This window comes from Arthrobacter sp. JB02-1C (genome assembly GCF_057748045.1).
Window position 1 is genome coordinate 451,950 of sequence record NZ_CM173235.1, and the last position, 54,541, is coordinate 506,490.

Annotated in this window: 58 protein-coding genes (2 of these 58 only partly in view); 18 read left to right on the forward strand and 40 right to left on the reverse strand. The window is 67.3% G+C overall.

Annotated elements, in window-relative coordinates; genetic code table 11:
• Window positions 1-734, forward strand: the 3' portion of a protein-coding gene (locus AC3ANP_RS02135; protein WP_488331718.1) for a DUF427 domain-containing protein. 163 nt of this gene lie to the left of the window's left edge; 734 of the gene's 897 nt are visible here — the last part of the coding sequence; the start codon falls outside the window, past its left edge; it ends in the stop codon at window positions 732-734.
• A 366-nt stretch (window positions 735-1,100) separates the two neighbouring features.
• Here the strand turns inward: AC3ANP_RS02135 and AC3ANP_RS02140 are convergent, their stop codons facing one another.
• Together AC3ANP_RS02140 and paaZ are read right to left on the reverse strand one after the other, a co-directional pair.
• Window positions 1,101-1,508, reverse strand: a complete 408-nt coding sequence (locus AC3ANP_RS02140) for a VOC family protein (RefSeq protein WP_488331719.1) — start codon at window positions 1,506-1,508, stop codon at window positions 1,101-1,103.
• Window positions 1,509-1,651: 143 nt separating this feature from the next.
• Window positions 1,652-3,763 carry a phenylacetic acid degradation bifunctional protein PaaZ gene (gene paaZ, locus AC3ANP_RS02145; protein WP_488331720.1) on the reverse strand — a complete coding sequence of 704 codons (2,112 nt, stop codon included), beginning with the start codon at window positions 3,761-3,763 and terminating at the stop codon, window positions 1,652-1,654.
• A 166-nt stretch (window positions 3,764-3,929) separates the two neighbouring features.
• On the opposite strand from paaZ, the gene AC3ANP_RS02150 reads away from it, so the two are divergent.
• Window positions 3,930-4,346, forward strand: a complete 417-nt coding sequence (locus tag AC3ANP_RS02150) for a PaaI family thioesterase (protein ID WP_488331721.1) — start codon at window positions 3,930-3,932, stop codon at window positions 4,344-4,346.
• A 36-nt stretch (window positions 4,347-4,382) separates the two neighbouring features.
• On the opposite strand, the gene AC3ANP_RS02155 is transcribed toward AC3ANP_RS02150, so the two are convergent.
• A complete protein-coding gene (locus tag AC3ANP_RS02155) occupies window positions 4,383-7,091 on the reverse strand; it encodes a S1 family peptidase (protein WP_488331722.1) in 2,709 nt (902 codons plus the stop codon).
• 297 nt (window positions 7,092-7,388) lie between these two features.
• On the opposite strand from AC3ANP_RS02155, the gene AC3ANP_RS02160 reads away from it, so the two are divergent.
• Window positions 7,389-8,216 (forward strand): SGNH/GDSL hydrolase family protein, encoded by an 828-nt coding sequence (locus tag AC3ANP_RS02160; protein WP_488331723.1) that lies wholly within the window; start codon window positions 7,389-7,391, stop codon window positions 8,214-8,216.
• Here the strand turns inward: AC3ANP_RS02160 and AC3ANP_RS02165 are convergent.
• Window positions 8,213-8,836, reverse strand: a complete 624-nt coding sequence (locus AC3ANP_RS02165) for a GNAT family N-acetyltransferase (protein WP_488331724.1) — start codon at window positions 8,834-8,836, stop codon at window positions 8,213-8,215. The genes AC3ANP_RS02160 and AC3ANP_RS02165 overlap by 4 nt on opposite strands.
• Window positions 8,837-8,948: 112 nt before the next feature.
• Between AC3ANP_RS02165 and AC3ANP_RS02170 the strand changes: the two genes are divergently transcribed.
• Window positions 8,949-9,383 carry an SRPBCC family protein gene (locus tag AC3ANP_RS02170; RefSeq protein ID WP_488331725.1) on the forward strand — a complete coding sequence of 145 codons (435 nt, stop codon included), beginning with the start codon at window positions 8,949-8,951 and terminating at the stop codon, window positions 9,381-9,383.
• A 53-nt stretch (window positions 9,384-9,436) separates the two neighbouring features.
• On the opposite strand, the gene AC3ANP_RS02175 is transcribed toward AC3ANP_RS02170, so the two are convergent.
• The 4 genes from AC3ANP_RS02175 to AC3ANP_RS02190 all read right to left on the reverse strand — a co-directional run bounded on the left by AC3ANP_RS02175 (window position 9,437) and on the right by AC3ANP_RS02190 (window position 13,159).
• The gene (locus tag AC3ANP_RS02175; protein WP_488331726.1) at window positions 9,437-10,306 is read right to left on the reverse strand and encodes a 3-hydroxyacyl-CoA dehydrogenase family protein; all 870 of its coding nucleotides are present in this window, start codon (window positions 10,304-10,306) and stop codon (window positions 9,437-9,439) included.
• Window positions 10,307-10,308: 2 nt separating this feature from the next.
• Complete coding sequence (locus AC3ANP_RS02180) at window positions 10,309-11,154, reverse strand: enoyl-CoA hydratase/isomerase family protein (RefSeq protein ID WP_488331727.1); 846 nt, start codon at window positions 11,152-11,154, stop codon at window positions 10,309-10,311.
• Entirely contained in the window at window positions 11,154-12,365 is a 1,212-nt protein-coding gene (locus tag AC3ANP_RS02185; RefSeq protein WP_488331728.1) for a thiolase family protein, read from the reverse strand. The genes AC3ANP_RS02180 and AC3ANP_RS02185 overlap by 1 nt, the downstream gene beginning before the upstream one ends.
• 128 nt (window positions 12,366-12,493) lie before the next feature.
• Window positions 12,494-13,159: a pentapeptide repeat-containing protein gene (locus AC3ANP_RS02190; RefSeq protein WP_488331729.1), complete on the reverse strand. Its 666-nt coding sequence runs from the start codon at window positions 13,157-13,159 to the stop codon at window positions 12,494-12,496.
• Window positions 13,160-13,363: 204 nt separating this feature from the next.
• Between AC3ANP_RS02190 and AC3ANP_RS02195 the strand changes: the two genes are divergently transcribed.
• Complete coding sequence (locus AC3ANP_RS02195) at window positions 13,364-13,540, forward strand: CsbD family protein (RefSeq protein WP_488331730.1); 177 nt, start codon at window positions 13,364-13,366, stop codon at window positions 13,538-13,540.
• An 88-nt stretch (window positions 13,541-13,628) separates the two neighbouring features.
• On the opposite strand, the gene AC3ANP_RS02200 is transcribed toward AC3ANP_RS02195, so the two are convergent.
• Window positions 13,629-15,092 (reverse strand): amino acid permease, encoded by a 1,464-nt coding sequence (locus AC3ANP_RS02200; RefSeq protein ID WP_488331731.1) that lies wholly within the window; start codon window positions 15,090-15,092, stop codon window positions 13,629-13,631.
• A 198-nt stretch (window positions 15,093-15,290) separates the two neighbouring features.
• Between AC3ANP_RS02200 and AC3ANP_RS02205 the strand changes: the two genes are divergently transcribed.
• The 5 genes from AC3ANP_RS02205 (at window position 15,291) to AC3ANP_RS02225 (ending at window position 19,634) form a co-directional block, all read left to right on the forward strand.
• Window positions 15,291-16,040, forward strand: a complete 750-nt coding sequence (locus tag AC3ANP_RS02205) for a CPBP family intramembrane glutamic endopeptidase (RefSeq protein ID WP_488331732.1) — start codon at window positions 15,291-15,293, stop codon at window positions 16,038-16,040.
• 69 nt (window positions 16,041-16,109) lie between these two features.
• The gene (locus AC3ANP_RS02210; protein ID WP_488331733.1) at window positions 16,110-16,550 is read left to right on the forward strand and encodes a VOC family protein; all 441 of its coding nucleotides are present in this window, start codon (window positions 16,110-16,112) and stop codon (window positions 16,548-16,550) included.
• Window positions 16,551-16,571: 21 nt separating this feature from the next.
• A complete protein-coding gene (locus tag AC3ANP_RS02215) occupies window positions 16,572-17,525 on the forward strand; it encodes a 1,4-dihydroxy-2-naphthoyl-CoA synthase (protein WP_488331734.1) in 954 nt (317 codons plus the stop codon).
• An 8-nt stretch (window positions 17,526-17,533) separates the two neighbouring features.
• Window positions 17,534-18,694 carry an AMP-binding protein gene (locus tag AC3ANP_RS02220; RefSeq protein WP_488331735.1) on the forward strand — a complete coding sequence of 387 codons (1,161 nt, stop codon included), beginning with the start codon at window positions 17,534-17,536 and terminating at the stop codon, window positions 18,692-18,694.
• Between the two features lie 58 nt (window positions 18,695-18,752).
• Window positions 18,753-19,634, forward strand: coding sequence for a 1,4-dihydroxy-2-naphthoate polyprenyltransferase (locus AC3ANP_RS02225; RefSeq protein WP_488331736.1), 882 nt, complete (start codon window positions 18,753-18,755; stop codon window positions 19,632-19,634).
• Window positions 19,635-19,670: 36 nt separating this feature from the next.
• On the opposite strand, the gene AC3ANP_RS02230 is transcribed toward AC3ANP_RS02225, so the two are convergent.
• A complete protein-coding gene (locus AC3ANP_RS02230; RefSeq protein ID WP_488331737.1) occupies window positions 19,671-19,979 on the reverse strand; it encodes a DUF4229 domain-containing protein in 309 nt (102 codons plus the stop codon).
• 84 nt (window positions 19,980-20,063) lie between these two features.
• Between AC3ANP_RS02230 and AC3ANP_RS02235 the strand changes: the two genes are divergently transcribed.
• Window positions 20,064-20,486 (forward strand): PLD nuclease N-terminal domain-containing protein, encoded by a 423-nt coding sequence (locus AC3ANP_RS02235; protein ID WP_488331738.1) that lies wholly within the window; start codon window positions 20,064-20,066, stop codon window positions 20,484-20,486.
• A gap of 121 nt (window positions 20,487-20,607) precedes the next feature.
• Here the strand turns inward: AC3ANP_RS02235 and AC3ANP_RS02240 are convergent, their stop codons facing one another.
• The 13 genes from AC3ANP_RS02240 to AC3ANP_RS02300 all read right to left on the reverse strand — a co-directional run bounded on the left by AC3ANP_RS02240 (window position 20,608) and on the right by AC3ANP_RS02300 (window position 32,661).
• Window positions 20,608-20,898 carry a putative quinol monooxygenase gene (locus AC3ANP_RS02240; RefSeq protein ID WP_488331739.1) on the reverse strand — a complete coding sequence of 97 codons (291 nt, stop codon included), beginning with the start codon at window positions 20,896-20,898 and terminating at the stop codon, window positions 20,608-20,610.
• A 91-nt stretch (window positions 20,899-20,989) separates the two neighbouring features.
• Complete coding sequence (locus tag AC3ANP_RS02245) at window positions 20,990-21,424, reverse strand: GNAT family N-acetyltransferase (RefSeq protein ID WP_488331740.1); 435 nt, start codon at window positions 21,422-21,424, stop codon at window positions 20,990-20,992.
• A 296-nt stretch (window positions 21,425-21,720) separates the two neighbouring features.
• Window positions 21,721-22,509, reverse strand: coding sequence for an IS21-like element helper ATPase IstB (gene istB, locus AC3ANP_RS02250; RefSeq protein ID WP_488331130.1), 789 nt, complete (start codon window positions 22,507-22,509; stop codon window positions 21,721-21,723).
• Window positions 22,506-24,050: an IS21 family transposase gene (gene istA / locus AC3ANP_RS02255; RefSeq protein WP_488331741.1), complete on the reverse strand. Its 1,545-nt coding sequence runs from the start codon at window positions 24,048-24,050 to the stop codon at window positions 22,506-22,508. The genes istB and istA overlap by 4 nt, the downstream gene beginning before the upstream one ends.
• A gap of 179 nt (window positions 24,051-24,229) precedes the next feature.
• Window positions 24,230-25,477, reverse strand: a complete 1,248-nt coding sequence (locus tag AC3ANP_RS02260; RefSeq protein WP_488331129.1) for an IS110 family RNA-guided transposase — start codon at window positions 25,475-25,477, stop codon at window positions 24,230-24,232.
• Between the two features lie 273 nt (window positions 25,478-25,750).
• Window positions 25,751-26,065, reverse strand: coding sequence for a DUF4190 domain-containing protein (locus AC3ANP_RS02265; RefSeq protein ID WP_488331742.1), 315 nt, complete (start codon window positions 26,063-26,065; stop codon window positions 25,751-25,753).
• Window positions 26,066-26,110: 45 nt separating this feature from the next.
• Complete coding sequence (locus AC3ANP_RS02270) at window positions 26,111-26,479, reverse strand: GntR family transcriptional regulator (RefSeq protein ID WP_488331743.1); 369 nt, start codon at window positions 26,477-26,479, stop codon at window positions 26,111-26,113.
• Entirely contained in the window at window positions 26,476-27,369 is an 894-nt protein-coding gene (locus AC3ANP_RS02275) for a hypothetical protein (protein ID WP_488331744.1), read from the reverse strand. Before AC3ANP_RS02275 ends, AC3ANP_RS02270 begins: the two co-directional genes overlap by 4 nt.
• A gap of 315 nt (window positions 27,370-27,684) precedes the next feature.
• A complete protein-coding gene (ccsB, locus tag AC3ANP_RS02280; protein ID WP_488331745.1) occupies window positions 27,685-28,782 on the reverse strand; it encodes a c-type cytochrome biogenesis protein CcsB in 1,098 nt (365 codons plus the stop codon).
• Window positions 28,782-30,614: a cytochrome c biogenesis protein ResB gene (resB, locus tag AC3ANP_RS02285; protein WP_488331746.1), complete on the reverse strand. Its 1,833-nt coding sequence runs from the start codon at window positions 30,612-30,614 to the stop codon at window positions 28,782-28,784. Before resB ends, ccsB begins: the two co-directional genes overlap by 1 nt.
• Window positions 30,614-31,369 carry a cytochrome c biogenesis CcdA family protein gene (locus AC3ANP_RS02290; RefSeq protein WP_488331747.1) on the reverse strand — a complete coding sequence of 252 codons (756 nt, stop codon included), beginning with the start codon at window positions 31,367-31,369 and terminating at the stop codon, window positions 30,614-30,616. The genes resB and AC3ANP_RS02290 overlap by 1 nt, the downstream gene beginning before the upstream one ends.
• A 15-nt stretch (window positions 31,370-31,384) precedes the next feature.
• Complete coding sequence (locus AC3ANP_RS02295) at window positions 31,385-31,996, reverse strand: TlpA family protein disulfide reductase (protein ID WP_488331748.1); 612 nt, start codon at window positions 31,994-31,996, stop codon at window positions 31,385-31,387.
• Window positions 31,997-31,998: 2 nt separating this feature from the next.
• Window positions 31,999-32,661, reverse strand: a complete 663-nt coding sequence (locus AC3ANP_RS02300) for a histidine phosphatase family protein (RefSeq protein ID WP_488331749.1) — start codon at window positions 32,659-32,661, stop codon at window positions 31,999-32,001.
• Between the two features lie 213 nt (window positions 32,662-32,874).
• Between AC3ANP_RS02300 and AC3ANP_RS02305 the strand changes: the two genes are divergently transcribed.
• From AC3ANP_RS02305 to AC3ANP_RS02315, 3 genes are all read left to right on the forward strand, one after another.
• On the forward strand, window positions 32,875-33,423 hold the full coding sequence (locus AC3ANP_RS02305; protein ID WP_488331750.1) for a YceI family protein: 549 nt from the start codon (window positions 32,875-32,877) through the stop codon (window positions 33,421-33,423).
• 206 nt (window positions 33,424-33,629) lie between these two features.
• Entirely contained in the window at window positions 33,630-34,205 is a 576-nt protein-coding gene (locus AC3ANP_RS02310; RefSeq protein ID WP_488331751.1) for a hypothetical protein, read from the forward strand.
• Between the two features lie 166 nt (window positions 34,206-34,371).
• Window positions 34,372-35,139, forward strand: coding sequence for a hypothetical protein (locus tag AC3ANP_RS02315; protein ID WP_488331752.1), 768 nt, complete (start codon window positions 34,372-34,374; stop codon window positions 35,137-35,139).
• Window positions 35,140-35,185: 46 nt separating this feature from the next.
• On the opposite strand, the gene AC3ANP_RS02320 is transcribed toward AC3ANP_RS02315, so the two are convergent.
• Complete coding sequence (locus tag AC3ANP_RS02320) at window positions 35,186-35,878, reverse strand: redox-sensing transcriptional repressor Rex (RefSeq protein ID WP_488331753.1); 693 nt, start codon at window positions 35,876-35,878, stop codon at window positions 35,186-35,188.
• 103 nt (window positions 35,879-35,981) lie between these two features.
• Window positions 35,982-36,254, reverse strand: coding sequence for a glutaredoxin family protein (locus AC3ANP_RS02325; protein WP_488331754.1), 273 nt, complete (start codon window positions 36,252-36,254; stop codon window positions 35,982-35,984).
• Window positions 36,255-36,329: 75 nt separating this feature from the next.
• Here AC3ANP_RS02325 and AC3ANP_RS02330 point away from each other — a divergent pair, with 75 nt between their 5' ends.
• Entirely contained in the window at window positions 36,330-37,148 is an 819-nt protein-coding gene (locus AC3ANP_RS02330) for an HAD family hydrolase (protein ID WP_488331755.1), read from the forward strand.
• A 139-nt stretch (window positions 37,149-37,287) separates the two neighbouring features.
• On the opposite strand, the gene AC3ANP_RS02335 is transcribed toward AC3ANP_RS02330, so the two are convergent.
• The 4 genes from AC3ANP_RS02335 to AC3ANP_RS02350 form a co-directional block, all read right to left on the reverse strand.
• Complete coding sequence (locus tag AC3ANP_RS02335) at window positions 37,288-37,386, reverse strand: 30S ribosomal protein bS22 (RefSeq protein WP_003792170.1); 99 nt, start codon at window positions 37,384-37,386, stop codon at window positions 37,288-37,290.
• 190 nt (window positions 37,387-37,576) lie between these two features.
• A complete protein-coding gene (locus AC3ANP_RS02340) occupies window positions 37,577-37,789 on the reverse strand; it encodes a helix-turn-helix domain-containing protein (protein ID WP_354234950.1) in 213 nt (70 codons plus the stop codon).
• 232 nt (window positions 37,790-38,021) lie between these two features.
• Entirely contained in the window at window positions 38,022-39,134 is a 1,113-nt protein-coding gene (locus AC3ANP_RS02345; RefSeq protein WP_488331756.1) for a 3-deoxy-7-phosphoheptulonate synthase, read from the reverse strand.
• A gap of 265 nt (window positions 39,135-39,399) precedes the next feature.
• Window positions 39,400-40,089, reverse strand: coding sequence for a FadR/GntR family transcriptional regulator (locus AC3ANP_RS02350; RefSeq protein WP_488331757.1), 690 nt, complete (start codon window positions 40,087-40,089; stop codon window positions 39,400-39,402).
• 86 nt (window positions 40,090-40,175) lie between these two features.
• On the opposite strand from AC3ANP_RS02350, the gene AC3ANP_RS02355 reads away from it, so the two are divergent.
• A complete protein-coding gene (locus AC3ANP_RS02355; protein ID WP_488331758.1) occupies window positions 40,176-41,543 on the forward strand; it encodes an alpha-hydroxy acid oxidase in 1,368 nt (455 codons plus the stop codon).
• Window positions 41,544-41,643: 100 nt separating this feature from the next.
• Here AC3ANP_RS02355 and gdhA read toward each other — a convergent pair whose 3' ends face one another.
• The 3 genes from gdhA to AC3ANP_RS02370 form a co-directional block, all read right to left on the reverse strand.
• On the reverse strand, window positions 41,644-42,981 hold the full coding sequence (gene gdhA / locus AC3ANP_RS02360) for an NADP-specific glutamate dehydrogenase (RefSeq protein ID WP_488331759.1): 1,338 nt from the start codon (window positions 42,979-42,981) through the stop codon (window positions 41,644-41,646).
• A 123-nt stretch (window positions 42,982-43,104) separates the two neighbouring features.
• Window positions 43,105-43,671 carry an ArsR/SmtB family transcription factor gene (locus AC3ANP_RS02365; protein WP_488331760.1) on the reverse strand — a complete coding sequence of 189 codons (567 nt, stop codon included), beginning with the start codon at window positions 43,669-43,671 and terminating at the stop codon, window positions 43,105-43,107.
• Between the two features lie 99 nt (window positions 43,672-43,770).
• Window positions 43,771-44,994: an acetoin utilization protein AcuC gene (locus AC3ANP_RS02370; RefSeq protein WP_488331761.1), complete on the reverse strand. Its 1,224-nt coding sequence runs from the start codon at window positions 44,992-44,994 to the stop codon at window positions 43,771-43,773.
• A 99-nt stretch (window positions 44,995-45,093) separates the two neighbouring features.
• Here AC3ANP_RS02370 and AC3ANP_RS02375 point away from each other — a divergent pair, with 99 nt between their 5' ends.
• The gene (locus tag AC3ANP_RS02375) at window positions 45,094-46,527 is read left to right on the forward strand and encodes a TrkH family potassium uptake protein (RefSeq protein ID WP_488331762.1); all 1,434 of its coding nucleotides are present in this window, start codon (window positions 45,094-45,096) and stop codon (window positions 46,525-46,527) included.
• 40 nt (window positions 46,528-46,567) lie between these two features.
• A complete protein-coding gene (locus tag AC3ANP_RS02380; RefSeq protein ID WP_175321539.1) occupies window positions 46,568-47,206 on the forward strand; it encodes a potassium channel family protein in 639 nt (212 codons plus the stop codon).
• Window positions 47,207-47,239: 33 nt separating this feature from the next.
• Here the strand turns inward: AC3ANP_RS02380 and AC3ANP_RS02385 are convergent, their stop codons facing one another.
• The 8 genes from AC3ANP_RS02385 to topA all read right to left on the reverse strand — a co-directional run.
• Entirely contained in the window at window positions 47,240-48,799 is a 1,560-nt protein-coding gene (locus tag AC3ANP_RS02385) for an FAD-dependent oxidoreductase (RefSeq protein ID WP_488331763.1), read from the reverse strand.
• A gap of 78 nt (window positions 48,800-48,877) precedes the next feature.
• Window positions 48,878-49,462 carry an HhH-GPD-type base excision DNA repair protein gene (locus AC3ANP_RS02390; RefSeq protein ID WP_488331764.1) on the reverse strand — a complete coding sequence of 195 codons (585 nt, stop codon included), beginning with the start codon at window positions 49,460-49,462 and terminating at the stop codon, window positions 48,878-48,880.
• A 55-nt stretch (window positions 49,463-49,517) separates the two neighbouring features.
• Window positions 49,518-50,351: a pyrroline-5-carboxylate reductase gene (proC, locus tag AC3ANP_RS02395; RefSeq protein WP_488331765.1), complete on the reverse strand. Its 834-nt coding sequence runs from the start codon at window positions 50,349-50,351 to the stop codon at window positions 49,518-49,520.
• Window positions 50,352-50,567: 216 nt separating this feature from the next.
• A complete protein-coding gene (locus AC3ANP_RS02400; protein ID WP_488331766.1) occupies window positions 50,568-51,911 on the reverse strand; it encodes an RNA polymerase sigma factor in 1,344 nt (447 codons plus the stop codon).
• A gap of 12 nt (window positions 51,912-51,923) precedes the next feature.
• Window positions 51,924-52,271 (reverse strand): YciI family protein, encoded by a 348-nt coding sequence (locus AC3ANP_RS02405; protein ID WP_488331767.1) that lies wholly within the window; start codon window positions 52,269-52,271, stop codon window positions 51,924-51,926.
• Between the two features lie 118 nt (window positions 52,272-52,389).
• Window positions 52,390-53,406 carry a Ppx/GppA phosphatase family protein gene (locus AC3ANP_RS02410; RefSeq protein WP_488331768.1) on the reverse strand — a complete coding sequence of 339 codons (1,017 nt, stop codon included), beginning with the start codon at window positions 53,404-53,406 and terminating at the stop codon, window positions 52,390-52,392.
• A 66-nt stretch (window positions 53,407-53,472) separates the two neighbouring features.
• Window positions 53,473-53,922: an SseB family protein gene (locus tag AC3ANP_RS02415; RefSeq protein WP_488331769.1), complete on the reverse strand. Its 450-nt coding sequence runs from the start codon at window positions 53,920-53,922 to the stop codon at window positions 53,473-53,475.
• A 64-nt stretch (window positions 53,923-53,986) separates the two neighbouring features.
• Window positions 53,987-54,541, reverse strand: partial view of a type I DNA topoisomerase gene (topA, locus tag AC3ANP_RS02420; RefSeq protein WP_488331770.1) — the final stretch only. 2,181 nt of this gene lie beyond the right edge of the window; the window shows 555 of its 2,736 coding nt (coding positions 2,182-2,736); its start codon lies beyond the right edge, outside the window — the gene reads right to left on this strand; its stop codon occupies window positions 53,987-53,989.

A 54,541-nucleotide genomic window follows, 5' to 3' on the forward strand; every position in this document is an offset into this window, starting at 1 on the left:
TGCCGGAAGCGGACCTGCTGGCGGAACTCAATGCACCGGCCGCCCCGGGCCTCGACGTCCCGGAGGTCGGGTTCAGGATGGTGCGGGACGCACTCCCGGTGTTCGATCCCCGGACCGGCTTCGGCAAGCACACGACCGCCGGTGAGGAACTCGACGTCGTGACCGCGTCGGCTTCCGTCCCACGAGCGGGGTTCCGGCCCGCGGACCCGGATCTGGCGGGCTACGTGGTGCTCGACTTCGCCGCGTTCGACTGGCTCGAAGACGACGAGGAGATCATCGGCCATCCGCGGGATCCGTTCCACCGCGTGGACGTCCGGGCGTCGTCCGTGGCCGTGGAGGTGGCCCTCGGCGGCGTCACGCTGGCCAGCACTAACGCTGCGCAGCTCCTGTACGAGACAATGCTCCCGGTCCGCTACTACATACCGCCGGACGACGTGCGGCTGGACCTGATGGAACACAGCCCCACGTGGACCGTCTGCCCGTACAAGGGCAAAGCCAGCTACTGGACGTACCCGGGCGCGGAGGGCGGCCAGGACATCGCGTGGAGCTACGACCGTCGGCTCCCGGACGCAGCCCAAATCCATGGGCTCGTCAGTTTCTTCAATGAACGGGTGGACCTGACCGTCAACGGTACGCTCCAGCCCCGCCCCGTCTCGCCCTGGTCGCGTCCGGATCCGGAGCCGGACAGCCACGGGACGGCCGTGCCTGGCCCAAGCGCACCGGAAGCATTCTAACGACCCCGCGTGCTGTTGACGCGCGTCCCGGGCGCGTCCGTGCCAATGACTCCCCGCCAGGCCGCCGGCGAAGCCCCTGACGGCGCGGGCCCGGGGGCATGTCCAGTCTTCAACGCCTGTCATCAACATGCCCTCCGCTCCCGGCTCGTCCCACGGGACATGCCCTCTCCTGCCGCCGACGGATGGGCATGCTGGGGAAATGTCCACTCGCCACGGCCGGCAAGGGACATGTCCCCCCGTAAGCTCCGTCCGCGGGCCGTGGGTGCGCAGCGGTGTCCCCGGGCTGTCTGCCGCTGAAGACGCCGCTGAAGCAAAACGCACAGCAGCACCCCGGACCGGTCCGGGGTGCTGCTGGTGTGCTCCGGCTTAGAGCTGGTAGTCCGCCGCCGTGGAGATGTTCTCGTGCACGCAGAGGATGTTGTGCTCGGTGTCCATGAACCAGGCGCACTTCTCCGAATTCGTTGAACAGATGTGGTTCTCGGTCTTGAGATCCGGGAGATCGTAGTCCTGGAACGTCACGCCCCTGGCTTCCATCTCCTGGACCGTGCGTTCAATCTCGCTGACTTCGAAACTCAGGGTGGTGTGCTCTGAATGCGTTCCATCCTTGACTGGCATCAGCTGCAGCATCGGGCCGCCGTCTGAGCCGAACAATTCGCTTCCGTCCTCTGCCACACCACGGTGCGGGAGCCCCAGGGTGTCCGCGTAAAAATACCGGGCACGGGCCGCATCATCGACTGGCAGGACTGTTGTGGCTTTATTGAGGACAAGTGTCATTTCGCCACCTCCTACAGGGAGAATTTTACGCCGGAAGCGGGCGGAAAGAGCCTGCCGATTGCGTCCCCAGTCCTGACGCTCCCTCAGTGTCTGAGGGAGCGTCAGGAACGGACCCCCGTAACCTGAGGGAGCGTCCCTAGGGGCTACTTTTCGACCAGGGTCAGGACGTCGTAGGTGGCGACGATCTCATCGTTCTGGTTGGTCAGGACGGCGTCCCAGGCCACCTCGCCGTACTCGTCGGTCTCGCGCGGGGTGATCTTCTTGGCCGTCAGGGTCACGCGGATGGAGTCGCCGGCCGCCACGGGGGTGATGAAGCGCAGGTTCTCGAGCCCGTAGTTGGCGAGGACCGGGCCCGGTGCGGGCTCCACGAACAGCCCCGCACCCCAGGCCAGGAGCAGGTACCCGTGCGCGACGATGCCGGGGAAGAACGGGTTGGCCTCGGCCGCTTCCTGGTTGGTGTGGGCGTAGAACGTGTCGCCGGTGGAGTTGGCGAACTTGGTGATCTCCTCCAGCGTGACCTCGCGCAGCTCGGAGCGGATGGCGTCCCCGATGTGCAGGGTACTCAGGTGCTTCCGGAAGGGGTGCTGGCCCTCGGTGTCGAGGGTGAAGTTGCGGTCCGCGCCGGTGTGCCAGACGCCGGTGACGGCGGTGAGCATGTTGGGCGAACCCTGGATGGCGGTGCGCTGCATGTGGTGCATGACCGAGCGGATGCCGCCCAGCTCTTCGCCGCCGCCGGCGCGGCCGGGGCCGCCGTGGATCAGGTGCGGGACCGGGGAGCCGTGGCCGGTGGAGCTGCGGGCGTCCTCGCGGTTGAGCATCAGGACGCGGCCGTGGTGGGCGGCGATGCCGGTGACCAGTTCGCGGGCCACCTCGGGGTCGTTGGTGCAGACCGTGGCGACCAGTGAGCCGCCGCCGCGGGCGGCGAGCCGGACGGCGTCGGCGAGGTCCGTGTACCCAATCACCGAGGAGACCGGGCCGAAGGCCTCGAGCGAGTGGACCTCCTCGGCTTCCGGGTCGGCCCAGCGGAGCAGCACCGGGGACATGAACGCGCCGCCGTCGACGACGCCGATGTTCCCGTCTGCGCTGGTGACCTTCGGGGCATCGAGGGTGCCGTAGGCGAGCTCGCCGCCGGCGTCGAGCATGGACTGGACGGCGGCGCGCACGTCGGCGAGCTGCTCGAGGGAGGCAAGGGCGCCCATCGTGACGCCCTCGGCGCGGGGGTCACCGACCACGACGCGTTCGGTGACCCGCTCCCCCACCGCGGCGACGACGTCGGACACCAGGTCCTGCGGCACGATCGCGCGGCGGATCGAGGTGCACTTCTGGCCCGCCTTGGAGGTCATTTCCGTGACCAGGGACTTGATGAAGGCATCGAACTCCGGGGTGCCCTTGATGGCGTCCGGGCCCAGGATCGCGGCGTTGAGGGAGTCCGTCTCGGAGGTAAAGCGCACTCCGCCCGTCACCACGTTGCGGTGGGACTTGAGGGTGTTGGCCGTGGCTGCGGAGCCGGTGAAGGCGACGAGGTCGCGGTAGTCGAGGTGGTCCAGCAGGGTGCGGGCCGAGCCGGAGACCAGCTGCAGCGACCCCTCCGGCAGGATTCCGGATTCGTCGATCGCTTTGACCACGGCCGCGGCCACGTAGCCGGTGGGGGTGGCGGGCTTGACGATGGTGGGAACGCCGGCGATGAAGGCCGGGGCGAGCTTCTCCAGCATGCCCCAGACCGGGAAGTTGAAGGCGTTGATCTGCACGGCAACGCCGGGGATCCGGGTGTAGATGTGCTCGCCGGCGAAGGAACCGTCCTTGGACAGCACCTCCATGGGGCCGTCGACGACGACCTGCGCGTTGGGCAGTTCACGCCGGCCCTTGGAGCCGAACGTGAAGAGCACGCCGATGCCGCCGTCGATGTCGACCATCGAGTCGATCTTGGTGGCGCCGGTCTGGGCGCTGAGCGCATAGAACTCGTCGCGGCGGCCGTTGAGATACTGGGCCAGCTCCTTGAGCTTGAGGGCGCGCTGGTGGAAGGTGAGCTTGCCCAGTTCCGCCTGGCCGGTGGTGCGGCCGTAGTCGACGACGCCGGCGAGGTCCAGACCCTCGGTGCTCACCCGGGCCAGGAGTTCTCCCGTGCTGGCGTCCAGGACGGAGGCGGCGCCGGCAGCGGCGGCGGCGTCGGGGGTCCACCAGGAATTCTTGATGAAGCTGGGGACAATCCCCACGGTATCGACCGAGGAAACCGGAGCTGTTGCAGTGGTGGTCATCGTTGACGGGTCCTTCCAACGGGGGCAAGATCACACGGCCAGAGCATTACTGACCGTCCGTTCGGTAATATGTCTACAGTACATGACGCGGCTCTGCGGCACACTAGTAGCGGCAGGCCCGGCAGGCCCGGCCGGCCCGAGACCCCCCAGAATCCCAGGAGACCTTATGATGCCTGAGCCCCGCAGCACCGATCTTTGGACGATCACCCTAGGCGAGCTCGACGAGAAGATGGGCGTCAAGATCGTCGAGCAGTCGGTGGAACGCGTCGTGGCCACCATGCCGGTGGAGGGCAACCGGCAGTCGTTCGGCCTGTTGCATGGCGGAGCGTCGCTGGCCGTCGGCGAGGCGGTCGGCTCCTGGGCCGCGGTGATTCACGCCAGTACCCTGGGCAAGACGGCGGTTGGGGTCGACGTCTCGGCCACACACCACAAGTCCGCGCGCAGCGGCCTCTTGACCATCACCGCCACCCCGCTCCACCTGGGCGGCACCGTGACCACGCACGAGGTGCTGATCACCAACGAGGCGGGCGAGCGGCTGTGTACGCTTCGGATCACCAACCTGCTGCTGGACCGGAAGGCCTGAGCCTTTCCCGGCTGCCGTCGGGTAGCGGCCCCGCCGCTAGCGGACCGCCCGGCGCCGGGCCAGCACGATGAAGAGCGCGCCGAACAACAGTGCTCCCGCCCCGATGCCGGCGGCAGGCAGCATCCCGGCGGCTCCGGTGCTGGCGAGCCCCGGCGTGCCGCCCGATGCGGCCGGAGCCACCGCCGGACCGGGCGAATTCGGCGCCGAAGCCGCGGGCGACGCCGGCACCGAAGCGGTGGGCGACGTCGACGCCGGCACCGAAGCGGCGGGCGGAACCGGCACCGAAGCGGTGGGCGGAACCGGCACCGTGACGGCGGGCGGAACCGGCACCGTGACGGCGGGAACGCTGATGGTGAAACGGGATTCGGCCGTGCCCGAGGCGACGCCGTCGACCGCCTGGGAGACGGCGAGGGTGTGCGTTCCCGCGGCAAGCGCCGCGGGGAACGGCACGCTCCAGTTCCCGGCCGCGACCAGAGCCTGCGGGACCAGTGCACCTGCCACGGCCTTGGCCCCGGTTCCGGAGCCGCCGCCCGTCAGCGCGCGGACCGGCTCCCCGTCGATCAGCACGCTGACCTCGGCGCCGTCAACGCCGGATCCGGAGATGGTGGCGGGCAGGGAGTCCCGGTTCAGCTGCTGGCCCTCCCTGAGGCTGGTGACCGCCGGCGCCGGCGGAACGACGGTGAAGGTGACGGTGACCGGCGCGCTTGCAGCCGCACCGGGGGCCGACTGGATGGCGGTCACAGCCACCTTGCCGTAGGCCGGCTGCCCGGTCGGCTGCACCTTCCAGCGCCCGTCCGGGGCCACCTGCCCGGTCCCGGAAACGTCTCCGGACAGCATGACGAGGGCGCCGGGGGTGCCGGTCCCCTCGATGCTGCCCAGGGCCGGGCGTGGAGCGGCGGCCGGCGTGGTGATCTCCGCAACCGGCAGCCGCGCCTGGGCCACGTCCATGCTAAAAGTTTCCGCTGCCGAGTGGCTGAACCCGTTGATGGTCTGGGCCGTGAAAGTCAGCGGCCCCGCCGGCAGCGGCGCCGGGAAGGACCAGTTTCCTGCGTTGTCCACCGGCACGTCGATTATTTGGGTGCCGACGGTGATGCGCACCTGGGAGCCGGAGGCCACCGCGGCGGCGGGCGCGGCCGGCACGTGTCCCCGGATCAGTTCCCCGGCCACGACCGGGTTCCCGCGCACCGGTGCGAGCAGCTGGGGCCGGTTGAGGAACAGCTGCAGCTGAACGCCTCCGGGGATGTAGTCCAGGGCATCTTTCAGCGTCGTGGCCACGGCGAAGTTCTGCGATGCCCCGCGCGGTTCCCCGGCAGAGTGGGTGCCGACAGCGAAGTTCCCGCTGATCCAGGGTCCGCCGGAGTCGCCGCCACTGGACTGGACATCGTAGGACAGGAAGCCCTTGAAGGCACGCAGGCCGCAGGGATTGAGGACCCGGCCGGTCTCGTCCGTGCAGCTGGTGCCGGGGGTCGGGGCGCCGCCCACCACGTAAATTCCGGTCTCGGCCACGGTTCCGCAGGACCAACCCGTGGTGCGGCCGGACCGGCACACGGCCTGGCCCTGGGAGGGCTCGGTGGCGCCGATGATCTTGACGGAGGTCTGGTCCGGCGCGCCCATGCTTTGCCAGGTGGTGGCCGACGCTTGGACGGCCAGCTCCTGCCGCAGCCCCTTGATGACGGCGATGTCCGTGCCGATGTTGCCGGGACTTCCCTCGGCGCCGGTGATCGGTGAGTTGTTGCGGCCACCGAACTGGCTGAAGCCGAATGTTCCCAGCGCTTCGAGGACCGCAGGCAGGGCCGACGTGGCACCGCCGGCCGGTGCGGCGGTGGCGGGTTCGACGGCAGCGGTCTTCGCCCGGCCGTCCTGGGCGCAGTGTCCGGCGGTCAGCACCACCGGCAGCCCGGCGGGGTCAAAGGCGCCGAAACCGGCAGAGCAGATGTTCAGGCTGTCGACCACGAGGCCCTGGCCGCCGAAGTAGTCCTCTTCGGTCGTGATCGGAGCGCCCTTTTCGAGTTTCACGTTCGCGTACCGGGACACGAAGTCGGCGGCGGAGACCTTACCGGGGGCTGGTGGGGAGCCGGCCGTCGCCGCGTCGTCGTGCCGGCTGTCGTCGTGCCGGGCGGCGTCGCCGGGGCTGCCGGGTGCGGGGGTGGCGGGCCCGGGCGCGGCGGTCTCCGGCGCGTTAACGCCGCCGGTGCGGATGATGAACTGGCCGTTAGCGTAGGCCACTGCCTGCAGCCCGGCCGCCCCGACCTCGCGGACGTAGGCTTCGAAAAGCTGGTCGGCGCTCCCGGCGACGAGCTCGGGTCCTGCGGCGGCCGTGGCGGGCAGCGGCGCGGGCTGCGCGGCTGGCGGCGCGGCCAGCGTGAATACGGCGCCTCCCGCCGCGTTGAGCGTGTCGACCCGTGCGCTGAGCTCCGGGCCGCTTCCGTCGACCACGATCGTTCCGTCCTTCAGGCCGATTCCCTGATAGCCGGGGAGCACGCTGAGCGACGATACGGCGTCGGCGGCGCGTCGGCCCAGCTCCCCGGCGGCGTTGAACTCCTCCAAGGTCATGCCCAGGTCCCGCAGGGTCGCTTCGGCAAGTCCGGCGTCGCTGATTCCCTGCTGCGCGGGCGTTGCGGCTGGCACTGCCGGCGTCGGTGAACCGGTCTGAGCCAAGGCGGGCACGGCCACGGACGTCCCAGCGAGCGCGACGGCGACGGCCGCCGCCACCCGCACCGCCAAAGCGTATCTAGGAGTCTTCACCCGGTTACTTTAGCGCCCCCATTTGTCCAGGATTGCGGCGACCGCCGGGACCGTTACCCCATTGTGGCCCAAAAATGCGGGAGTCTTGAGGTTTGGCTGCGCCAGGCCACGGGCAGGGTTCGGGCAGGTCCCCCGCCATCTTCGCGACGGGACCAACGGCCCGGGCCAGGCCCGGGGCCTCGGGCGTAGGGTGGCGGTGAGCCCGCCGGGCTCCTTTTCAGCTCGCCTGCCGCCGGGACCGACACCCCTTGCGGTACGGGGGGCTGAACCCGCGTGCTGCTACTGAGGGGGAACACCATGGGAACTCTGAAACTTCGACGCCGCCAGACGGCATTCGCCGCCGGCCTCGCCGCCATCGCCATGGCGGTCGGTGTGGCGGCGGCCCCGGCGCAGGCTGTAGACAAAACGAAGTACATCGCGCTCGGAGACTCCTACGCCGCCGGCCAGGGAGCGGGGCCGTACCTGGACGCTTGCTACCGCAGCGATAACAGCTACGCCGAACTCGCCGCTGACGTGAAGGCCATCAAGCTGGTCACTAACGCCGCGTGCAGCGGCAAGACCACGCAGGACGTCATCAGCAGTCAGCTAAAGAAGCTGAATCCCAGCACGGAGCTCGTGACGATCACTGCCGGCGGCAACGACCTCGGCTTCGGAACGATCGTTACGAACTGCGTCACCGCCGTGTTCAATCCCGCTGCGGCCGGGGCCTGCGCAAATGCCAGCGCCACGGCGACTGCCCTGATCACCAGCGGAAAACTGGCCAGCAACGTGGCTGCAATGATTCACCGGGTGCACGAGGCGGCCCCCAACGCCAGGATCGTAGTCACCGGCTACCCCTACCTCTACGACCCGATCCCGGCCGGCCGGACCGATTCACTGTCGCAATTTATCTACCGGGCCACAGAACTGGCTGACGGCCTGAACGGCTCCATCGCCGCAGCCGCCGGCAAACAGTACGTCGAGGTCCGGGGAGCTTTCCTCGGCCACGGCATCAACTCGACAGACCCGTGGATCAACCTCGACCTCGCCAACCCGGGCAGCGCCGACAACTTCCACCCGAATGCCAAGGGCTACCAGGCCTACTACCGGGCACTGAAGTCGGCCGGCGCGTACCCGGGGTCCTAGCGCTCCCTGGCCAGCCGGTACTCCAGGCCATTGCGGACCATCGGCCACTCGTGTTCCAGGATCGAGAACACCACCGTGTCGCGCAGCACGCCGTCGGACGTCCTCGTGTGGCTGCGCAGCACGCCGTCCTGCTTGGCGCCCAGACGGGCGATCGCCTCGCGGGACTGGTGGTTCAGCCAATGCGTGCGGAATTCGACGGCGGGGCAGCCGAGCGTTTCGAAGGCGTGCCGCAGCAGCAGCAGTTTGGAGTCCGGGTTGCTGCCGCTGCCTTGCGCGGATGCGGCGTTCCAGGTGGAGCCGATCTCAAGGCGGGGCGTGGCGGCGTCGATGTTCATGTAGGTGGTCATCCCGATCACCTTGCCCGGCGTGCCGGTAGCCGGCTCCAGCAACCTGGTGGTGAACGGCAGCATCGAGCCGGCCTGCTGCAGGGCAAGCCGCCGGTCGATTTCGGCCGCCATGGCGTCCGGGCGGGGCACCGAGGTGTACCAGAGTTTCCAGAGGTCGCCGTCGCGGACCGCCTCGACCAGCCCGTCGTGATGGTCCTGGCTCAGCGGTTCCAGCACGACGTACTTGCCGGTCAGCGTCACGGGAGTGATTGCGGTATGGTCCGGGAAAGTCACCGGATCATCGTAAGCCAGCCGGCCGGGCCACAGGCCGCCGGGTCTCGGGTTTGCCCCGACTTTTTCGTTCCGTCCCCGGTCCAGGGGCCGTGATTCTCGGTAGGCTAAGCCCATGATCACTGTCCGTGGTACGGTCCGCTCCACCCTCGACCCGGCCCGGGCGCTCGCCTATCTGGCGGCCTTTGAGCACACACCTGAGTGGGACCCCGGAACTCCGGTGGTCAACAAGCTCTCCGCGGGACCGGTAGCAGTAGGCCACCGGTTTTACGCCGAGGCCGAGTTCCGTGGAAAGCGCCAGCCACTGACGTATCAGGTTACTGCGCTGACGTCGGGCCGGATCACGTTGCGGGGCGAGAACAAGGCCGTCGTCTCCGTCGACACCATCGAGGTAGCGCCCGATGATGCCGGGTCAAGGGTGAACTACACGGCCGAGTTCACGCTCAAGGGCTGGCGCAAGATCGCCGAGCCTTTCGCCCGGCCGGCGTTCCGGTCCCTGGCCCGCCCGGCGATGGACGGCATGAAGAAGGCCCTCGACGCCCAGGCTTAGCGCTGGGCAGCGTTTCCTGGCACAGGGACGGCCGCGGCGAGCCGCCGTGGAACTCACGTCCAGTCGAAGAATCCCTTGCCCGTCTTCCGGCCAAGTTCGCCGCGGGCCACCTTGTCCCGCAGGATCTGTGGCGGCGCGAAGCGTTCGCCGAGGGTGGAGGCCAGGTATTCGGCGATGCCCAGCCGGACGTCCAGGCCCACGATGTCGGTGGTCCGCAGCGGGCCCGTGGGGTGCTTGTAGCCCAGGACCATGGCGTTGTCGATGTCCTCGGCGGAGGCGACGCCTTCCTCCACCATCCGCATGGCCTCGAGCGCGATGGCGACGCCGAGCCGGGAAGAAGCGAAGCCCGGCGCGTCGTTGACGACCACGGCGGTCTTTCCCAGCGCCTGAACCCAGCCACGGGCAGCCTCCGCCAGCGCCTGCCCGGTCTGCTCGCCGAGTACCACCTCGATCAGAGTGGACGCCGGCACCGGGTTGAAGAAGTGCAGTCCGAGGAAATTCTGCGGCCGCTTCAGCTCCCGGGCCAGCCCGTTCACAGAGAGCGAGGAAGTATTGGAAGCCAGGTAGGCGCCGTCGCCCAGACGTTCCTCGATGCCGCGCAGTGAGGAAACTTTCAGGTCCCAGTCTTCGGGGACGGCTTCGATCACGAGCTCGCGGTCCTTGAAGTCGTCATAGTCCACGGTTACGGCGAGCCGGGAGACCAGTTCGTCGAGGTTGCCGTCGATGGCTCCACGCTCGATGCTCTTGGCCGCGGCGGACTCGACCCGTTCGCGGGCAGCCTCGGCGGACTCGTCATCGCGTTCGACGACGACTACGTTGGCACCGTTGATCAGGAAGGCGTGCGCGATGCCGGCGCCCATCCGCCCGCCGCCGAGCACGCCGACGGTAGCGGGGAGGTTCGCGGGGAGTACGGAGTTGCTCATGTCTACTGCTTCTTCCGGTCTGGGGTCGTGTCGGCGTCGGTGGCCGGAGATGGTACGGGCTTTTTGGCGGATTTCTTATCCAAAAAAGCCTGCATGCGGTCGAACTTTGCCTGCGACTCGAAGAGGATCCCTTGGGCCAGCTGGTCAATCAGCGGGTGGGACTCCGCAGGGGCGTGGAACACGGATTTGGTGATCCGTACTGCGAGCGGGTCCTGGCCGCCGATCCGGTCTGCCAGGGCGTGCGCGGCGTCCATCAACTGGGCCGGCTCATGGATCTCGGTGATGAGCCCGACGGCGAGGGCCCGGTCGGCGCGCAGCACCGCGCCGGCGAGGAGGATCTCCTTCGCCACGGGTTCGCCCACGAGCTCCTTGAGGCGCCAGCTGGCCCCGGCGGCGGCGAGGATGCCCAGTCCCGTCTCCGGGTTTCCGATCCGAATCCCGGGTGTGCCGATCCGGAAGTCCGCAGCGTAGGCCAGTTCGGCGCCGCCGCCGAGGCAAAAGCCATCGAGCGCAGCGATGACCGGCATCGGGAGCCTGGCGATGCGGACGAAGATCGTCGAGTTGATACCCTGCAGCGCGTCGTCGCGGCGGCGTTCGCGCAGCTGCGCGATGTCTGCCCCGGACGCGAAGACCCCCTCAGAGCCCGCCAGGATGAGTACCTTGGGCGTTTGTTCCAGGTAGGCGCAGACAGCGTGGAGTTCGTCCACCATCTGCTGGTCGATCGCGTTGCGGACCTCGGGCCGGTTGAGCCGAACCACCACCCGGTCATCGCGTTCCTCGACCAGGAGCATCGCGAAGCCGGCGGTGTCCAGGCCGGCGGTGTCCAGGCCGCCGGGCCGGGCCGCCATTAGACGCGCTCCAGCAGCATGGCCGTGCCCTGCCCGACGCCGATGCACATGGTGGCCAGGCCGATCTTGGCGTTTTCTCGTTCCATCCGGCCCAGCAGGGTGATGGCGATCCGGGACCCGGACGATCCGAGCGGGTGTCCCAGCGAGATGGCGCCGCCGTCGCGGTTCACGATCTCGGGGTCCAGCCCGAGCCGGCGCATGCTGGCCAGCGACTGGGTAGCGAATGCTTCGTTGAGTTCGACGGCGCCAAGGTCGCCGGCAGTGAGGCCGGTCCGGGCGAGCACCTTCTGGGTGGCCGGGACCGGGCCGATGCCCATGATTTCCGGTTCGCAGCCCGCCGAGGCGCCGTCGATGATGCGGGCGCGCGGGGTGAGTCCGAGCTTCTGGATGGCTGCCTCGGAGGCGACAATGATGGCGGAGGCGCCGTCGTTCAGGGTGGAGGAGTTACCGGCGGTGACCACGGAACCGCCGGCGACAACGGGGCGCAGTCCGGCGAGTACGTCCATGCTGGTTCCGGCGCGCGGACCCTCATCGGTGTCAACGATCGTCTCCGCCTTGCGGGTCTTTACCGTCACGGGGACAATCTCGTCAGCGAAGCGGCCGGCGGCGATCGCGGCAATCGCGCGTTCGTGCGAGCGGACCGCGAAGGCGTCCGCGTCCTCCCGTGAGATGCCGTCGACGCGGGCGACTTCCTCCGCGGTTTCCGGCATGGAATAGGTCATTTTTCCGCCGCGGGAGAGTTCGCCCTTCTGGAACAGCGGGTTGACGAAGCGCCAGCCGATCGAGGTGTCGAAGATCTGGCCCGGCTTCGCGAACGCGGTTCGCGGCTTTTCCTGGACCCAGGGTGCCCGGCTCATGGACTCGACGCCGCCGGCAACCGCGATGTCCGCGGCGCCTGACTTGATCATCTGGCTGGCCATGATGATGGCGCTCAGGCCGGAGGCGCACAGCCGGTTGACGGTGATGCCGGGAATGTGCAGCGGCAGGCCGGCCAGGAGGGTGGCCATCCGTGCGACGTTGCGGTTCTCCTCGCCGGCGCCGTTGGCGTTGCCGAGGATGACCTCCTCGATGGCGTCCGGGTCGACGCCGGCACGGGTCACGGCCTCCCGGACCACCAGAGCCGCCAGGTCGTCGGGCCGGACTGCGGACAGCGCGCCGCCGTACCGGCCCACGGGAGTGCGGGCGCCGCCAACAAGAAAAGCCTCGACCATGAGAACATCCTTCACCAAGGGAGCAGGGTCGGCTGAATAAATTACCGACCGTTCGTTCTATAACGATTACACGGCGGCTGGTGGCGGTCAACCGGGAGTCAACCGCAGAGCCGGCATGACGCAGCCGCTCAGGCCACCGTAATGCCGAGGTGTCCGGCCAGCAGCGGCGCCAGCAGGGCAAGCTGCTGCTCGTCCACCACCAGCCCGGCGAGGCTGCCAAAGCCGCTCAGCGACCGGAAGTCCGTGCCGCGGAGGTCAAGGTCCTTCAGCCGCGCACCGGTGAGGTCCAGGGTGCCAATGCTGCAGTTCTTCAGGGCGACACGGGTGGCGGTGCAGGAGCCGAGATCGAGTTCGTTGATGATGCAGTCGCTGATCTGGACGTCCACGAGCCTGGCGCCACGGAGGTTGACATAGTCCAGCTTGCCGCCGTCGATCCGCACCGACTGCCAGCTGCCTTCGTAAAGCTGGGCGGAACCCCACCGGGGATTGCGGATTTCGACGTCGCGCAGGCTGGAGCGGGCGGCGGTGAGCACCGGCGCGTAGGACTCTGCCAGGATGCAGTCCCTGAAGCTCGCGCCGCGAAGCTGGGTTTCGTTCAGCGAGACGCCGCTGAACTCGCACTCGGAGAAATTCGTGCCGCTGAGTTCCAGACCGTCCGCCGACGCGCCGCTGTACGCGACACCGTCGTAGCGCTCGCCGCGCCGAAAGTCCGGCTCCGGGTCCGGGACGAGCCCGGTGAGCCGGACCGGGGTAAGGCGTGGACCCGTGGCCCCGGGCTTACCGGCGGCAGCCATCGGGGCATTCCCGCCGGGCCACGGTGCGGGGGTCCCGGCCTGCGGCGCGGGTGTTGAGCTTCATGGTTTCGAGCCTAGCGCGGGCGGGAGTCATTGCCGCCACCCGGACGCCCGGATGCCCCACTGCCCCAAGATAGTAAGTATGCTTTGTGTTAGGCTGAATGTGCGTTGAATGACAACCGGAAACGAAAGGTGGATCACACCATGGGTATCGGAGACAAGATTCAGAACGAAGCGGAGCACCTTGGCGGCAAGGCCAAGGAAGCCACCGGCAACGCCACAGACAATGACCGGCTGAAGGCCGAGGGTCAAAAAGACCAGGTCGTCGCCGACGCCAAGAAGGTTGGCGAGAACGTCAAGGACGGCCTCAAGCGGGACTAGTTTTCACGGTCGACGGCGTCGGACTTTCCTTTGGGGGATGTCCGGCGCCGTCTTTTGTGTCTGACTCGTCACCCTGATCGTCGGCCGGTCAGCTGAAGAACTCGCTCTTGGGTTCGTTGTGCTTGACCTTCTGCCAGCCCAGCCAGAGGACCAGCGCGAAGAACGGGATGGTCGCCAGCGTCCAGAGGCCCAATTGGAAGACCTCGCCGGTCGTGCTGGTCATGGTGTCGAAACCAATCAGCACGGTAATGGCCAGCAGCGCCACGAGCCCCAGCCAACTGGTCCACGGCGAGCCCGGCATGGGCAGCGACGAGACTTTGCCCTTCTTCTTCCGCAGCGCAATCTGGCTGGCGAAGATGGAGCCCCACGTGAAGATGACGCCGATCGATGCAGAGTTCAGGGCCAGATCAAATGCATGCGAACCGCCGAGCCAGATGTTGAGGGTGATCCCCGCGAGGTACACAGCGGCGATGGCCAGGATGGCCGCGTACGGCACGTGCCGGGACGACATCTTGGTGAGCCACTGCGGCGCATGCCCGTTGTTGGCCATGGTGCGGAAAATCCGGCCGATCGAGTACAGCCCGGTGTTGCAGGAGGACAGCGCCGCGGTGATCACGATCATGTTCATGACGTCACCCGTCCAAGCCAATCCCATCTGGCCGAAGACCGTGACGAACGGAGACGTGCCGGCGTGGTACTGGTCCGACGGCAGGAGCATGGCCAGCAGCGAAACCGAACCCACATAGAACACCACGATGCGGATGACCACGGCGCGGATGGCCCTGGGTACCTCGCGTTCGGGGTTCTCCATTTCGCCGGCGGTGATACCGACCAGTTCGATCGCGTTGTAGGCGAAGATCACGGCGTTCAGGACCAGGATCATGACCAGGGCGCCCTTCGGGAACATGCCGCCCTCGGCGTGGAACAGGTTGCTGACCGAAGCGTGGCCGTCGCCCACCTTGGCATTTGTGACCACCATAAACGTGCCCACGGCAAGGAAGGCGACGATGGCCGCCACCTTGAGGCACGACGCCCAGAACTCAAACTCGCCAAAGACCTTAACGCTCAGCAGGTTCACGGCCACCAGCAGCACCAGCGCGGCGATAGCCGACATCTCGACCGGGACATTGGGGAAGAAAAACTGGAAGTACAGGCCGATCGCGATCAGTTCGGCAATACCGGTCATCGCCCAGTTGATGAAGTACATCCACCCGGACAGGTACGCGCCCTTCTTGCCGAACATTTCGCCGGCGTAGCTGACAAACGAACCGGACGTCTGCCGGTACATGATGAGCTCGCCGAGGGCCCGCATCAGCAGGTAGGCGAGGACGCCGGCGATGGCGTAGGAAAAGATCAGCGCCGGCCCGGTGGAGGCCAGTCGTCCGCCCGCGCCCATGAAGAGGCCGACGCCGATGGCGCCGCCCATCGCGATCATGGTCACGTGGCGGCGGCCCAGAGTTTTTTTGTAGCCCTCGGCGCTGAGGGTCGGGTCCGCGGCGGCGGCGGTTGTTGCCGTAGCGTTTTGGGGTCGGGTGGAAATACTTTGCGGCACAGCGGTTTCCTTGCAGATCGGGGTCTTGCCGGGACGGACAGACGGGTCCGGGCGCACCAAAGCGCGTTCGGCCAGAGTCCGGGGGTCAGCGTCGGGTAGGGCCCGCGGCCCCCGCGCGGCTGAATTATTCTATCCGCTTTCGAGACCAAACCGTGACCGGGGCAACAGCGCGGCCGGTGCCGCCGCTAGGCTGAGGGAATGGATTCTGCTCTCCGACAGCTGCCGGCGCCGCGTCCGGACCTCTACGCTTTTTCCCGGTTGGATCTGGTCACGGCGGGGCTCTACGTGGCGGTGGCGGCGTTTTTCGCCACGGCGTCGGGTGTGCTGGCCCCGCTGTTGCTGCAGTTCTCGCCCAGTCCGGCGGTGGCATCCTATGCCGTCAATCTGATCTTTTATGCCGGCATTGGCCTCCTGGCGTTGACCGCGGCCCGGCTGGTGGCGGGTCGGGATCTCCGGGTGCTCGCCACCCGGCCCTGGTTCACGTTGCTGATGGTGCCGCTTGCTGTGGTGGCCATGCTGATCCTGACCGCGGTGCTGGTGGCGCTCACCGGTCCGCCCCAGCTGTCCGTGAATCAAGCCGGGCTGCAGTCGCTCATGCAGCAGGTCCCGGTCTGGCTGATGGTTCCGCTCCTGGTGGTGGTGGGCCCGTTCGTCGAGGAGTACATCTTCCGGCATTTGCTGATCGGAAAGCTGAGCCGGCGGCTCAACGTCTGGCTCTGCTGCGGGCTTTCGGTCGTGTTGTTCGCGGCCCTGCACATCGTCGGCCAGGAGGCGATTACCCTCCCGGTGCTGGCACCGTATCTCGCCATGGGCGCCACTCTGGTGTTCGTCTACATGTGGACCGGAAAGAATGTGATGTTCTCCTACTTCGTGCACGCCACGAAGAACCTGCTGGCCGTCGCCTTCATCTACGCCATCCCGCCCCAGCTCCTCGGGGCGCTGCAGTAGATCCGGGCGTCCGGAAGGCCGGCACACCCCCCTCTGGCGCCGGGGCCGCCGCCGTCGTAGGTTTCTCCCATGGCATTGAACATCCAGATTGCTGTCGACTGCGCCGACCCCCACGCCCTCGCCGACTGGTGGGCCGAAACCCTGGACTGGGCTGTCGAAGCGCAGGACGAGGACTTTATCCGTTCCATGATCGCCCAGGGCTTCGCGACCGAGGCAGAAACCAAACGGCACCAGGGGAAGCTGGTCTGGCGGACCGGGGCCGCGATCCGGCCGCCCGAAGACCTCAACGCCAAGCCGCCAACCCGGCGGATCCTGTTCCAGACCGCACCCGAGGGCAAGACCGTCAAGAACCGGGTCCACTGGGACGTGAACCTCGCCGGCGGGGACAAGGACAAGGTCCGCGCCGCGCTCGAGGCCCGCGGCGCCAGCTTCCTCTGGACCGCCAACGAGGGCCCGCATTCCTGGCACACCATGGCGGACCCGGAAGGCAACGAGTTCTGCATCAGCTGAGCCGATTACTAGACTCGGACTGTGAGCAACGAAATCCCCGCCAAGGTATCCGACGTCTTTGACCCCACCCGCTGGCGCACCGTGTCCGGCTTCGACGACTTCCAGGACATGACCTATCACCGGCAGGTGGAGCGCTCCGACGACGGCACCGTGGTCCGGGACCTGCCGACGGTGCGGATCGCGTTCAACCGGCCCGAGGTCCGCAATGCCTTCCGGCCCGGCACCGTCGATGAGCTCTACCGGGCACTGGACCACGCCCGGATGACCCCGGATGTTGCCACCGTCCTGCTCACCGGCAACGGCCCCTCCCCCAAGGACGGCGGCCACAGCTTCTGCTCCGGCGGCGACCAGCGGATCCGCGGCCGGGACGGTTACCGCTATGCCGACGGCGAAACCCAGGAGACCATCGACCCCGCCCGCGCCGGCCGGCTGCACATCCTTGAGGTCCAGCGGCTGATGCGGACCATGCCCAAGGTGGTCATCGCCGTCGTGAACGGCTGGGCCGCCGGCGGCGGGCACTCGCTGCACGTGGTCTCGGACCTCACGATCGCGTCGCGCCAGCACGGCAAGTTCAAACAAACGGACGCCACGGTGGGCAGTTTCGATGCCGGCTACGGCTCCGCGCTGCTGGCCCGCCAGATCGGCCAGAAAGCCGCCCGCGCGATCTTCTTCCTGGCCCGCGAATATTCCGCCGAGGACATGGTCCGGATGGGCGCCGTGAACGAGGCGGTGGACCACGAACGGCTTGAGGAGGTGGCCTTGGAGTACGCCGCGGACATCGCCCGGCAGTCGCCGCAGGCCATCCGGATGCTCAAGTTCGCGTTCAACCTCGCCGACGACGGCCTGGCCGGCCAGCAGGTGTTCGCCGGCGAGGCGACGCGGCTGGCCTATATGACGGACGAGGCGGTGGAGGGCAAGGAAGCTTTCCTGGAAAAGCGGGATCCGGACTGGTCCGCCTTCCCGTACTACTTCTGAGGTTGCCCATGACTGCCGGAGCCGCCCACATCGAACCCGCCCTCTCGGCCCTCGCTGCCGCCCTCCGCGGCGAGGGGGCCGCCGTCGAGCTGTCCGCAGGGCCGAACGGCTCGCCCGTCGTCGCTCTCGTGGAAACCCCCGGATTCGAGGGCGCCGCCGTGGTGGTGCGGACGTCCGGCTCCACCGGAACGCCCAAGGCCACCGTGCTGACGACCGAGGCGCTGGCGGCATCCTCGATGGCGACGGCAATGGCGCTCAAGGGGGAAGGCCAGTGGCTGCTGGCGCTCCCGGTGCAGTTCGTGGCCGGCGTGCAGGTGCTGGTCCGATCGCTGTTCGCCGGCACCCGGCCGTGGGCGATGGACCTCTCCGGCGGGTTCACCCCGGAGGCCTTCACCGCTGCCGCGCTGGAGCTCACGGACGCAATCCGTTTCACCTCGCTGGTACCCACGCAACTACAGCGCCTGCTGGACCGGCCCTCGGCCGAAACCCTGGCCGTGCTGCGGCGCTTCAATGCGGTCCTGCTGGGCGGCGCCCCCGCGCCGGCCGGGCTGCTCGCGGCGGCCCGTGACGCCGGCGTCCGGGTGGTCACCACCTACGGCTCGGCCGAGACCTGCGGCGGCTGCGTGTACGACGGCGTTCCGCTGGACGGCGTCGAGGCGAAGCTGGGCCCGGACGGCCGCATCCTGCTGGGCGGCGAGACCGTGGCCGCCGGCTACCTCGACCAGCCAGAGCTGACCGCTGAGAGCTTCTTCGAGGAAGACGGCATCCGCTGGTACCGCACCCACGACCTCGGCGAGTTCGGCCCGGACGGCCGGCTCGCCGTGCTGGGCCGGGCGGACGACGTCGTGATCACCGGCGGCGTCAAGGTTTCCGCCGCGCACGTGCAGCGGGAGCTGGAGACGCTCGACGGCGTCCGGGCGGCCTTCGTGGCCGGCGTACCGTCCGCCGAATGGGGACAGGCCTTGGCGGCCTACGTGGTCCTGGCGGACGATTCGCCCGCCTCGGCTGCCGCGTTCGGCGCCAGCCTGGCTTCCGCCGCCGGAACCCTGACCGGAGCCGAGGTGCCGAAAACGGTGCTCACCGCCGCGGAGCTGCTCATGCTCCCCAACGGCAAACCGGACCGCGTGGGCATGACGGTTCGGCTGAATGCGCGGCATCAGGGAAAATAGAGAAGCACCAAGCATGCCCGACCGACCAGAACGTCACCGAATCAACGAGGTACTGAACGTGGCCACAGCCGCACAATGGATTCAAGGCGCCCGTCTGCGCACCCTGCCGGCCGCGATCGCGCCGGTCCTCATCGGGTCGGCCGCCGCCTATGCGATGGAGGCGTTCCGTCCCGTCAATGCCGTGCTGGCGGCCCTGGTGGCGCTGCTGCTCCAGCTCGGCGTGAACTACGCCAACGACTACTCCGACGGCATCCGCGGCACCGACGAGGACCGGGTTGGCCCGCTGCGGCTGGTCGGCTCCGGGGCGGCGAAGCCGGAGCACGTGAAGCGTGCGGCCTTCGCGGCGTTCGGCCTGGCGATGCTGTTCGGCCTCGCCCTGGTCATCATTACGCAGGCCTGGTGGCTGATCCTCGTGGGCCTGGGCTGCGTGTTCGCTGCCTGGGGCTACACCGGCGGCAAGAACCCGTACGGGTACCTGGGGCTGGGCGACTTGTTTGTCTTCGTGTTCTTTGGGCTGGTGGCAACTCTGGGCACCACCTACACGCAGGCCGGCCGGCTGAGTTTGGAAGCGGTGGTCGGTGCGATCGGCACAGGGCTGATCGCCTGCGCGCTGCTGATGGCCAACAATGTCCGGGACATTCCCACCGACCGGGTCGCGGGCAAGAAGACCCTCGCAGTGCGGCTCGGCGACAAGCACGCCAGGGAAAGCTACGTGCTGATGCTCGCAGTCGCGATCCTGCTGGTGATCGTGCTGGCGCCGGCGCGGCCGTGGATGTTGATTGTGCTGCTGCTCATCCCGGCGAGCCTGATGCCATCCTGGCTGATGATTGCCGGGCGGCGCCGCAAGAGCCTGATCCCGGTGCTGAAGCAGACGGGGCTGATCAACCTCGGTTACGCCGTGCTGTTCTCGCTCGGGCTGGTGCTAAGCAGCCGGTTCTAGCCGTATCCGGCCGCTGGGCGCCGCGGGAGACGCGGTTCAGGAGTCCTTGGGGCGGCTGTCCGTCTGCACCGTGACGTCGGGGTGCTCGTCGACGAGGCGGTCCTCCGCGGCGGCGTCGTCGATCTCGCGCGCGCTCCGCAGCGGCTTTGCCTTACCGGAGAACCGGTTGTGGATGGAAGCCGTGGCTTCGTCGCGCTGCCGCTGGAAAAACAGGAAGCTGATCGCGAAGGCCATCATTCCGGCGCAGAGCGCGGCGAGCAACCAGCCCAGCTGCAGATAGACAAACAGTGCGAACAGCGGCAGGAACAGCGCCAGGCGGATCAGGGAGTATTTCAGGAATGCCACGGTTCCAGTTTAGCCGCTGGGCACTGCCCCGGACCGCCCAGTTCGCCGGGCGCTGGAATGCCCCGTGAAGGCTAAACTGAAGCTATGCTCCGTGTTGTGGTACCAATCATCGTGCTAGTCGTATTTGTCTACGGATTGATCGACCTGATCCGAACTGATGCACGCCAGACCAAAGGCATCTCCAAGGCCGCCTGGATCGTGGTGCAAATCGTCCTTCCGGTGATCGGTGCTGTGCTGTGGTTCCTCATCGGAAGGCCGCGCGCCGATGGAGGCTCGTCCGCGCCAGTCACCTACCGGCACCCGACGGCCCCGGACGACGACCCCGAATTTCTTCGCAATCTCGAACAGCGCCGCCGCAACCAGGCCGAGGCCGACCGGCTGAAGAGGCTGCAGGCGGAGCTCGACGCCAAGGAACGCGGGCTTCGCGACGGTGACTCCCGCGGACCGGGCACCGGCGGGGCCCAGGGCAGCGGGGACCCCGCCCAGGGCACCGACGAAGTCAAATAGTTCCGTCTGCTAATTCCGTCTGCGCGGCCAGGACCGGCAACAGATTCAGCCGGCATCACATGCAGCAGGTTGGCGAGGCGTAAGCGGGGCGCATCTCCCCGAGTGCCCGGCAGCCGAACGGTCAGAGGCCGGACTCTAAGCCTTCGATCTCGTAGTGTCGATCGATGTACGCAGTTGCCCTGCCCCATTCGCTTTCAGCGACGCGTTGCTGATGTGCTCGGAACGACTCGCCGTCCTGGAATTGCTCGTCCACCTGCCAGACGAGCGGGTTCTGAGTCGGGTTCACCTCGAACGACAGGCATCCTGGCTCGGCGCGTGTCAGCTTGATGTGCAGGGGAAGGTGCTGCGCCACCACCGCGACCTGCTCTTGGTTACTGCAAACAAGTTGGCCGGTGAGGAAGACATTGCTCATAACTCATCCTTGCATCGCCGAACTCAGCGCCCGACATCGTCCCGGTGCAGCCTCCCTCACCGGGCGTTTGCTGACAACGAACCGGAGATTTTCAGCCGGATAGGGTCTTTTCGAATATGTCGTCCGTTTCAGTTGCCCACTGCTTGCGCCCGTCTTGGTCAACGTATCGGTACGTTGTCGTGGTCGTCCGCCCCGCAAATGAGAATCCCAAGCGTTGATAGAGTCGACGGGCTCCAAGATTATCGACGCCAACGCCAAGATAGAGCTTGCCGAAGCCCCTCCGCGCCGCCTGCGTTTCAATCCATCGGCACATGGCTGTACCTGCCCCGGCGCCCCGAAAGGCTTCGTGAACGTAGAGGTGCTTCAGTTCCGGGGCGTCGTCGGAGCCGAAATCTAAGACGACGGTGCCAAACAACTGTTGATCCCGCCACGCAGCTGCGAAGACAATGTTTCCGGCAGCCTGCTCACGCAGAAAGTGGCGCGCGATACCCGAACCTGGTGGTTCGCCGGCTTCTAACGCAGCCAAGTCCCGATCAGTGCACCTTCGAACCTCTGGCTCCGTCCTCATTCAGTCCCCCACTGTACGTTTCGTCGAGCGTACCGACTCGGCAGACGAAATGTGGACTGAGCCCCGTCTGACAAGGGGATCGACCCCTCTACGGGACAGTTCAGGTCTCTATCGGTTCGTTTGTCAATGGCCAGTAGTTTCTGCCCACGGGCGGCCAGTTGATGTGCCCGCTGGTGGCCAGTAGAACTGCCCGGTGATGGCCAACAGATCTGCCCACTGATTTGTTCGGCGGGGTTGGCCATCGTTTGGTTTGGTTAGTTCAGTCGGGTTACTCCTTTTCCTGCGAGGGCTTGGGTGAGGCGGACGGAATCGCCGCTGGTCTGGCAGACGTGGGCGTGGTGCAGCAGCCGGTCAACGGTGGCGGTGGCGAGCGTCTTGGGCATGAGCTCATCGAATCCGGCCGGGTGGAGGTTGGAGCTGATCGCGACTGACCGTTTTTCGTAGGCGGCGTCCACGACCCGGTAGAGGCCTTCGGCGGCGTCCGTGGCCACCGGCAGCAGGCCGATGTCATCGATGACCACGAGTTCGGCGCGCAGGATCCGGGCGACGGCGCGGGTGACGGTGTCGTCGGTGCGGTGCGCTCGGATCAGGACGCCGAGGTCCTCGAGCCGGAACCACGCCACGCGCATCCCGGCTTCCACGGCCTGTTGGCCGAGGGCTTCGAGGAAGAACGTCTTGCCGGTGCCGGAGGGTCCGCAGACGACCAGGTTCTCCCGCCGGCTGATCCATTCCAGGGTCCGCAGCGCCTGCTGGGTCGGGGCCGGGATGGAGGACACGGCCGGGTCCCAGGCATCGAAGGTTTTCCCGGTCGGGAAGCCCGCGGCCTTGCGGCGGGAGGCGAGCATGGACCGGGCCCGCCCGGCGGATTCCTCGGCGAAGAGGGCCTTGATGACCTCGACCGGTTCCCACCGCTGCGCGCGGGCTGTCGCGATCAGCTCCGGTGCCAGCGCCCGGGCGTGAGGCATCTTCAGGGACCGCATCAGGGCCTCCAGGTCCGGCGGCAGCGGCGGGGCCGCGGTGTTGGTCGTCGTGACGGGGCTCATCGGGGCTCCTCCGGGGTGGTGTTTGTGGCCGCGGTGTTCAGGGCGGGGTTGCCGATCGCGGCCCACGCGCCGGTTCCCTGGGTCAGGGAGGTGGCTTCGTTAGCGGCGTGGGTGGTGGTGCGGCGGATGTTGGCGTTCAGGATGGAGGCGAGGTCCGGGTGCGCGAAACGGCCATGCAGGGCCGCGTCGCCCAGTGCCCGGTCCACTGCCGCGGTGCCGGCGATTTTCGCCAGGGTCACTGCCTCGGCCATCTTCACGTTCATCCGTGTCGTCCCGGCCGCGGCGGCCTCGACCAGCCAGGTTCTGGCGCCGTCACCGATGGCCAGGAACGCGGCTTCGTCCGCGCTGCGGGCCCTGACCTCGTAGTCGCCGGGGATCCGGGTCCTGGTTCCGGGGAAATGCTCATCGTTGATGGCGGGGCTGCCGGGCCGTGCCCGGTCGTGGCGGGCGACTTCGACCGGGCCGGAGGCGCCGGGGTGGACGATGATGACCTGTTCGCCGGGTCCCGTCCCGTGGGTGCGCACGAACACCCGGGCCCCGAGCAGGTGCGCCGGGACGGAGTATTGGGCGTTCTCGAACGTGACCATCGGGGTGTTCTCCGGGACGGTGCGCGCCAGTCCGAACGCGACCGTGTGGGCGGTATCGGGGATCCGGTGCAGCCTGGGGGCTTCTTCGGCGAGCATGGACTCCGGTTTGCGCCGGGTCGCCCGGTGTTCACGGTTGTTGACCTCGTCCATGAACGCCGCGCAAGCAGCCTCGAGTTCCGCGAAGGAGGAATACTCGTCGCGGAGGTTGGTGTCTTTGGGCACGATGTCGGCCTTGGCGAGTTTCACGGACGCTTCGACCCCGCCTTTGGTGGCAGGGTCCGCCGGCTGGCAGGTCAGGACCGTGACACCGTAGTGCCGGGCGAAGTCCAGGGTCTGTTGGTTCCTGATCGGGACCCCGGCGACATGGGCGGTGGTGACGGTCTTCTCGTTGTCGGTGAGCACATACGTTGGTGCCCCGCCCAGGATGCGGAAGCACCGGTCCAGGGCAGCGAACACGCTCGGCGCGGTCCGGTCTTTGAGCGGGATCACGATCCGGAACCGGGAGAACGCCAGCCACGCCACAAACAGGATGGTCTTCACCCCGCCAATCCGGGGCCCGTCGCCGAAGTCGTACTGCAGCCACATCCCCGGCTCGGTGATCCAGGGCCGGTGGACCCGGGTATGGCCGAGCCGCCACGCCGCTTTGACCTGCGCGATCGCGCGGCGGGTGGAGCGTTCCGAACCCGTGTAGCCCAGGGCAACGAGCTTTTCGTGGGCTTTGTCCGCGCGGATCCGGCCCTTGGATCCTTCGATCCATTCCTCGATCTTGGGCAGAAACGCGTCCGTGACCCGGCCCCGGGCCGCGGGTTCCCCGATCGGCCGGCCAGCGTCCCTGGCAGCGACGTGTTTGGCAACGGTGTGGTGCGAGCAGCCCGTGAGCTCCGCGGTGGCGCGCAACGATCCGGTCAGATCGTAGGCAGCAAGAATTTCCATGATTTCTCCGTCAGACTTCATACAGGGCCTCTTCCTGGTTCGCTTTTGGTGCGCTTAGACACCGTCATCAAACCCCAGGGAGAGGCCCCCACCGCTTAAGACGCGGTCGGTTCAGTAAGGAAGTGGGCAGATCTCATGGCCACCGTCGGGCAGTTCTACTGGCCGTCAGTGGGCACTTTCGTGGCCGCCTATTACGAAAATTAAGATGATGCGGTCCGCATCGAAGAAGTGAGGGTGACCTCGTAGCCGAGTTCTCGGAGCTGCTTTAGTGCGCGAGCCTTCACTGCTCCCGGATTTGATCGAGCTTCGTAGTCGGCGCCCAGGTCCACATAACACTGGCCATTGCTGAGCATGTTCCAGATTGCGTTCAGAAGGGTATGTTCTATGGCGACGACAGCCTTGACCGGTCCCCGTCGTGCAGCGATTCGCCTGTACTTTACCGCCAGGTAGCTGCTCCGATGGTGAGAAGCAGCCAAAGCAGCGATGCCCAGTGCCGCCTTAAGATATTTGTTTCCTGGCAGTGTCTTGGACGACTTAATTCGACCGGCGGACTCGTGCGCGCTGGGACATACTCCTGCCCAGGACGCCAAGTGACCGGCATCGGAGAAGACAGCCATGTCGGCTCCGGTTTCGGCGATAATTACGTCAGCAACCAAAGTCGAGACGCCCGGGATCGTGACAAGGGCTTCACGCGCGGATTCAAAAGGCTTGATAGCCGACTCGATCCTTTCGGTGAGCGCATCAACTGTCCGCGTGTGAGTGTCGATCTCATCCAGATAGAGCTTTGCTAAGAACCCGTGATGTTCACTGAACCGTCCCGTGAGCGCTTCGACAAGTTCAGGGATCTTGGATCTCATCCGCCGCTGCGCAAATTGCGCGAGAATCAGAGGGTCCCGCTCGCCCCGAATCAATGCGTCCAGCATCGCCCGGGACGACACTCCAGTGAGGCTTGCGACTGTCCCGGAGAGCTTGATTCCAGAGCTTTCCAGCATCTTCTCGAGTCGTAGAACTTCGCGTGTTCGGTCGCCTACGGCTAGTGCCCGGGCTCGCGTAAGGTCCCGTAGCTCACGGATCGGTGGAGGGGGGACAAACGATGCCCGCAGCAGGCCATGGGCCGCGAGTTGGGCCAGCCAGGTCGCATCAGAGACGTCCGTTTTCCTGCCCGGGATGTTCCTGGCGTGCTTGGCATTGACCAGCATCACCGGCAGCGACTCCTCCATGAGATAGAAGAAGGGCTTCCAGTAATCGCTCGTTGCTTCCATCACGACAACCGTTGCCTGGGTTTCCGCGATGAACTGACTCAGTTTTAGAATCTCGTTCGTCGTCGAACCCCATGTCGTGACCGTCGAGGTGAACTGCCCCTGACGCTTGGCTGGCACACGGACACAAACCTTTGCGTCCCGTTTAGATATGTCGATGCCGACCGCACGTTCATGCACAACATCCACGATGCTCCTCCTTTGGCTCGAATCCAGAGCGTCCGCCAAGGGAAGGACAGGGATAAATCAGGAATCTATTACTCGTGCTCGAGGCAACATTCCACGGTTCCCGTGGAGGCCCTTCTCACCACGCTATGGGACGGGCAAAAGCACCAAGGCGGATCCGGCGATTACCGTGACGGACACTATCCATCATTCGCCTCCAGCCCAGACATAGCCACAAGCCAAGAGTGACCCGCGCGCAATTTTCGACGGGCACGGAGCGGCAGTGCCGCTCAGCCGCTATGGGCAGTTTTTCATGGCCGCTAACATTCGTTTGACGAGAGTACGCACGAATCCTTCCGGCGGGCTCGGCCCGGTCAAAGATATGAAGTGAAGCTTGAACGCCCCAGAAGAGGGGCCGACCACCGCTACTTGACGAACTGCTGGATGGCGCCGGGGGGTGAACATCAGTGTATTAATCAGCGCCGGCGCGCCAATGCCATCCCCAACGATCAAGGCGGCAATAGCCAGACCGCGTCCACGTTCGCGCTTCAAAGCAATTTGATTTAGGGCCACGTGTCCGATTCCCACGGCAAATACGGCAAGAACAGCCACATGGTCGTTCAAGGAATCCCGCTTGGCACTACGGTACGTGAACCTTTACGGTTCCTGATGGTGGATGTGTGCCCAGGCGTGCGCGAGGATGCCTTGCGCTTCTTCCAAGGTAAGGCCCTCACGATCCGCTCGATTGGCAAGTTCTTCGGCTGCTCTTACAAGTGGCCTGGTAGTGGCATGGCCGGGATTTACTCTGGTCCCGGCAGCTCGCGCTGTACGGATGAGTCCCGCGCTCTCGAGTTCCTTGTAGGCCTTGGCTACGGATCCTGGCGCAACCCGGAGGTCCGCGGCGAGCTGCCGCACAGTGGGCAGTCGGGTGTCTGGCCCGAGGTTCCCCGACCGTATCTGTGCAGCCAGCTGGGATCTTATCTGTTGGACGGGGGAGACCGCCGATCTTGGATCGAGTGTGATCATCGAGCAGATTCCTGGCGCGGGCGGGCGAAGTTTCGCGCGAGGGATCTCATGTCCGCACTCGCCGCAACGGCCTTGGCGAGAAGGGCAAAGCCAAACGCGGCAAGAGGGAGTGCTGACAGGAGCAGAATCAGCGCGAGGGTGTGCCCAGGTTCAACTGGGATCGTCCCGGCTCCTGCGGTGAGATCGACTGTCGGAATGGCGTCGCGATGCGCGGAACGGAGGACATTGCCGGTAATTGCGGCCAGTCCAGCCATTTGCAGGGCAAGTGCGGAACTCGACGCCGCCATAATGAAAGTCGTCCGCATTTCCCGAAGCGCCGTATCTGCAGCAAACAGTGCGGCTGACTGAGGGCGAGGTGCCGCCGCGATGCGGCTCAGTGACCAGAAGACGGCAAGGAGCATCAGAACCGTGCAAATCATGACCGGAACGCCGTAGTACCACCCGGGGAAGGGCCCGGTGGACGAAAGGGTGTACTGGATGTCTATGACTTGGCCGTTCTTAACTCCCCAGCCCGTCAGGCTCCGTCGCTGAAAGACACGGTGAAGGCCGTTCCCATCCGGGGAGGAGTAGAGCCCCGTCAGCACCAGGCCGAGCACAAGGCTGATCGCAGCCACTGCCGGCAAGACGAACACCCACTGACGGGCGAAGGACGTGGGCCGGCGTGGCGTGAGATCAGCGATTGCGCCCGCGCCGAGGTCCGAAGTCCAGAGCTTTCGCGGATATACCGCATAGACAAGCAGTCCCACAACGGCGCCTGCGCCGCTTGCAAGGGAAATGGGAAGACCGTAGCCCTGCGCCCACAACATGCCCCACGCACACAGGAGAACTGTGACGCAGCAACCCAGGGCCAGCGCTGCCAGCGAGGCCCGTGATTCGCTCTGATACACCAAGACCACATCTTCTCGGCTCGCTGGCGAGGTCACGCCAACGCCGAGAGGTCGCCGTGCAGAAGAGCCGACAGCCCGCCTCACAACTACCCAAAGCCCGCTGGCGAGGAGAGCCGCGGTCACTATCGCCACCATTGCTGACGCCACCATCAAACCCCCAAGCGCTTGTATCGTTACTGAGATACAAGCGGTAATGCTTGCTTGTGTCAAGCACGAAGTACAAGGAAGTGGTCGGTCGCTCGCCGGGGATTACATCCGAGCAGTACAACTAGGACGGCCCGGTTGGCACCCGGTTGGCACCCGGGCCCGGGCGGCGCCTTAGAGGCCTGAGTAGGAGTGCAGGCCGTTAAAGAACTGGTTGACGATCGTGAAGTTGAAGACGACGCACAGGTAGCCCACAATCGACAGCCAGGCCGCGCGGGTGCCGGTCCAGCCGCGGGTGGCGCGCGCGTGCAGGTAACCGGCGTAGACCACCCAGATCACGAACGTCCAGACTTCCTTGGTGTCCCAGCCCCAGAACCGGCCCCAGGCCTTCTCGGCCCAGATCGCGCCGAACATCAGGGTGAAGGTCCAGCCCACGAAGGCGATCGCGTTGATCCGGTAGGACAGGTTCTCCAGGCTCAGGGCGGTCGGTACCAGCCGCATGAAGCCCAGCTTGTCGGCGCCGCCGGCTGCAATGGTCTTCTGCCGGTGCGACTGGACCAGCTGCAGGGCCGACATCGCGAACGTCAGGGTGAACAGCGCCGAGGACAGCACCGCGATTGAGACGTGGATGATCAGCCAGTAGCTCTGCAGCGCGGGGACCAGGTGGCCCACCGGGGTCCAGTAAGCGACCGAGGCGGCCACGAGCATGATGATCGCCAGGCCCACCACGAAGGTGCCCAGGAAGCGCAGGTCACGGCGGATCAGGACCAGCAGGAAGACGGCGACGGCCACGAAGGCGCCGGTGGTCAGGAATTCGTACATGTTGCCCCACGGCACCCGGCCGGCACCCAAGGCCCGGGTGATGACGCCGGCCGCGTGGATCGCGACGCCCAGCACCGTCAGGGCCACCGCGATCCGGGCCGGAACGCGCCGCTCGGCAGAGTAGCGCATGGCGCCGTCGGCGGTTTGTCCTGCGCCGGAACCCGCGGTGGACACCGTGGACGACGTCGGGCGTTCGGCGCGGCCTGCAGGCCCCTTGAGATCCGAATCGTCGCGGTCAACGGCTGCGGAGGCCGAACCGACGCCGGCGCCCACCGGGACCCGGATTTCGGCGCCGGAGAGTTCTGCCGCCTTGAGGTCCACCGCCCGCAGGGTTTTGCTGCTCTTGGCCAGGTCCCAGGCGAACGCGATGAAGGCCACCGTGTAGGTGCCGGCGGCAAGCAGCATGAAGAGCTCGCTGTACTGACCCATGGTTTCGTTGATCATCGGCATTACTGATCCTTCTTTGACTCGGTGGAGTCTGCTGTGGACTGGGTGGAGTCTGCTGTGGCTTGCTTCTGGGCGGTCTGCGGGCTGGCGCCCGCGGCGACGCCGGTGCCGGCCCGGCCATTATCCGCTGCGCCGCTGGGAACAGGCTGGGAAACGGTCTCGTCCAGCGGCCACGCTGCGGACAGCAGGGCTCGGATGGCCGCGGCCTCGCCGGCCAGCCGGTGGTCCTCGCCGCGGGCCAAAAGGCCGTACTCCACCATGGTCCGGCCGTCCTCATGGGTTCCGGTGCGGACCCAGACCCGGCGGCGGTTGACGTACAGCGAGGTGACGAGCCCGGCGACGGCGAGCAGCGCAAAGAACAGTGCGTAGCCCTGGCCCGGGTTGTGGTGGATGTCGACGCCGACGTAGCGTTTCACGCCGTCGAAACTGATGGTGCCCTTGCCGTCCGGCAGGGTGTGCGTGGCGCCGGGCGTCAGGACAATGCCCTTGGTGGCGAGGTTGCGGGCGTTGAGCGGTGTCAGCTTTTGGACATCGAGCTCGAAGACGTTCTGGGGTGCGCCGCCGTCCAGGCCGAGGTCGCCGTAGTAGGAGTTCAGGGTCAGCTGCGGGTTGAAAAGATCCGGATCGCCGCTGAACGAGACGCCCTCCGGCGTGACGAACGCGGTGGGCAGGAAGAATCCGGCGAAGGCCAGCTGGTCCGGCTTCGCGTCGGGAACCTTGATCACCACCGACGAGTAGTAGTTCTCGCCCTGGAGCTTGGCCACCACGGGTCCCTGCATGGCGATGTTGCCCGCTCCGTCGCGGACCGTGACCACCGGGGCGTAGCCGTTGCCGGTCAGGTAGATGCTCGTGCCGCCCAGGGTGATCGGGTCGTTGACCTTCAGCAAATCCTGCTTGGCCGGCGCGCCGGGATTTTCCCTGGTGGTCACGTTGGCCGTGAAGTCGATCGGCTGGCCGAACTTGCCCTTCGATTCGCGGTCGAAGGTGATCTGGAACTTGTCGAGCTGGATGGAGTAGGGCTGCAACTGGCTGCTCTGGAAGTTCGTGCCCGGGGTGAACTGGTCGTAACCCACCAGGGTGTTCACGAACGTGTCGCCTTCCACCAGGATCCGCTGGCCGCTGTAGCCGAACAGCCCGCCGGCCGCGACGGACACCAGCACCCCGATAAGAGCCGTGTGGAAGACGAGGTTGCCGACCTCCTTGAAGAATCCGCGCTCCGCGCCCAGCGAGGGCCGGGCGCCGTCGCGGTCCCGGACCTCAACCCGGTAGCCGCGCTTCTTCAGCAGGGCGGCGGCGTCCTCGATGGCGCGCGACGCCGGGATTCCGGCATCCGCGGGGACCACCAGGGTTCCGTATTCGGGCAGCCTGGACAGCCTGGCCGGGGTGCGCGGAGGCTGGGAACGCATCGCCCTGTAGTGCGCGATGGCACGCGGCACGACGCAGCCGATCAGCGAGATGAACAGCAGGATGTAGATGGCCGAGAACCACGCGGAAGAGTAGACATCGTAGAGCTGCAGCGAGTCCAGGACCTTCCCATAATCCGGGTGGTCCTTGATGTACTGGGTGACGATCGACGGGTTTGCCGGCCGCTGCGGGAACAGCGATCCGGGCACCGCCGCGACCGCGAGCAGCAGCAGCAGGAACAGCGCGGTGCGCATGCTGGTCAGCTGGGTCCAGGCCCAGCGGAGCATGCCCATCGGTCCGAGCGAAGGCAGGACGGCGTCGGCCTTGGCTGCGGAGACGGGGTCGGTGGAGACCGCGCCCTCAGGGCCGGAACCGGTCCCGCGGGTACCGGCGGCCGGGGTTTTCTTCGTTACGTTCACTCGCTCGCTCATCAGATCGGCAATGTCACATCGGTTTGGAACCAGTACTGCAGCCCGGACACCCAGGCCCCCCACACCCCGCTGGCCATCAGCACGCCGAGCACGATCAGGATGCCGCCGCCGGTGCGCTGGATCGCGAGCCGGTGGGTCCGGAAGAAGGACAGCACCCCGATGCCGCGGCGCACGGCCAGGGCGATCAACAGGAAGGGGATGCCGAGCCCGAGGCTGTAGACGAAAGCCAGCAGGGCGCCCTTGGCGGCCGAGGATCCCCCGGACAGGCTCAGCAGCTGCACGGCCGAATAGGTGGGGCCAATGCACGGCGCCCAGCCCAGGCCGAAGGTGATGCCCAGCAGGGGCGCCCCCCACAGGCCGGCGGGAGGCTTGGCGCGGATTTTGGCGTCCCGCTGCAGCCAGCCGAAGCCGCCCAGGAACACGATGCCCATGGCGATCACCAGCACGCCCAGCAACTGCGTGATCCAGGCGTTCTGCGAGCCGGTAATCAGCGTTCCCAGCTGGCCGAAGGCTCCGCCGAGGAGGACGAAAATGACCGAGAAGCCGAGCACGAACAGCCCGATGCCCGCAAGCATCCGGCCGCGCTTCTGCCGTTGCAGGTCGACGCCGGTCAGCCCCGTCACGTACCCGAGGTATCCGGGCACCAGCGGGAGCACGCAGGGCGAAAGGAAGGAAACCAGTCCGGCCAGGAGCGCCACCGGGACGGCGAGCAGCAACGAACCGTTCAGGATCGCTTCGGCGAAGGGGCTATTCACGGCGTCATCTGCCGTCTACTCGGCCACGGCGGCGGCGATGAGGGACTTGAGTGTTCCCTTTTGGATTTCGCCGAGCACGCGCGAAGCGACTCGGCCCTGCTTGTCGAGCACCAGCGTGGTGGGGACCGCGCCGGGAGGCACCAGCCCGGAGACTGCCAGCAGCACGGCGCCGTCTTTGTCGTTGAAGCTGGGATACGTCAGGTTGAAGGTCTTGTCGAACGCGTCCGCGGTCGCTTTCTCATCGCGCAGGTTGACTCCGAAAAACTGCACGCCCTGGTCCTTGAACTCCTGGTGCAGGGCCTCGAGCGACGGCGCCTCAACCCGGCACGGGGCGCAGGCGGCGAACCAGAAGTTGAGCACCGTGACCTTGCCGGGGAAGTCCGACGCCGTCACGGCGGTCCCGTCGAAGAGGTTCCCCTTCAGTTCCACCGGCTTCTTCCGGTCGGCCGCGGCGAACTCGGTCACCGAGCCGTCACCGGCGACGTAGTTCTTGTTGTCCCCGGCCTTGGCCTGCTTGGCGAGATCGTCCGCCTGGGCGCAGCCGGACAGTCCGAGCACGGCGGCCAGCGCTCCGCCGCCGGCAGTGAGGAGGCCGCGGCGCGTCAGTTTCGGGTCGATTCCGGGCATGGTCAAGCCCCAGGGGTGCTGGAGGCACCGGGCAGAAGGGCGGCTGCGGGCTCGCTGTAGTCGACGCGCAGCAGTTCACCGGCGTCGTCGAAGGTGAGCGATGTCAGGGAGGTCAGGGTGCATTCGCGTTTCCGCGGGTCATGCCACAGCGGCCTGCCCTCGGCGCTGAGCCGTGCCGCCCAGATCGGCAGCTGGTGGCTGACCAGGATGGCCTCCGCCCCGTCGCCATGTTTGCTGGCCCGCAGCCGGGCGTCCTCCACCGCGGCACTCATCCTGGCAGCCTGCTCCCGGTAGGGCTCGCCCCACGACGGCCGCAGCGGGTTGCGCAGCATGGGCCAGTGCTTGGGCTTGAGGAGCTCGGCCCTGGAGACCCGTTGCCCTTCAAAGTAGTTGGCAGCCTCGATGATCCGGTCTTCGGTGGCAATATCCAGATTCAGGGCCTGCGAGATCGGTTGCGCCGTTTCCTGCGCCCGGGTCAACGGGGAGGCGGCGAGAAACACTATCCGGGCGCCCTGCGCCGCCCGTTCGCTGAAGTGCTCGGCAAGCGTCTGCGCCATCTGCCGGCCGAGTTCGGAGAGGTGAAATTCCGGCAGCCTGCCGTACAGGACGCCGTCGGGGTTGTGGACCTCGCCGTGGCGGAGCAAGTGAACAGTGGCTTGGGGCATGTGTACCAGTTTCTCAAAGGGCAGGGGCAATGACGAAATCTTCTACAAAGGGTAGAACTGAAACTTTTTGCGAAATGTTCCCAAACGCCGGAATAAAAGATGCATACGCATGTTTATACTGATCACAGCAGTTGGTTGAGACTTCAACAAATGGTCCCGGCCGACGATCATACGAACGTTTCCGCACGACCCACCCACGCTAGGAGAACCACCATGGCACTTCCCGAGAACCTCACCACCGGCACCTGGACCCTCGACCCGTCGCACAGCGAAATCGGCTTCAGCGTCCGCCACGCAGGCATCAGCAAGGTCCGCGGCCAGTTCAAGGAGGCCGACGCCACCCTCGAACTCGCCGAAGACGTCACCGATTCCAAGGTGAACGCCAGCATCAAGGCGGCGAGCTTCGACTCCGGCGATGCCAACCGCGACGGCCACGTCCGCGGCGAGGACTTCTTCGACGTCGAGAAGTTCCCGGAGATCTCCTTCGTTTCAAGCGCCATCGTTGCCAAGGGCGACAGCTACGAACTGGTGGGTGACCTGACCATCAAGGGTGTCACCCGCCCGGTGGCACTGGACACCGAGCTCAACGGTGTGGCCGTCGACCCGTTCGGCAACACCCGTGCAGGCCTGACCGCAGAGACCACCATCAGCCGCAAGGACTTCGGCCTGACCTGGAACGCAGTCCTCGACGCCGGTGGAGTCCTGGTCAGCGACAAGGTTGCCATCAACCTGGAACTGGCCTTTATCGCCCCTGCCGCGTAACCAGCCGCCTAAATCGCGCCGCCCCGGCGCAGGCGGCTGGCCGCCTGCGGCGGACCAGCCCCGAACACCCCGCACCGTCCCGTGACGGTGCGGGGTGTTCTTCTTAATCCGGTTTTGCGGCCCGCTCAGCGGATCTTCAGACCGGATGTGGGGACCTCCGGTGAGCCGCTGGAAGGCCCCCGCACCCGCGGTCTAAAGTGAAAATCATGAGCAGCACCGGCCAGGTCCCCGAGCCCGACGAGCCCGGCGGCGGGCCAGCAGGTCCGGGTGACGGCGCGGGCGGCCCACCGCCGGGACCGTCGAATAGGTCCGGCTTCCGGTGGCTGGCCGGGACTCCGCGGAACTTCCAGGGGTTTCTGCCGGCCGGCGGATATTCCGGTCTGTTTCTCGTCCCCGCCATGCCCACGCCGCTGAAGGTCTCCTACTGGGTTTGGGTGATTGGCGGCCTGCTGGGGCTGCTGGTCGGTGTTATCGGACTCTTCGGGACGGTGGTCCTATTTGCCGTGTCGCCGCTGTCGGGCATCCTGCTGCTGCTGCTGGTGCTGGCGGCGGTCACCCTGGCGGCAGCCCAGATCACCCTGGCCATGAAACTCAAAGAGGGCTGGGAATGGGCCCGGTCCGCCCTGACGCTGACGGCTGCCGCCAGCCTCGTGCTCGCGGCGCTGGGCACGGGCATAGCCGGCGGCGGCAGCTGGCCCGGTTTCATCATCAGCGCCGTCGCCACGGTGCTGATGTGGTTGCCCCGCTCGCAGCCTTGGTTCGACGGCTTCAAAGGGTTCTGACGCACCTGTCGGACCCCGGCCGCATGGGCCCTCTTTACCGCCCCGAGAATACGTCTGAGGAATGACCCCAACGGTCATACGGCCGGGGTACGGTGGAGGTAGATCACGCTGGGGCAGGGTTCTGGTCCCGGCACCCCATCCCGTCATCGACATGCAAAGGACCGCCATGAGTAACCCGCCAGTCGAGCCTTCCGGTCCGGAGGGACCTGAGTCGGGCCAGCAGGCTCCGCAGTACGGCCAAAACGCCCCGCAGTATGGGCAGCAGGCTCCGCAATACGGCCAAAACGCCCCGCAATACGGGCAACAGGCTCCGCAATACGGGCAGAACGCCCCGCAGTATGGGCAGCAGGCACCGCAATACGGCCAAAACGGGCCGCAGTACGGACAGTACGGACAGAACGCACCCCAGTACGGGCAGCAGGCACCGGGCTACGGCCAGTCCCCCTATTCGCAGTACCCCGCCGGGCCGCAGACCTCCGCCGGCGTGCCGAAGCTCGTCAACATCGCGTTCTGGCTGATCGTCGCCTCCGGAGTCATCTGGCTGATCTCGCTCCTGTTGTCGATCGGCAGCCTGGACTCCCCCGCCCTGCGGAGCATGTTCCAGGAGCAGATGGCCGCCAGTGGCGCCTCCATCGACTTCAATGAGGTCAAGCCGGCACTGGTCGGGACCATCGTGGTGTTCGCCGTGATTAGCGCGGCCGTGTACGCACTGGTGGCCTTCAACGTCCGCAAGGGCAAGAACTGGGCCCGGATCCTGGGCACCGTGTTCGCGGTGCTGTCCCTCTTCAGCTTGTTCCCACTAAGCATTGGCACCCTTGCCGTGCTGGCGGGCGTCGCCGGCATCGTTCTGCTCTACCTGCCTGCGACGTCCCCGTACTTCCGCAAGCAGCAGCCGTTCGCCAACCCGTACGCGCAGAATCCCTACGGCCGGTAGGCCACTGGCCCGGAACGGGCGCGGGACCCGGAACGACCGGCTGAAGCTAGTCGGCGTCGTCCGGGTCCTGCGCCCTTTGTGCGTGGTAGGCGAGAATCTGCAGTTCCGTAGCCATGTCCACCTTGCGCAGGTTGACGCCGGGCGGCACCTGCAGCATCACCGGGGCGAAACTCAGAATACTGCGCACCCCCGCAGCCACCACCCGGTCGCACACACCTTGCGCGGCCGCGGCCGGCAGCGCCAGCACTGCCATATTCGCCCCGGTGCGGTGCACCACGGCCTCAAGATCCGCAGAGTCACTCACGCGGAGCCAGCCAATCTCACTGCCCACCACCATCTGGTCGGCGTCGAGGATCGCCACGATGTCGAACCCGCGGGATTCGAAGCCGCCGTACCGGGCCAGCGCCTTGCCGAGGTTGCCCGCGCCCACGATTGCGACCTTCCAGTCGTGGGTCAGTCCCAGGGCGGCAGCAATATGGCGGCTGAGGTACTGGACGTCATAGCCCACGCCTCGGGTCCCGTACGAGCCCACGTAGGAGAGGTCCTTGCGGAGCGTCGAAGAACTGACGCCGCATGCCCCCGCCAAGGACTCGGAGGACACCCGCTCCACGCCCTCGGCCAGCATCGCGGTCAGGGCGCGGAGATAGAGCGTCAGCCGTGCCACGGCCGCGGGCGGGATTTGCTTGGCAGCACCCGCTCCCCCGGGCAGGGCGTCCGGAGATGAATCCAGCGATGTCACTTATGCTCCGTAATGTCGCGTTTCTGACTCCACTCTAGAGCCAGCGCCGTTCGCGCCCCAAAGCCACCGGCCTGCCTGCGGGCGGCGTCCGGCCGCGGCGCGGCTAGGCCGGAGCGTCCAGCGCACGCCGCAGGGTCCGGGTCAGCCGCGTCTCATCGATCCGCCAGAAATCCCGCTGCACCCCGTCCACCAGGAGCACGGGAATCTCCTCGGCGTAACGCTCGCGGAGGGCGGCGTCGTCGTCGATGGACTGCTCCGACCAGCCAAGCCCCAGCGCAGCGGTGACACGCCCGACGGCGTCCCGCGCGTCGGCGCACAGGTGGCAGTCGGCCTTGGTGATCAGGACGACCTGGGGAAGCGGTGCGGAAGTTGGCATGCCTCCACGGTAGCCCGGCGCTTTGCCGTGCGTCGACTGCACGCCCGGACCTCCACCATTGACTAGACTCGTGGCATGCCCGAGGAGAAGATCGTCGCCGTGGCCGTCCGGCCGGCTGCGTCACCGCAGCACGGCGAGGCCGCCTTCTTCGACGTCGACAACACCCTGATGCGCGGCGCCAGCCTGTTCCACGTGGCCCGCAAAATGCATCAGCGCGGGGCCTTCACCATCCCGGAGGCGGCCGGCTTCGCCTGGAAACAGCTGATGTTCGTCTGCCGCGGCGAGAACATCGACGATGTCCACGCCGTCCGCGACAGCGCCCTCAGCCTGGCCTCCGGGCTCACCGTCCGTGACATTGAGGCTCTGGGCGAGGAAGTCTATGACGAGATGATCGAGTCACGGATCTGGCCCGGGACCAAGGCACTGGCCGAGCAGCACCTGCGGATGGGCCGCCAGGTCTGGCTGGTCACGGCCACGCCGATTGAGGTGGCCACCGTTATCTCCACCCGGCTGGGCCTCACCGGTGCGCTCGGCACCGTCGGGGAAGTACACGAAGGTTCCTACACCGGCCGGCTGGTGGGCGAAATCCTGCACGGGCCCGCCAAGGCCGTGGCCGTCCGCGCCGTGGCCGAGGCGGAGGGCCTGCAGTTGGATCGCTGCTGGGCCTACAGCGACTCGCACAATGACATCCCGCTGCTCAGCATGGTGGGGCATCCGGTCGCCATTAACCCCGACGCACGGCTCCGGCGCCACGCCCGCGAACGCAACTGGCCGGTCTATGACTTCCGGTCGGGGCGGCGGGCCGCGACCCTGGGCCTCAAGGCAGCGACCGTGGGCGGAGCCATCTACGGCCTGTGGCGCAGCTACTCACGCTTCCGCGGCCCCTCAGCCTAGCCGCCGGGGTTTCCCCGGCGGTTGGACCCAGGCGCCCGGGACCCGGCATGCCGCGGTACGGATCCGGCACATCATGGCGCAGCCAAAGAAAATGCCCGCCGCCGGATGGCAACGGGCATTGACGCTGTGTGAAGTATCGCTACTTCTTGTTGCGACGCTGGTGGCGCGTCTTGCGAAGCAGCTTGCGGTGCTTCTTCTTGGCCATACGCTTGCGACGCTTCTTAATAACTGAACCCACGAAAGTTCCTTACCGGCTAGATGCATTACCTGCCGTTGGGAAGGGTCCGCAGGCTAAGCAGCAGACTGCACAACTGACAGGTTCTTACAATGACGTAAAACGTTCATTAACAGGGTACCGCCTATCGGGGCACACCTTGACCGCAGGCCCCACGACGGGAGCCTGCTGCGGCCCGACCCGGGCCGACGGCTTAGCCGGTCTCGGTCCTGCCGTCGACCACAGCACCTTTGAGGTACTGCTCGACGGCGGTTTCCGGAACCCGGTACGAGCGACCGAAGCGCACCGCCGGCATTTCGCCGGAGTGCACCAGGCGGTACACGGTCATCTTTGACACCCGCATGACATCCGCGACCTCAGCCACGGTGAGAAAGCGCGCGTTAGAGAAGTTGGCCTCCGAAGACATTTCCCTTATTCCTTTTGCTCAAGCGAACGGCTGCCCCGTCTGATCGACATGGCGGTGTGCCGATGCTGAGCCATCAAACAACCATGTGCTAGATACTCTAGGGGTTCATGGTGCCAATGTGAAAGCTTTCCACAGGAATTGACCAAGGTTTTCCGCAGGAATTCCGCAGCGGCCTGCTCCAAGTCCGCCCGGCTCCGCCCCGGACCGGTCCACGACCTGCCCGGGGGCCGCCTCAGCCCTGCAGCCGACGGGCTCGTGCCGACGCAGCCAGCTGGCCGAGCAGCGAGGCCGTGACGTCCCAGTCCATGCAGGCGTCCGTGACGCTCTGGCCGTACTCCAGCCGGTCCCTTCCGGCGGCATGCTCGGCAACGTCCAGGGCCTGCGCCCCGCCGACCAGGAAGCTCTCCAGCATGATCCCCGCGATGGCGGCAGCCGAGGCGCCGCCGTCCTCCAACTGGGCGCCGATCTCCAGGGCGACCTCGGCCTGGCGGTGGTGGTTTTTTCCGCTGTTGGCGTGGCTGGCGTCCACGATCAGCCGCGGGTTCAGCTGCCGGGCGGCAAGACGGCCGGACGCGTCCTCGACGTCGGCGGCCGCGTAATTCGGGCCGTCGCTGCCGCCGCGCAGGATCACGTGCGTGTCCGGGTTGCCGGCCGTGCTGACCAGCGCGGCCTGCCCGTCGCCGTCGATCCCGAGAAACGCCTGCGCCGCGGCGGCCGCGCTGCAGGCGTCCAGCGCCACCTGCAGGCCGCCGTCGGTCCCGTTTTTGAACCCGATGGGCATGGAAAGGCCGGACGCGAGCTGGCGGTGGATCTGGCTTTCCGTGGTGCGGGCCCCGATGGCACCCCACGCGATGAGGTCTGCAACGTACTGCGGGCTGATCGGTTCGAGGAACTCCGTAGCGGTGGGCAGCCCCAGCGCCGTGACCTGGGCCAGGAACTGGCGGGCAGCACGCAGGCCGGCGGCAATGTCATGGCTGCCGTCGAGCCGCGGGTCGTTGATTAGGCCCTTCCAGCCCACGGTGGTGCGCGGCTTTTCGAAGTACGTCCGCATCACGATCAGCAGATCCTCGCGGTGCTTTTCGGCCTGGCTGACGAGCCGGCGGGCGTATTCGAGCCCTGCCTTCGGATCGTGAATGGAGCACGGGCCGACAATCACCAGGAGCCGGTCATCCACGCCGTCCAAAATGGCGCGGACTTCGTCCCGGCCACGTCCGACCACCTCGGCACCTCGCGCGTCGAGCGGAAGTTCGGCGATCAGCTCCTGCGGGCTCGGCAGCGCGGTGAAGCGGCTGACGCGGAGGTTCGAGGTGGACTGTCGGCTTTCGGGGGATGCTTCGATGCTCATGGTGGTCCTGTTCCGGGTGCGGAGCGGGCCCAGTTCAGAACCCGCCGGAGAAATGGCGAAGGGCAGAGAGTGATCTCTGCCCTGTTGGCTCTGAAGGTGGTTGGATGCGTGTCAGTTAGACGCGGGCCCCTCCAGAGCCAACGAAAAATACGCATACCAACGGTTTGTCATGCCACGACCCTAGCGCCGTCTCCCGGCGGCGGGCAAAGCGGCCTCGTAATATTCCGACGCCGGGCCCACCCGCGAGGCGCGCCGGGCACGCCAGTCAGGCACCGCGGCCCAGCCCCGCCTCCGCGTAATATCCCTCGATGTGCGCTGCCACGAGGCCGGCCGCCCCGGCGCCGTCGTGTCCGCTGATGGCCGCGAGAATGTCCCGGTGTTCCTGCCGCAGCCTGGCCGAGGTGGTTTCCCAGTCCGGCAGATTCGCGGTGAGCCGTTCGACATACTCCTGAATGGCTTCGCGCAGGGATCCCATCATCGCGCTGACCACTGCGTTGCCTGCGGCGTCAGCCAGGGCCAGGTGGAACCGGACGTCGAGGGCCAGGAACTCTTCCATGCCCGCGCAGGCATCCATTCGGTCCAGCAGGGCCGCCGCGGACTCCAGCGCGGGCGAGTCCGGCCTGGCCCTGGCCGCAGCCCAGGACTCGAGCAGGACGCGGGTCTGCACGATGTCCTCCAGCGGGAGGTGGGACGTGGCCACGTGCAGCCGCAGCGCCGACCCGAGCGCCGCCGCCGGGTCCGAGATCACCACGGTGCCGGCATCAGGGCCGGACCCCACGCCCGCCCGGACCACCCCCATCGCCTCCAGGACGCGGATGGCCTCACGGACAGAGGTGCGCGAGACGCCGAGCTGCTCGGCCAGGCTCCGTTCAGCGGGGAGCCTGCCGCCCACCAGCAGCTGTCCGCCCGAGAGCTGCTCTTCGATCCACTGCAGGACCAGCCGGTGCGTGCGCATTCCCACATTCTAGTTGATGTGGTCGGACCACATGCCCTAGAGTGTGGTCCAACCACAGCGTCGGATCGAGAAGCCCGGAGGCAGCAGTGACCGAAACCATCGACCCCGGCAACCCGGAGGCCCCCACCACGCCGGAGGACGCGGCGGCCGGAGCTCCCGCCCGCGGTGAACCGGCCGGCCCGGAAACCGCGGCTGCCGGGACCCCGGCGGCGGGGCGAATCGTGCCCGCAGCCCTGAAATGCCGAGTGCCGAAGTACGCGGACCTGGCCCCGTTGATGCAGTTTCGGAAGCCTGAGCTCGGCCGCGACGCGCGGCTGCGCCGGGCCAGTACCATCTGGGACCTGCGCGCCATGGCCAAGCGCCGCACTCCCAAGGCACCCTTCGACTACACCGATGGCGCCGCCGAGGCCGAGATCACCCTGCAGCGGGCCCGGCAGGCCTTTCTCGACATTGAATTCCGTCCGGGCATCCTGCGGGACGTCTCGGGCGTGGACCTGAGCACCGAGATCCTCGGCAAGCCTGCCCGGCTGCCTTTCGGGATTGCGCCCACCGGCTTCACCCGGATGATGCAATCCGAGGGCGAATACGCCGGTTCGCGGGCCGCGGCGGCCGCGGGAATCCCGTACACGCTCTCCACGATGGGCACCGCCTCCATCGAGGACGTGGCCGCCGCCGCACCCGAGGGCCGCAACTGGTTCCAGCTCTACCTCTGGACCGACCGGGACCGTTCGATGGAACTGATCGACCGCGCGGCGAAAGCCGGAAACGACACTCTGATGGTCACGGTGGACACCGCGGTGGCCGGCGCACGGCTCCGCGATGTCCGCAACGGCATGACCATCCCCCCGGCGCTGACCCTGAAGACCGTGCTGGACGCCTCCTACCGGCCGGCGTGGTGGTTCAACTTCCTGACGCATGAGCCGCTGACCTTTGCCTCACTCTCGCGATACACCGGAACGGTCGCGGACCTGATCAACTCCATGTTCGACCCCACCCTGACGTTCGCCGACCTCGACTGGCTGCGGGACACCTGGAAAGGCAAGCTGGTGGTCAAGGGCATCCAGACTGTGGAGGACGCCCGCCGGGTCGTCGACCATGGCGCGGACGGCGTCGTGCTCTCCAACCACGGCGGCCGTCAGCTGGACCGGGCCCCCATCCCCTTCCACCTGCTTCCCGAGGTGACTGCAGCCCTCGAGTCCGACCACAGCCGCGCGGCGGTCATCCTGGACACGGGCATCATGAGCGGCGCCGACATCATTGCCGCGTTGGCCATGGGCGCGGACTTCACCCTGATCGGGCGCGCCTACCTTTACGGCCTGATGGCGGGCGGCCGCGCAGGGGTGGACCGGGCCATCGACATCCTGGCGACGGACATGAGGCGCACCATGGCGCTGCTTGGGGTCAGCCGGATCTCCGACCTCACCCCCGACCACGTGCGGCTGCTGCACCGCTAGCGCGGCCACATGACAGATGGCGGCAGTGTTCCCCAGGAACACTGCCGCCATCTGTCGTCTCGGCGCCGAGGGGGCGCCGAGGGGGCGCCGGCGTCGCGGGCTAGATCAGCCCCTGGGCCAGCATCGCGTCGGCAACCTTCACAAAACCGCCGACGTTGGCGCCCAGCACGTAGTTGCCGGGAGCCCCGTATTCGTCGGCGGTGGCGGCACAGCGGTCATGGATGCCGACCATGATCTCAGTGAGCCGGCGTTCCGTGTGCTCGAAGGACCACGAGTCCCGGCTCGCGTTCTGCTGCATCTCCAAGGCGGAGGTCGCCACGCCGCCGGCGTTGGCGGCCTTGCCCGGGCCGAACAGCACCCCCGCATCCTGGAAGACGGCGACGGCGTCACGGGTCGAAGGCATGTTGGCCCCCTCCGCCACCGCCACGAGGCCGTTACGCACCAGCCGGGCGGCAGCGTCGCCGTCGAGCTCGTTCTGGGTGGCGCAGGGCAACGCCACGGTGGCGTCGACGTCCCAGACGGAGCCGGTCTCGACATAGGCGACAGCGGAGCGCCGGGCCTCGTACTCCTTGAGCCGTCCGCGTTCGACTTCCTTGATCGTGCGCAGCAGCTGCACGTCGATCCCGGCCTCGTCCACGATGTAGCCGGAGGAATCGGAGCACGCCACCACGTGCGCGCCCAGTGACTGGGCCTTGGCAATCGCGTTGATGGCAACGTTGCCGGAGCCGGAGACCACTACGCGCTGGCCGTCAAAGGACTGTCCGCGGGTCTTGAGCATCTCCTCGGCGAAGATCACGGTGCCGTAGCCGGTCGCTTCGGGCCGCACGAGCGAGCCGCCCCACGAGATCCCCTTGCCGGTCAGGACGCCGGATTCGTAGCGGTTGGTGATGCGCTTGTACTGGCCGAAAAGGTAGCCGATTTCACGTCCGCCGACACCGATGTCACCGGCCGGGACGTCCGTGTATTCGCCGATGTGGCGGTACAGCTCGGTCATAAAGGACTGGCAGAAGCGCATGACCTCGCCATCGGACCGGCCCCGGGGGTCGAAGTCGGAGCCGCCCTTGCCTCCGCCGATGGGCATGCCGGTCAAGGCGTTTTTGAAGATCTGCTCGAAGCCAAGGAACTTGATGATGCCCAGGTAGACCGAGGGGTGGAACCGCAGGCCGCCTTTGTACGGGCCGAGGGCGGAGTTGTATTCCACCCGGAAGCCCCGGTTGATCTGGACGCGTCCGGTGTCGTCCACCCACGGCACCCGGAAGATGATCTGCCGCTCCGGTTCGCAGAGCCGTTCCAGGATGGCGGCCTCCAGGAATTCGGGGTGCCTGTCGTGGACGGGGCCCAGGCTTTCGAAGACTTCGGTGACCGCCTGGTGGAATTCGATTTCCCCCGGATTGCGTGCCAGTACCGTGTCCCGGACAGCTTCAAGCCGTGCGTCCATGTAACTTCCTAACCCTCGGCGCCCGTGCTCGGCGCAGTAAACAAGCCTTTCCATACTGCACCCCGGGCAGGCGTCATTGCCATTCGGGGCCGCGCATGTGACGCCGGCCCGGCGCGGCGGGTGCTACTTTTTCCGGCCGAACTTGGGCAGGTTGGCCAGCAGGTCCGCGGCCCGGGTAGCGGCGCGGCCCACGCTTCGGCCGATTTGCTGCGGCCGGTTGTCCTCCCCGTGGGTGCCGGCGGGGAGAGCGACGGCGGGGCTCAGCGCTCCCGCCGTCGTCCGCGGCGGCGCCCCGGCGGCCGGCGAACCGGGGGCGGCGGCTTCGGCCAGGGTGGCGGGTGCGGGCACCGGCGCACCCGCCGGCACGGCAGCGGTGGGCACGGCAGCGGTGGGCACGGCAGCGGGGGCAGGCTCCGCAGCCGCGGCGCTGACGACGCCGAACGTCTCCAGCCAGCTGGCGACGCCCGCAAGCGGCTTGGGGTTGAGGGCGTAGTAACGCTTCTGCCCCTGCGCCCGCATACTGACGAGGTCCGCTTCACGCAGGACCTTAAGGTGCTTGGAAATGGTGGGCTGGCTCGCTTCGAGTTCCTGGACCAATTCCCCCACCGCTTTGTCCCCGTTGCTGAGGGACACCAGAATGTCCCGCCGGGTTGCTTCAGCAATGACGGCAAATACGTCGTCTGTCACCATGCCCTCCACACTAGCGACATATACGTGCGATGGCATCCAGTAGTTGCCCGGGCCGGCCTGGAGGCCGGGGCAGCTCCTTGGCTCCGCCGGCACGCCCTTCTAGTCGAACCACGGATCCAGCCCGTAGAGCGGGAAGACCTCTTTGCGGGTGGCCATGACCGTGCGGTCCACGTCGTCGTTCGGGTCGAAGCCCACCTCCCAGGACCGCCACCACAGGTCCACGTCGTCGCCCATCAGGGCCGGCGGCTCGACCCCGTATTTGTCGCCGAACCGCTCCCGCACATAGGTCCGCCAGTCGTCCGGTACCGGCGTCCGCAACGGTATGGGGCGGCCGGCCGCGAGCGCGATGAGGTGGCTCCAGGAGCGCGGCACGACGGTGATGACGTTGTAGCCCCCGCCGCCCGTGGCGATCCAGCGGTTCTCGCAGTAGCGGGCCGCCAGGCTGCCGATCGCGGCGGCCGCCTCGCGCTGGCCGTCCACGCTGATGTTCAGATGCGTCAGTGGGTCCAGCCGGTGCGAGTCGCAGCCGTGCTGGCTCACGATGACTTCGGGCGCGAACGCGCCGACAAGCTGCGGGACGACCGCGTGGAAGGCCCGCAGCCAGCCGGCATCGCCGGTCCCGGCCGGCAATGCCACGTTCACGGCGCTGCCCAGGGCGTTCGGGCCGCCGATCTCGTTCGCGAAGCCGGTGCCCGGGAACAGCGTCAGGCCGGTCTCGTGCAGGGAGATGGTCAACACCCGCGGGTCGTCCCAGAAGATGCTCTGCGTTCCGTCGCCGTGGTGCGCGTCGACGTCGATGTAGGCCACCCGCTGCACACCGCCGTCGAGCAGCCGCTGGATCGCCAGGGCCGCGTCGTTGTAGATGCAGAAGCCGCTGGCCCGTTCCCGGGCCGCGTGGTGCATGCCGCCGCCGAAATTTACCGCCCGTACCGCGCTGCCGTCCAGGACCGCGGCGGCCGCGAGCAGGGAGCCGCCGGCCAGCCGGGCGCTGGCCTCATGCATGCCGGCAAAGGCGGGGTCGTCCTCGGTGCCGAGGCCCCGTTCCAGATCGGGGCTGTCCGGGTCGGCGCTGACCCGGCGGACCGCGGCAACATATTCGGCGCTGTGCACGGCGCCCAGTTCCCCGTCGGTGGCCACCGGCGGCGCGGCCACCGTGACATGGTCCAGGTCGAACAACCCCAGGCTGCCGGCCAGCTTGGCCGTGAGTTCCAGCCGTTCCGGCGCCATCGGGTGGCTGTGGCCGAAGTTGTATGCAGTCATGGCCGGATCCCACACCACCGTCGTCGGCAGTGCGGTCGGGGCGGGTCCGGGCAGCAATGTCATCAGTCACAGGCTACCGGAGCCAGCCGCCCGTCCCCGTCCGTGCGCGGAATATAGTGGGTTACTACATCATGTAGCCCTTCAACCGAGGACACCCCGCCCATGACGCAAAGCCAGTCGAGGTCAGCCGATCCGACCACCTGGCACCCCGGCCAGCCGGAGCGCGAGGGCCTGTGGATCTTCACCCGGCTACGCGACTTCGTCGACAACATCGCCAACACCTCCCCCGCCCGCCTGGCGGTCTCCATCTTCGCCGTCGTCGTCCTGCTCTTTGCGGGCCTGCTGTCGCTGCCGATGTCCTCCGCGGCTGGGCAGGCCACCCCGCTGCATCAAGCTCTCTTTACCGCGGTTTCCGCCGTTTGCGTGACCGGGCTGACCGTGGTGTCGACCGCCACGCACTGGTCTTTTTTCGGCCAGCTGGTGATCTTGGTGGGCATCTTCGTCGGCGGCCTCGGCACCCTGACGCTGGCGTCGTTGCTGGCCCTGGTGGTCAGCAAGAAGCTGGGGGTAAGGGGCAAGCTGATCGCCCAGGAGGCGATGAACAACGCGGGCCGCCTCGGCGAGGTGGGCGCGCTGCTGCGGATCGTTATTGTCACCTCCGTCGTGATTGAGACCACCCTCGCGTTGGCCCTGGTTCCGCGGTTCCTGGCGCTCGGCGAGAGCTTCGGGGACGCTGTCTGGCACGGCGTGTTCTACTCGGTGTCCGCCTTTAACAATGCCGGATTTACGCCGCACTCGGACGGCATCGTGCCGTATGAGACGGACCTCTGGATCCTGGTCCCGCTGATGCTCGGTGTCTTCCTCGGCAGCCTCGGATTTCCGGTGGTCATGGTGCTGCAGCAAAACGGCTTGAACTGGAAGAAGTGGAACCTGCACACCAAGCTGACCATCCAGGTCTCGCTGATCCTGCTCGCGGCCGGCTCCGTGCTGTGGGGGCTGATGGAGTGGGACAACGTGCGCACCATCGGAGCCATGAGTGTGGGCGACAAGGTGACGCACTCCATCTTCGCCTCCGTCATGACGCGCTCCGGCGGCTTCAACCTGGTGGACCAGAACCAGATGGATTCAACCACCATGCTGCTCTCCGATGCCCTGATGTTCGCCGGCGGCGGCTCCGCGTCGACCGCGGGTGGCATTAAAGTCACCACCATCGCGGTGATGTTCCTGGCCATCGTCGCGGAGGCCCGCGGCGATACCGATGTCAAAATCTACGGGCGCACCATTCCCGAAGGCGCCATGCGGGTGGCTATTTCCGTGATCGTGGCCGGCGCGACCCTGGTGGCCGTTTCCGCCCTGTTGCTCCTGCAGATCAGCGGCGCCTCGCTGGACCGCGTGCTCTTTGAGACTATTTCCGCGTTCGGCACCGTGGGCCTGAGCACCAACCTCAGCGCCGAACTGCCGCCTGCCGGAGTCTACGTCCTGACCGCCCTGATGTTTGCCGGCCGGCTCGGCACCATCACCCTTGCCGCCGGGCTGGCCCTTCGTCAGCGCAGCCAGCTGTACCACTACCCGGAAGAGAGACCAATCATTGGCTAGTTCCTCAAGCGCCGTCAACCGCCCCGCCCACAACGCCCCCGTGCTGGTGATCGGGCTGGGCCGTTTCGGCGCGTCCACCGCAGAACAGCTGGTCAAGCAGGGCCGCGAGGTGCTGGCCATCGAACGGGACCGGAACCTGGTGCAGAAATGGGCCAGCGTGCTGACCCACGTGGTGGAGGCCGATGCCACGAACATCGACGCCCTGCGTCAGCTCGGGGCCCAGGAGTTCAGCTCCGCCGTCGTCGGCGTCGGAACCTCGATCGAATCGTCGGTGCTCATCACCGTCAATCTGGTGGACCTCGGCATCGAGCACCTCTGGGTCAAGGCGATCACGCCCTCGCACGGCAAGATCCTCACCCGGATCGGGGCCAACCACGTGATCTATCCGGAAGCCGACGCCGGGGTCCGGGCCGCGCATCTGGTCTCGGGCCGGATGCTGGACTTCATCGAGTTCGACGACGATTTCGCGATCGTGAAGATGTATCCGCCGCGGGAAACCGTGGGCTTCACCCTGGACGAGTCCAAGGTCCGCTCGAAGTATGGCGTCACGATCGTCGGCGTGAAGTCCCCGGGCGAGGACTTCACGTACGCGCGGCCCGAGACCAAGGTCTCCGCCCGGGACATGCTCATTGTTTCCGGCCACGTGGACCTGTTGGAACGCTTCGCCGCTCGGCCGTAACACCGCCGCAGCACCGCCGTCGCGCCCCGGAAGCTAGGCGTCTCCGCCGGCGGCAGCGGGACCGTCCAGGGCCGGACTGGGAGCCAGGTTCCGCGTGGCCGGCCCCTGGATGACGGTGCCGTCAGTGCCGAACCGCGAGCCGTGGCAAGGGCAGTCCCAGGTGATGTCTGTCGGGTTGAACTCCACGGTGCAGCCAAGGTGCGTGCAGACGGCCGAGACCGCGCGCACCTCCCCCGCGGGGCTCACGTACACGGCCGTTTCGGCCCCTTCCACATTCACTACCCTGCCCTCGCCGGGAACGACATGGCCCAGGTCCACCTCCCGCGGGGCAGCGGCCGGCGGGGCAGCGGCGGCAGCGCCGTCGGCGCCCGGAGCCCTCTCCGCCGGGCGCGCCGCCTCCGCTGACGTTCCGCCCCCGCTCCGGGTGCTGTCGAACACCGCGGCCCACGGGTTGTCCCGGCCGCACAGCGTGTCCCGGAGGATTAAGGCCGCGGCGGTGCCGTTGGTGAGGCCCCATTTTCGCAGGCCGGTGATGACGTGGAGATGCCGGGCTTCGGGCGCCATGCGGCCCACGTACGGCAGCCCGTCGGCAGGCATGGCGTCCTGGGTGGACCAGCGGTAGTCGATCTCACCGGCGCCCAGGCGGTCGCGGGCAAAAGCCGCGAGCCGCCGGTACCGTTCGGCGGAATCAACGCTCTCGGTGGCCCGGTGCCCTTCCCCGCCGACCAGCACGTACCCGCCGCTCTCGACGTCGGCGGTCAGGATGGAGCGCATCGGTTCGTCAACGCTGATAAAGGTTGCGTCCAGCGCCGGAACCGAGCTCCGGGCGGCGACGACATACGAGCGGTGCGGGTAGCATCGGCCGGCGAACCGTCCGTTGTCCCCGAACGGCAGGTTTGTCGCCACGATGGCTTCCTTCGCCCGGACTGATCCCCGTTTTGTGGCCACCACTGCCGGAGAGCCGTCCCGCACACCCGTAGCAGGCGACTCCTCAAAGACGAAGCTGCCATCCCCGTCCACGGCCCGGGCCAGGCCCTGGACGTACCGGAGCGCGTGGATCTGGGCCTGGCCGTCGAACCGGACGGCACCCCTGACCGCGAAGGGCAGCGGGACGTCTGTGGTGAAAGTTGCCGGCAGCCCCAGCCGCCCGGCCAGCACCGCTTCTTCCCGGACCAGCGCAAGCGCGGACTCAGACTCGGCATAGGTGTAGTTGGCCACCCTCCGGAACCCGCAGTCGATCCCCTCCGCCGCCACGACGCCCGCAACGTGTTCGATTGCTGCCTCGTTGGCCTGCCCGTAGGTGCGGGCGGCGTCGGCGCCGTGGCGGGCGACAAGGTCGGAGTAGGCGAGCCGATGCAGTGAGGTGACCTTGCCCGTGGTGCTCCCGGTGACGCCGGTGCCCACCCGCGCCGCCTCCAGCACGGCCACCGTCTGGCCCGCCCGCTTCAGGGCCAGCGCGGCGGTCAGTCCTGCGATACCACCGCCAATCACGGCCACATCCACGTCCAGCGACGCGTCGAGGGACTTATAAGTGGCCGTTCCGCCGGTGGCAGCCCAGAGGGAAAGGAATCGTCCTGCCGGCTGTTCATTCACGGTCACGACCTCCACGCGCTAGGTTCCTCCGCCGTCGAGCGCGTTCCTTCCGGCGTCGCTGGCTCAACTACCGCAGGGTCAGGACCCGGCGGTCTTCCCGGCCTTCGCGGCGGCCTTGGCTGCCTGCTTGCTGGCCCGCACCTTGCCCAGCGACTCCGGATCCACAATGTCGGCGACGGACAGGAAGGAGTTCTCTTGGCCGTAGTGGCCCGCGGCGTCGCGCCAGCCTTCGGCCTGGAGCCCACACTGCTTTCCCAACAGCGCCAGGAAGATCTTGGCCTTTTGTTCGCCGAATCCCGGCAACGCCTTGAGCCGCCGCAGCACCTCCTGGCCGTCGGGCTCCCCTTGCGTCCAGATGGCGGTGGCGTCGCCGTTCCAGTCACTGTGCACCGTCTCGGCGAGGGCTTGGACACGGCCGGCCATGGACCCGGGGAACCGATGGACGGCAGGGCGCTCTTTGAACACCTCGACGAACCCTTGCGGATCGTAGCCGGCGATCGCGGCCGGGTCCATGGACCCCATGCGCGTCCGGATCTTTTCGGGACCCGCAAAGGCCGATTCCATCGTCACCTGCTGGTCGAGCAACATGCCCGTGAGCAGGGCAAACGCGTCGTCGCTGAGTAGTCTGTCTGCCGCGGGATCCCCGGTGATGTGCAGTTCCATGGGACCTATCCTGCCACCCGGTCCGGCCTTCGTCATGAGTGCGGCTGCCTTGCGGCTAGCCCAGCTGCTTGGTGATCTCCGCGGCCCGCTCGGCTGCGGCCCGGGCGCCGGCGCTGATGATCGAGGGGAGGCCGCGTTCATCGAAGGTCGCGATGGCCCGTTCGGTGGTGCCGTTCGGGCTCGTCACGGCCGTGCGCAACGCGGTGGGATCGGCGCCCGGTTCGGCGAGCATCATCCCGGCACCGGCCACGGTTTCGCGGGCCAGCAGCAGCGAGAGCTCGGCGTCGAGGCCCAGTTCGACGCCGGCTGCCGCCATCGCCTCCGCCAGGTAGAAGGCGTAAGCCGGCCCCGAGCCGCTGATCGCCGACAGCGCGTCCACCTGCTCCTCGGGAATCTCCACGACGGTACCGACGGCAGCGAGGATGTCCTTCACCCGCTGCAGCTGCTCCGCCGAACAGTGCTTCCCGGCGGAGACAGACACGACGCCGCGGCCCAGTTTCGCCGGAGTGTTCGGCATCGAGCGGATCACCGGCTGCCCGGCCGGAAGCGCAGCCTCCAGTTGTTCCAGCGACACGGCGGCGGCGACGCTGACCACAATGGTCTCCGGCGAGAGTGACCCACTGATCTCGCGGGCCAGCTCGGCGATGCCCACGGGCTTGACGCCCAGGATCACGACGGCGGCGCCGGTAGCGGCCTGCGCGTTGTTCTCCGGTTCTTCTTCGCCCGCGATGGCCGTAATTCCGTGATGCCGTTCGGCCAGTTCGGCGGCCCGTACTGCCCGTCGGACGGTGGCGACGATGTCCGCCGGGTCCGCCCCGCCGGCGATCAGGCCACCCATGATTGCCTCGTTCATTGACCCACAGCCCAGGAATGCGATTCGGTTGCTCATGCCCCCATCATTGCAGTCCGCTCCGATTCACAGCCAGCTCACATCTTCAGCGCAGGTTGTTCTCAAACTTGGTGATTAACGTAGTTATCACCTCATTGAGGGGTGCGAGTGATGATATGGCAGTCATGCGGATGTCTGCCGGCACCGGTGGTTTGCAGCGGGTTTCCCCCATTTTCCCGCAGCTGACCCCCGGTGCCATTCTCTTTTAACTTGGTTCTAAGCCGGCGTTGCTTGATCCGGTTCAGTCCCCGGAGCCTGCTTCGCCTCAGCGTCCCGCACGCGGGCTTCCAGGAATCTCCGGTCGGCCGCGTTACCGGCCAGCCGCAATGCTGCGCTGTACGCTGCGGCCGCTTCGGCAGGGCGGTCCAGCCGGCGCAGGAAATCGGCCCGGACGGCGTGGAAGAGGTGGTAGCTTTCCAGCCCCAGCCCGTCGACGAGACCCAGGGCAGCTTCCGGACCCTCCACCTCCGCGAGGGCCACGGCGCGATTGAGGGCCACGACCGGCCCGGGAGCGACCGCGACGAGCTGATCGTAAAGCCGGAGAATCTGGCGCCAGTCCGTCTTTGCGGCCTCAGGCGCGTCGGAGTGGACCGCATTGATCGCGGCCTGAAGCTGGTACGGCCCGGGCTGATTTCGCCGCAGGCACTGGCGCACCAGTTCCTGGCCTTCCCTGATCAGGGCACGATCCCAGAGCCCGCGGTCCTGATCGGCCAAGAGGACGGGCCCACCGCCGGCCTGTCGCGCGCCCCGCCGTGATTCGGTGAGCAGCATCAGGGCCAGCAGGCCTTTGACTTCGGGTTCGTCCGGCATCAGGGCCGTCAGCAGGCGGCCCAGCCTGATGGATTCCCGGCAGAGGTCCTGCCCCGGCCCGGGGCCTCCGAAGCCGGAACTGTAACCCTCGTTGAAGATCAGGTAGACCACCGCGAGCACCGGCGGCAGGCGAGCCGGGAGCTCCGCTCCGCGCGGCACCCGGTACGGAATCCTGGCGACCCGGATCTTTGTTTTGGCTCGGACGAGGCGCTGGGCCATGGTGGCTTCGGGCACCAGGAACGCCCGGGCGATTTCCGCCGTCGTCAGTCCGCCCAGCAGCCGCAGGGTCAGCGCCACCTGGACGTTGACGGCCAAAGCCGGGTGGCAGCAGGTGAAGATCAGCCGCAGCCGGTCATCGTCCACCATGCCCTCCCTGGAGAGTTCTGCAACCACGTGCTCCTCGGGCGTCGGTACTGCCGGAGCGAGAGCTTCAGCCAGCAATGCTGCCTCGATCTGTTTGTCACCGCGGCCGGACTCGCGGCGCAGCCGGTCAATGGCGCGGTTTCTTGCCGTGGTGATGATCCAGCCCGCGGGGCTCGGCGGCAGACCGGTTGAGGGCCAGCGCCCCGCCGCCAGGGTGAACGCGTCCTGAACGGCATCCTCGGCGGCGTCGATGTCGCCCAGCACGCGGGTCAGAACGGCGACCGCACGACCGTATTCGCGCCGGAAGACGGCCGCGACGTCCGCCTCCGCCGCGGGTGCCCGGGCGGGCTCCGGCGGCGGGGCGTCGGACAGCGATTCGCTGGCCATCCGCGGTGGCACCTAGTGCTGGACGGGCCGCACTTCGATGGGCAGGGTGGTGGCGCGGGCCAGCCTCCCGGCCCAGCCGAGTGCGGCGTCGAGGTCCGGAGCCTCTATGACGGTGAAGCCGCCAAGGTGCTCCTTGGCTTCGGCGAAGGGGCCGTCCGTGATGAGCACCTCGGTGCCTTGCTGCCGGACCACGGTGGCGGTGGCGGTGGCGGTGGGGTGGAGCCCGGCGGCGAAGACCCAGACACCGGCGGCCCTCATGTCACGGTTCAGAGCCTCAAGGTCCTGCATGATGGGCGCCAGGACTTCCGGGGCCGGGGCCGGTCCGGCGGGCTGGTAAACGCTGAGCAAGTACTGTGCCATGGTGCTGTCCTCCTCGACAATGGGCCGGCTCCGTGCCGGCCTTTCACCTACTAGACGAACGGCGTGCGTCCGGATCGACAGGTACGCGGCCGGCTGGCCGGGCGCCGGCGGAATACATTCACCGGACCGGCACCGAGGCGTCGGGCGTCTGCGGCTCGGCGGGGACACGGGTCTGGGTGACGTGGGGCGCGGGCTGCAGCGGCCCCTCGGAGACCAACTGGTCCAGCCTGCGCAGGATGAGTCCCTCCCGCAGCGCCCACGGGCAGATCTCCAGGCTGGGGAATTCGAAGAGTTCGAGTGCGGCCTCGGCCACCAGGGCTCCGGCCAGCAGTTGCGGCGCCCGTGCCTCCGAAACGCCGGGCAGGTGAAGCCGGTCCTCGACCTCCATCGCGGAGATCCGCTGCGCCCACAGGCCAAGGTCCGTGGCCAGCAGTTCCCGCCTGACGTAGGGGCCTGAGGCGCTGGGCGCCGCCCCGGCGATGCGCGCCAGGGACCGGAAGGTTTTGGATGTGCCGGCTACGAGGTTGGCGCGGCCGAGTTTCTCGAAGCGGCGCACGGCGGGTTTCAGTGTGGCGCGGATGTACCGGCGGAGTTCTTTCACGCTCTGGGCGGACGGCGGATCCTCGTGCAGCCAGTCCCGTGTCAGCCGGCTCGCCCCCAGTGGCACGGACAGCGCCAGCTCGGGCAGTTCGTCCTGCCCGAACGCCATCTCGAAGGAACCGCCGCCGATGTCCAGGTCGAGGATGGGACCGGCTCCCCAGCCGTACCAGCGGCGGACGGCGAAGAATGTCATGGACGCCTCATCGCTGCCGGTGAGCTCGCGGAGCGTCACCGTGGTTTCGTCCTTGACGCGGGCCAGGACGGCGGCCCCGTTGGTGGCTTCCCGGATCGCCGAGGTACAGAAGGCCAGCAGGTCCTCGGCCCGGTGCTTGGCCGCGAATTCCCACGCCTCCAGCACGAACTCGATCAGCTCATGCTGGCCGGCGTCGTTGATGTTTCCTTCGTCGTCCAGGAACTGCACCAGTGAGAGCGGGCGTTTATGCGAGGCGAACGGCACCGGGCGCGCGCCGGGGTGGGCGTCCACCAGGAGGAGGTGGACAGTGTTGGACCCAATATCGAGGACGCCTAGCCGCATGCTGCCATTATTCTCCTCGGACCGGCCGCACCCTAACCGGCACCTGGATAACCCGTCCCGTGACGCTTAGGCCTCGGGGCCGCCTTCGGCAGCGCCCGGTTCCTCCTCGGAGGGTTTGAAGTCGCGGCGGATGTTCGCCACGCCCTCGGGGTCGATCTCAAAGCCGTAGACGGCGCCGGGGTTGATGACCATCCCGAGTTCGTCTCCGAGGTTGCCGATGATCGCCGCGCCCTGGGTTCCGAGCACGTTCGGCGCCGCGGCCAGGTACTGCTCGCTGACCCGGCTGGGGTGCGAGAACACGGCCAGGACCGGCTTCCCCTCGGCGTTGGCCAGCACCAGCGGTTCCACCTGCGAATCGGGGCCTTCGACCGTGTCGGAACTGACGATGTAGACCTCGTTGTTGAGGAAGGACAGGACGACGTCCACCGGGTTGGCGTCCGGCTGCTCCCCCCGGGCGAGCTTCTCTTCGAGGTCGTTGAGCGGCTGGGACTCCATGGGGTTTGGCTGTTCAGTCATCTCCCTACTCGATCACGATGCGCTCCTCGCCGCAATTCCTCACCCCTGGTTCGGGCAGCACCCTCTACTTCTTGGCGGCGGCCTTCCGGGCAGGCGCCTTGCGCGCCGTCGTGCGCTTGACCGGCCCCTTGGCACGCTTTTCGGCGAGGAGTTCCACTGCCTGTTCCCGGGTCAGTTCCTCGACGGCGGTGCTGCGCGGCACCGTAATGTTGGTGACGCCGTCGGTGATGTACGGGCCGAAACGGCCTTCCTTCACCACGATGTTCTTCTCCGAGACCGGGTCCGGGCCGAATTCGGCCAGCGGCGGAACCGCGGCCCGCGCCCCGCGCTGCTTGGGCTGGGAGTAGATCTCCAGGGCCTGCTCGAGCGTGATGGTGAAGATCTCTTCCTCGGAACCGATCGACCGGGAGTCAGTGCCCTTCTTCAGGTACGGGCCGAAGCGGCCGTTCTGCACCGTGATGGGATTGCCCTCGGCGTCCTGGCCGAGTACGCGCGGCAGGCTCATCAGCTGCAGGGCCTCGTCCAGGGTGATCGTGTCCACACTCATGGACGCGAACAGCGATCCGGTGCGCGGCTTGGCCTTGACGGGCTTCTTCGGCGGTTTCGGTTTGCCGTTCTT

What these genes read in the sequence shown, in the direction of transcription:
- AC3ANP_RS02175 (WP_488331726.1), bottom strand. Translation starts at nt 10,306, where the DNA reads ATGAGCAACTCCGTACTCCCCGCGAACCTCCCCGCTACCGTCGGCGTG.
- AC3ANP_RS02310 (WP_488331751.1), top strand. Translation starts at nt 33,630, where the DNA reads ATGAGCAGCACCGGCCAGGTCCCCGAGCCCGACGAGCCCGGCGGCGGG.
- AC3ANP_RS02345 (WP_488331756.1), bottom strand. Translation starts at nt 39,134, where the DNA reads ATGAGCATCGAAGCATCCCCCGAAAGCCGACAGTCCACCTCGAACCTC.
- AC3ANP_RS02370 (WP_488331761.1), bottom strand. Translation starts at nt 44,994, where the DNA reads ATGACATTGCTGCCCGGACCCGCCCCGACCGCACTGCCGACGACGGTG.
- AC3ANP_RS02190 (WP_488331729.1), bottom strand. Translation starts at nt 13,159, where the DNA reads ATGGCTGCCGCCGGTAAGCCCGGGGCCACGGGTCCACGCCTTACCCCG.
- AC3ANP_RS02160 (WP_488331723.1), top strand. Translation starts at nt 7,389, where the DNA reads ATGGGAACTCTGAAACTTCGACGCCGCCAGACGGCATTCGCCGCCGGC.
- istA (WP_488331741.1), bottom strand. Translation starts at nt 24,050, where the DNA reads ATGAAGTCTGACGGAGAAATCATGGAAATTCTTGCTGCCTACGATCTG.
- AC3ANP_RS02170 (WP_488331725.1), top strand. Translation starts at nt 8,949, where the DNA reads ATGATCACTGTCCGTGGTACGGTCCGCTCCACCCTCGACCCGGCCCGG.
- AC3ANP_RS02410 (WP_488331768.1), bottom strand. Translation starts at nt 53,406, where the DNA reads ATGCGGCTAGGCGTCCTCGATATTGGGTCCAACACTGTCCACCTCCTC.
- AC3ANP_RS02300 (WP_488331749.1), bottom strand. Translation starts at nt 32,661, where the DNA reads ATGCCCCAAGCCACTGTTCACTTGCTCCGCCACGGCGAGGTCCACAAC.
- resB (WP_488331746.1), bottom strand. Translation starts at nt 30,614, where the DNA reads ATGAGCGAGCGAGTGAACGTAACGAAGAAAACCCCGGCCGCCGGTACC.
- AC3ANP_RS02305 (WP_488331750.1), top strand. Translation starts at nt 32,875, where the DNA reads ATGGCACTTCCCGAGAACCTCACCACCGGCACCTGGACCCTCGACCCG.
- AC3ANP_RS02270 (WP_488331743.1), bottom strand. Translation starts at nt 26,479, where the DNA reads ATGATCACACTCGATCCAAGATCGGCGGTCTCCCCCGTCCAACAGATA.
- AC3ANP_RS02205 (WP_488331732.1), top strand. Translation starts at nt 15,291, where the DNA reads ATGGATTCTGCTCTCCGACAGCTGCCGGCGCCGCGTCCGGACCTCTAC.
- AC3ANP_RS02140 (WP_488331719.1), bottom strand. Translation starts at nt 1,508, where the DNA reads ATGACACTTGTCCTCAATAAAGCCACAACAGTCCTGCCAGTCGATGAT.
- AC3ANP_RS02390 (WP_488331764.1), bottom strand. Translation starts at nt 49,462, where the DNA reads ATGGAACTGCACATCACCGGGGATCCCGCGGCAGACAGACTACTCAGC.
- istB (WP_488331130.1), bottom strand. Translation starts at nt 22,509, where the DNA reads ATGAGCCCCGTCACGACGACCAACACCGCGGCCCCGCCGCTGCCGCCG.
- AC3ANP_RS02150 (WP_488331721.1), top strand. Translation starts at nt 3,930, where the DNA reads ATGATGCCTGAGCCCCGCAGCACCGATCTTTGGACGATCACCCTAGGC.
- AC3ANP_RS02340 (WP_354234950.1), bottom strand. Translation starts at nt 37,789, where the DNA reads ATGTCTTCGGAGGCCAACTTCTCTAACGCGCGCTTTCTCACCGTGGCT.
- AC3ANP_RS02185 (WP_488331728.1), bottom strand. Translation starts at nt 12,365, where the DNA reads ATGGTCGAGGCTTTTCTTGTTGGCGGCGCCCGCACTCCCGTGGGCCGG.
- AC3ANP_RS02240 (WP_488331739.1), bottom strand. Translation starts at nt 20,898, where the DNA reads ATGAGCAATGTCTTCCTCACCGGCCAACTTGTTTGCAGTAACCAAGAG.
- AC3ANP_RS02180 (WP_488331727.1), bottom strand. Translation starts at nt 11,154, where the DNA reads ATGGCGGCCCGGCCCGGCGGCCTGGACACCGCCGGCCTGGACACCGCC.
- AC3ANP_RS02315 (WP_488331752.1), top strand. Translation starts at nt 34,372, where the DNA reads ATGAGTAACCCGCCAGTCGAGCCTTCCGGTCCGGAGGGACCTGAGTCG.
- AC3ANP_RS02195 (WP_488331730.1), top strand. Translation starts at nt 13,364, where the DNA reads ATGGGTATCGGAGACAAGATTCAGAACGAAGCGGAGCACCTTGGCGGC.
- proC (WP_488331765.1), bottom strand. Translation starts at nt 50,351, where the DNA reads ATGAGCAACCGAATCGCATTCCTGGGCTGTGGGTCAATGAACGAGGCA.
- AC3ANP_RS02330 (WP_488331755.1), top strand. Translation starts at nt 36,330, where the DNA reads ATGCCCGAGGAGAAGATCGTCGCCGTGGCCGTCCGGCCGGCTGCGTCA.
- AC3ANP_RS02220 (WP_488331735.1), top strand. Translation starts at nt 17,534, where the DNA reads ATGACTGCCGGAGCCGCCCACATCGAACCCGCCCTCTCGGCCCTCGCT.
- AC3ANP_RS02350 (WP_488331757.1), bottom strand. Translation starts at nt 40,089, where the DNA reads ATGCGCACGCACCGGCTGGTCCTGCAGTGGATCGAAGAGCAGCTCTCG.
- AC3ANP_RS02210 (WP_488331733.1), top strand. Translation starts at nt 16,110, where the DNA reads ATGGCATTGAACATCCAGATTGCTGTCGACTGCGCCGACCCCCACGCC.
- AC3ANP_RS02365 (WP_488331760.1), bottom strand. Translation starts at nt 43,671, where the DNA reads ATGGTGACAGACGACGTATTTGCCGTCATTGCTGAAGCAACCCGGCGG.
- ccsB (WP_488331745.1), bottom strand. Translation starts at nt 28,782, where the DNA reads ATGCCGATGATCAACGAAACCATGGGTCAGTACAGCGAGCTCTTCATG.
- AC3ANP_RS02295 (WP_488331748.1), bottom strand. Translation starts at nt 31,996, where the DNA reads ATGCCCGGAATCGACCCGAAACTGACGCGCCGCGGCCTCCTCACTGCC.
- AC3ANP_RS02400 (WP_488331766.1), bottom strand. Translation starts at nt 51,911, where the DNA reads ATGGCCAGCGAATCGCTGTCCGACGCCCCGCCGCCGGAGCCCGCCCGG.
- AC3ANP_RS02325 (WP_488331754.1), bottom strand. Translation starts at nt 36,254, where the DNA reads ATGCCAACTTCCGCACCGCTTCCCCAGGTCGTCCTGATCACCAAGGCC.
- AC3ANP_RS02415 (WP_488331769.1), bottom strand. Translation starts at nt 53,922, where the DNA reads ATGACTGAACAGCCAAACCCCATGGAGTCCCAGCCGCTCAACGACCTC.
- AC3ANP_RS02375 (WP_488331762.1), top strand. Translation starts at nt 45,094, where the DNA reads ATGACGCAAAGCCAGTCGAGGTCAGCCGATCCGACCACCTGGCACCCC.
- gdhA (WP_488331759.1), bottom strand. Translation starts at nt 42,981, where the DNA reads ATGGACGCACGGCTTGAAGCTGTCCGGGACACGGTACTGGCACGCAAT.
- AC3ANP_RS02235 (WP_488331738.1), top strand. Translation starts at nt 20,064, where the DNA reads ATGCTCCGTGTTGTGGTACCAATCATCGTGCTAGTCGTATTTGTCTAC.
- paaZ (WP_488331720.1), bottom strand. Translation starts at nt 3,763, where the DNA reads ATGACCACCACTGCAACAGCTCCGGTTTCCTCGGTCGATACCGTGGGG.
- AC3ANP_RS02405 (WP_488331767.1), bottom strand. Translation starts at nt 52,271, where the DNA reads ATGGCACAGTACTTGCTCAGCGTTTACCAGCCCGCCGGACCGGCCCCG.